This window comes from Vulcanococcus sp. CPBay_Sum15L08_68, assembly GCF_017855895.1.
Classification (GTDB): Bacteria; Cyanobacteriota; Cyanobacteriia; order PCC-6307; family Cyanobiaceae; genus Vulcanococcus.
On record NZ_JAFMFX010000004.1, the window covers coordinates 1 to 53,959 of the forward strand.

Annotated in this window: 62 protein-coding genes and 1 pseudogene (1 of these 63 cut by a window edge); 14 read left to right on the top strand and 49 right to left on the bottom strand. The window is 65.8% G+C overall.

What is annotated here, in order from left to right; all coding sequences use genetic code 11:
- From acsF to QZ189_RS01300, 8 genes are all read right to left on the bottom strand, one after another.
- Window positions 1-500: magnesium-protoporphyrin IX monomethyl ester (oxidative) cyclase (acsF, locus tag QZ189_RS01265; RefSeq protein WP_296420613.1), on the bottom strand; the 500-nt coding region annotated here is incomplete at its 3' end.
- A gap of 78 nt (window positions 501-578) precedes the next feature.
- Window positions 579-1,010, bottom strand: a complete 432-nt coding sequence (locus QZ189_RS01270) for a DUF2996 domain-containing protein (protein ID WP_010317487.1) — start codon at window positions 1,008-1,010, stop codon at window positions 579-581.
- A 45-nt stretch (window positions 1,011-1,055) separates the two neighbouring features.
- The gene (locus QZ189_RS01275; protein WP_050778488.1) at window positions 1,056-1,577 is read right to left on the bottom strand and encodes a hypothetical protein; all 522 of its coding nucleotides are present in this window, start codon (window positions 1,575-1,577) and stop codon (window positions 1,056-1,058) included.
- Window positions 1,578-1,597: 20 nt separating this feature from the next.
- Entirely contained in the window at window positions 1,598-2,236 is a 639-nt protein-coding gene (locus QZ189_RS01280; RefSeq protein WP_247478755.1) for a flavin prenyltransferase UbiX, read from the bottom strand.
- A gap of 3 nt (window positions 2,237-2,239) precedes the next feature.
- Window positions 2,240-4,522 (bottom strand): RNB domain-containing ribonuclease, encoded by a 2,283-nt coding sequence (locus tag QZ189_RS01285; RefSeq protein WP_296420615.1) that lies wholly within the window; start codon window positions 4,520-4,522, stop codon window positions 2,240-2,242.
- Window positions 4,523-4,640: 118 nt separating this feature from the next.
- Window positions 4,641-4,952, bottom strand: coding sequence for a TMEM165/GDT1 family protein (locus tag QZ189_RS01290; RefSeq protein WP_296420617.1), 312 nt, complete (start codon window positions 4,950-4,952; stop codon window positions 4,641-4,643).
- Between the two features lie 5 nt (window positions 4,953-4,957).
- Window positions 4,958-5,332, bottom strand: coding sequence for a TMEM165/GDT1 family protein (locus QZ189_RS01295; RefSeq protein WP_010317478.1), 375 nt, complete (start codon window positions 5,330-5,332; stop codon window positions 4,958-4,960).
- Complete coding sequence (locus QZ189_RS01300; protein ID WP_010317476.1) at window positions 5,332-5,712, bottom strand: YkgJ family cysteine cluster protein; 381 nt, start codon at window positions 5,710-5,712, stop codon at window positions 5,332-5,334. The genes QZ189_RS01295 and QZ189_RS01300 overlap by 1 nt, the downstream gene beginning before the upstream one ends.
- Before the next feature lie 116 nt (window positions 5,713-5,828).
- Between QZ189_RS01300 and QZ189_RS01305 the strand changes: the two genes are divergently transcribed.
- Complete coding sequence (locus QZ189_RS01305) at window positions 5,829-5,936, top strand: photosystem II reaction center protein Ycf12 (protein ID WP_010317475.1); 108 nt, start codon at window positions 5,829-5,831, stop codon at window positions 5,934-5,936.
- Between the two features lie 76 nt (window positions 5,937-6,012).
- On the opposite strand, the gene recJ is transcribed toward QZ189_RS01305, so the two are convergent.
- A complete protein-coding gene (recJ, locus tag QZ189_RS01310) occupies window positions 6,013-7,953 on the bottom strand; it encodes a single-stranded-DNA-specific exonuclease RecJ (protein WP_296420619.1) in 1,941 nt (646 codons plus the stop codon).
- Window positions 7,954-8,054: 101 nt separating this feature from the next.
- Here recJ and QZ189_RS01315 point away from each other — a divergent pair, with 101 nt between their 5' ends.
- On the top strand, window positions 8,055-8,816 hold the full coding sequence (locus QZ189_RS01315) for an HAD-IA family hydrolase (RefSeq protein ID WP_296416083.1): 762 nt from the start codon (window positions 8,055-8,057) through the stop codon (window positions 8,814-8,816).
- A gap of 5 nt (window positions 8,817-8,821) precedes the next feature.
- Complete coding sequence (locus QZ189_RS01320; protein WP_029626346.1) at window positions 8,822-9,157, top strand: DUF565 domain-containing protein; 336 nt, start codon at window positions 8,822-8,824, stop codon at window positions 9,155-9,157.
- Window positions 9,158-9,221: 64 nt separating this feature from the next.
- Here the strand turns inward: QZ189_RS01320 and rpmF are convergent, their stop codons facing one another.
- On the bottom strand, window positions 9,222-9,398 hold the full coding sequence (gene rpmF / locus QZ189_RS01325) for a 50S ribosomal protein L32 (protein ID WP_010317471.1): 177 nt from the start codon (window positions 9,396-9,398) through the stop codon (window positions 9,222-9,224).
- A gap of 193 nt (window positions 9,399-9,591) precedes the next feature.
- On the opposite strand from rpmF, the gene ftsH reads away from it, so the two are divergent.
- Window positions 9,592-11,367 (top strand): ATP-dependent zinc metalloprotease FtsH, encoded by a 1,776-nt coding sequence (gene ftsH, locus QZ189_RS01330; protein WP_296416082.1) that lies wholly within the window; start codon window positions 9,592-9,594, stop codon window positions 11,365-11,367.
- On the opposite strand, the gene QZ189_RS01335 is transcribed toward ftsH, so the two are convergent.
- The 3 genes from QZ189_RS01335 to thrC all read right to left on the bottom strand — a co-directional run bounded on the left by QZ189_RS01335 (window position 11,326) and on the right by thrC (window position 13,996).
- The gene (locus QZ189_RS01335; protein ID WP_247478735.1) at window positions 11,326-12,309 is read right to left on the bottom strand and encodes a cupin; all 984 of its coding nucleotides are present in this window, start codon (window positions 12,307-12,309) and stop codon (window positions 11,326-11,328) included. The genes ftsH and QZ189_RS01335 overlap by 42 nt on opposite strands.
- Before the next feature lie 90 nt (window positions 12,310-12,399).
- On the bottom strand, window positions 12,400-12,675 hold the full coding sequence (locus QZ189_RS01340) for a MoaD/ThiS family protein (protein ID WP_010317466.1): 276 nt from the start codon (window positions 12,673-12,675) through the stop codon (window positions 12,400-12,402).
- 40 nt (window positions 12,676-12,715) lie between these two features.
- On the bottom strand, window positions 12,716-13,996 hold the full coding sequence (gene thrC / locus QZ189_RS01345; protein ID WP_296416059.1) for a threonine synthase: 1,281 nt from the start codon (window positions 13,994-13,996) through the stop codon (window positions 12,716-12,718).
- 163 nt (window positions 13,997-14,159) lie between these two features.
- Between thrC and QZ189_RS01350 the strand changes: the two genes are divergently transcribed.
- Window positions 14,160-17,006, top strand: a complete 2,847-nt coding sequence (locus tag QZ189_RS01350; RefSeq protein ID WP_296416058.1) for a UPF0182 family protein — start codon at window positions 14,160-14,162, stop codon at window positions 17,004-17,006.
- A gap of 52 nt (window positions 17,007-17,058) precedes the next feature.
- On the opposite strand, the gene fba is transcribed toward QZ189_RS01350, so the two are convergent.
- The 15 genes from fba to QZ189_RS01425 all read right to left on the bottom strand — a co-directional run bounded on the left by fba (window position 17,059) and on the right by QZ189_RS01425 (window position 29,995).
- Window positions 17,059-18,132: a class II fructose-bisphosphate aldolase gene (fba, locus tag QZ189_RS01355; RefSeq protein WP_010317460.1), complete on the bottom strand. Its 1,074-nt coding sequence runs from the start codon at window positions 18,130-18,132 to the stop codon at window positions 17,059-17,061.
- A gap of 49 nt (window positions 18,133-18,181) precedes the next feature.
- Entirely contained in the window at window positions 18,182-19,291 is a 1,110-nt protein-coding gene (locus tag QZ189_RS01360) for a Gfo/Idh/MocA family oxidoreductase (RefSeq protein ID WP_296416057.1), read from the bottom strand.
- 18 nt (window positions 19,292-19,309) lie between these two features.
- Window positions 19,310-19,720 (bottom strand): hypothetical protein, encoded by a 411-nt coding sequence (locus tag QZ189_RS01365; RefSeq protein ID WP_296416081.1) that lies wholly within the window; start codon window positions 19,718-19,720, stop codon window positions 19,310-19,312.
- Between the two features lie 5 nt (window positions 19,721-19,725).
- Window positions 19,726-20,601, bottom strand: a complete 876-nt coding sequence (gene accD, locus QZ189_RS01370) for an acetyl-CoA carboxylase, carboxyltransferase subunit beta (RefSeq protein WP_010317456.1) — start codon at window positions 20,599-20,601, stop codon at window positions 19,726-19,728.
- 35 nt (window positions 20,602-20,636) lie between these two features.
- Window positions 20,637-21,479, bottom strand: a complete 843-nt coding sequence (locus tag QZ189_RS01375; RefSeq protein WP_296420622.1) for an A24 family peptidase — start codon at window positions 21,477-21,479, stop codon at window positions 20,637-20,639.
- Entirely contained in the window at window positions 21,479-21,745 is a 267-nt protein-coding gene (locus QZ189_RS01380) for a hypothetical protein (protein ID WP_296416054.1), read from the bottom strand. The genes QZ189_RS01375 and QZ189_RS01380 overlap by 1 nt, the downstream gene beginning before the upstream one ends.
- 118 nt (window positions 21,746-21,863) lie before the next feature.
- Complete coding sequence (locus QZ189_RS01385) at window positions 21,864-22,766, bottom strand: phosphoribulokinase (RefSeq protein WP_247478728.1); 903 nt, start codon at window positions 22,764-22,766, stop codon at window positions 21,864-21,866.
- A gap of 78 nt (window positions 22,767-22,844) precedes the next feature.
- The gene (gene leuB / locus QZ189_RS01390; protein ID WP_247478726.1) at window positions 22,845-23,927 is read right to left on the bottom strand and encodes a 3-isopropylmalate dehydrogenase; all 1,083 of its coding nucleotides are present in this window, start codon (window positions 23,925-23,927) and stop codon (window positions 22,845-22,847) included.
- 27 nt (window positions 23,928-23,954) lie between these two features.
- A complete protein-coding gene (lpxD, locus tag QZ189_RS01395) occupies window positions 23,955-25,022 on the bottom strand; it encodes a UDP-3-O-(3-hydroxymyristoyl)glucosamine N-acyltransferase (protein WP_010317432.1) in 1,068 nt (355 codons plus the stop codon).
- Between the two features lie 47 nt (window positions 25,023-25,069).
- A complete protein-coding gene (proB, locus tag QZ189_RS01400) occupies window positions 25,070-26,143 on the bottom strand; it encodes a glutamate 5-kinase (protein WP_247478724.1) in 1,074 nt (357 codons plus the stop codon).
- 2 nt (window positions 26,144-26,145) lie between these two features.
- Window positions 26,146-26,667: a YqeG family HAD IIIA-type phosphatase gene (locus tag QZ189_RS01405; protein ID WP_296418539.1), complete on the bottom strand. Its 522-nt coding sequence runs from the start codon at window positions 26,665-26,667 to the stop codon at window positions 26,146-26,148.
- Window positions 26,668-26,671: 4 nt separating this feature from the next.
- Window positions 26,672-27,241, bottom strand: a complete 570-nt coding sequence (locus tag QZ189_RS01410; protein ID WP_010317427.1) for a DUF3727 domain-containing protein — start codon at window positions 27,239-27,241, stop codon at window positions 26,672-26,674.
- Window positions 27,238-27,741, bottom strand: a complete 504-nt coding sequence (gene ruvX / locus QZ189_RS01415; protein WP_247478721.1) for a Holliday junction resolvase RuvX — start codon at window positions 27,739-27,741, stop codon at window positions 27,238-27,240. The genes QZ189_RS01410 and ruvX overlap by 4 nt, the downstream gene beginning before the upstream one ends.
- Entirely contained in the window at window positions 27,741-28,772 is a 1,032-nt protein-coding gene (locus tag QZ189_RS01420; protein ID WP_296418537.1) for a hypothetical protein, read from the bottom strand. The genes ruvX and QZ189_RS01420 overlap by 1 nt, the downstream gene beginning before the upstream one ends.
- Before the next feature lie 41 nt (window positions 28,773-28,813).
- A complete protein-coding gene (locus QZ189_RS01425) occupies window positions 28,814-29,995 on the bottom strand; it encodes a F420-0:Gamma-glutamyl ligase (RefSeq protein WP_296420625.1) in 1,182 nt (393 codons plus the stop codon).
- Window positions 29,996-30,080: 85 nt separating this feature from the next.
- Between QZ189_RS01425 and QZ189_RS01430 the strand changes: the two genes are divergently transcribed.
- The gene (locus QZ189_RS01430) at window positions 30,081-31,493 is read left to right on the top strand and encodes a PhoH family protein (protein ID WP_247478717.1); all 1,413 of its coding nucleotides are present in this window, start codon (window positions 30,081-30,083) and stop codon (window positions 31,491-31,493) included.
- Here QZ189_RS01430 and fumC read toward each other — a convergent pair.
- From fumC to QZ189_RS01465, 7 genes and pseudogenes are all read right to left on the bottom strand, one after another.
- A complete protein-coding gene (gene fumC, locus QZ189_RS01435) occupies window positions 31,490-32,866 on the bottom strand; it encodes a class II fumarate hydratase (RefSeq protein WP_296420628.1) in 1,377 nt (458 codons plus the stop codon). The two genes, QZ189_RS01430 and fumC, sit on opposite strands and share 4 nt — an antisense overlap.
- Window positions 32,863-33,429 (bottom strand): thylakoid membrane photosystem I accumulation factor, encoded by a 567-nt coding sequence (locus tag QZ189_RS01440; RefSeq protein ID WP_010317400.1) that lies wholly within the window; start codon window positions 33,427-33,429, stop codon window positions 32,863-32,865. The genes fumC and QZ189_RS01440 overlap by 4 nt, the downstream gene beginning before the upstream one ends.
- Window positions 33,430-33,469: 40 nt before the next feature.
- On the bottom strand, window positions 33,470-35,083 hold the full coding sequence (locus tag QZ189_RS01445; RefSeq protein ID WP_296416049.1) for a DUF3685 domain-containing protein: 1,614 nt from the start codon (window positions 35,081-35,083) through the stop codon (window positions 33,470-33,472).
- Between the two features lie 80 nt (window positions 35,084-35,163).
- Entirely contained in the window at window positions 35,164-35,523 is a 360-nt protein-coding gene (locus QZ189_RS01450; protein WP_083797938.1) for a transcriptional repressor, read from the bottom strand.
- A 103-nt stretch (window positions 35,524-35,626) separates the two neighbouring features.
- The gene (gene hisA, locus QZ189_RS01455) at window positions 35,627-36,400 is read right to left on the bottom strand and encodes a 1-(5-phosphoribosyl)-5-[(5-phosphoribosylamino)methylideneamino]imidazole-4-carboxamide isomerase (protein ID WP_296416080.1); all 774 of its coding nucleotides are present in this window, start codon (window positions 36,398-36,400) and stop codon (window positions 35,627-35,629) included.
- A 33-nt stretch (window positions 36,401-36,433) separates the two neighbouring features.
- Window positions 36,434-36,622 (bottom strand): annotated as a pseudogene (locus QZ189_RS01460) (TIGR02450 family Trp-rich protein); the annotation flags it as partial.
- Window positions 36,619-37,314: a Coq4 family protein gene (locus QZ189_RS01465; RefSeq protein ID WP_296420630.1), complete on the bottom strand. Its 696-nt coding sequence runs from the start codon at window positions 37,312-37,314 to the stop codon at window positions 36,619-36,621. The pseudogene QZ189_RS01460 and the gene QZ189_RS01465, both read right to left, overlap by 4 nt.
- A gap of 87 nt (window positions 37,315-37,401) precedes the next feature.
- On the opposite strand from QZ189_RS01465, the gene QZ189_RS01470 reads away from it, so the two are divergent.
- Window positions 37,402-38,322, top strand: a complete 921-nt coding sequence (locus tag QZ189_RS01470; RefSeq protein WP_296416047.1) for an NAD-dependent epimerase/dehydratase family protein — start codon at window positions 37,402-37,404, stop codon at window positions 38,320-38,322.
- Here QZ189_RS01470 and QZ189_RS01475 read toward each other — a convergent pair.
- Window positions 38,291-38,827, bottom strand: coding sequence for a CDP-alcohol phosphatidyltransferase family protein (locus tag QZ189_RS01475; RefSeq protein ID WP_296416046.1), 537 nt, complete (start codon window positions 38,825-38,827; stop codon window positions 38,291-38,293). The genes QZ189_RS01470 and QZ189_RS01475 overlap by 32 nt on opposite strands.
- A 76-nt stretch (window positions 38,828-38,903) precedes the next feature.
- Here QZ189_RS01475 and QZ189_RS01480 point away from each other — a divergent pair, with 76 nt between their 5' ends.
- Window positions 38,904-39,368, top strand: coding sequence for a CBS domain-containing protein (locus tag QZ189_RS01480; RefSeq protein WP_010317385.1), 465 nt, complete (start codon window positions 38,904-38,906; stop codon window positions 39,366-39,368).
- 3 nt (window positions 39,369-39,371) lie between these two features.
- Here QZ189_RS01480 and QZ189_RS01485 read toward each other — a convergent pair whose 3' ends face one another.
- From QZ189_RS01485 to QZ189_RS01510, 6 genes are all read right to left on the bottom strand, one after another.
- Entirely contained in the window at window positions 39,372-40,625 is a 1,254-nt protein-coding gene (locus tag QZ189_RS01485) for a hypothetical protein (protein ID WP_363155148.1), read from the bottom strand.
- 194 nt (window positions 40,626-40,819) lie between these two features.
- Entirely contained in the window at window positions 40,820-41,470 is a 651-nt protein-coding gene (pdeM, locus tag QZ189_RS01490) for a ligase-associated DNA damage response endonuclease PdeM (protein ID WP_296420634.1), read from the bottom strand.
- Entirely contained in the window at window positions 41,467-42,045 is a 579-nt protein-coding gene (locus QZ189_RS01495; RefSeq protein WP_010317379.1) for a glutathione S-transferase family protein, read from the bottom strand. Before QZ189_RS01495 ends, pdeM begins: the two co-directional genes overlap by 4 nt.
- 3 nt (window positions 42,046-42,048) lie before the next feature.
- A complete protein-coding gene (locus QZ189_RS01500; protein WP_296416044.1) occupies window positions 42,049-42,489 on the bottom strand; it encodes a gamma-glutamylcyclotransferase family protein in 441 nt (146 codons plus the stop codon).
- Window positions 42,490-42,579: 90 nt separating this feature from the next.
- Entirely contained in the window at window positions 42,580-42,750 is a 171-nt protein-coding gene (locus tag QZ189_RS01505; protein WP_247478704.1) for a hypothetical protein, read from the bottom strand.
- A gap of 67 nt (window positions 42,751-42,817) precedes the next feature.
- Window positions 42,818-42,946, bottom strand: a complete 129-nt coding sequence (locus tag QZ189_RS01510) for a hypothetical protein (RefSeq protein WP_256463395.1) — start codon at window positions 42,944-42,946, stop codon at window positions 42,818-42,820.
- Between the two features lie 106 nt (window positions 42,947-43,052).
- On the opposite strand from QZ189_RS01510, the gene QZ189_RS01515 reads away from it, so the two are divergent.
- Window positions 43,053-43,253, top strand: a complete 201-nt coding sequence (locus QZ189_RS01515; RefSeq protein ID WP_010317371.1) for a hypothetical protein — start codon at window positions 43,053-43,055, stop codon at window positions 43,251-43,253.
- On the opposite strand, the gene QZ189_RS01520 is transcribed toward QZ189_RS01515, so the two are convergent.
- Together QZ189_RS01520 and QZ189_RS01525 are read right to left on the bottom strand one after the other, a co-directional pair.
- A complete protein-coding gene (locus QZ189_RS01520) occupies window positions 43,239-43,721 on the bottom strand; it encodes a nucleoside 2-deoxyribosyltransferase (RefSeq protein ID WP_296420637.1) in 483 nt (160 codons plus the stop codon). The two genes, QZ189_RS01515 and QZ189_RS01520, sit on opposite strands and share 15 nt — an antisense overlap.
- Window positions 43,714-44,106 carry a phosphoribosyltransferase gene (locus QZ189_RS01525; RefSeq protein ID WP_247478701.1) on the bottom strand — a complete coding sequence of 131 codons (393 nt, stop codon included), beginning with the start codon at window positions 44,104-44,106 and terminating at the stop codon, window positions 43,714-43,716. Before QZ189_RS01525 ends, QZ189_RS01520 begins: the two co-directional genes overlap by 8 nt.
- A 206-nt stretch (window positions 44,107-44,312) precedes the next feature.
- Here QZ189_RS01525 and QZ189_RS01530 point away from each other — a divergent pair, with 206 nt between their 5' ends.
- A complete protein-coding gene (locus QZ189_RS01530) occupies window positions 44,313-44,846 on the top strand; it encodes a hypothetical protein (protein ID WP_296420639.1) in 534 nt (177 codons plus the stop codon).
- 40 nt (window positions 44,847-44,886) lie between these two features.
- The gene (locus QZ189_RS01535; RefSeq protein ID WP_296420644.1) at window positions 44,887-45,237 is read left to right on the top strand and encodes a DUF1651 domain-containing protein; all 351 of its coding nucleotides are present in this window, start codon (window positions 44,887-44,889) and stop codon (window positions 45,235-45,237) included.
- Here QZ189_RS01535 and QZ189_RS01540 read toward each other — a convergent pair whose 3' ends face one another.
- Window positions 45,238-45,450, bottom strand: a complete 213-nt coding sequence (locus QZ189_RS01540; RefSeq protein WP_296420646.1) for a hypothetical protein — start codon at window positions 45,448-45,450, stop codon at window positions 45,238-45,240. It lies immediately after the preceding gene.
- Window positions 45,451-45,591: 141 nt separating this feature from the next.
- On the opposite strand from QZ189_RS01540, the gene QZ189_RS01545 reads away from it, so the two are divergent.
- Window positions 45,592-45,768, top strand: a complete 177-nt coding sequence (locus tag QZ189_RS01545) for a hypothetical protein (RefSeq protein ID WP_010317350.1) — start codon at window positions 45,592-45,594, stop codon at window positions 45,766-45,768.
- 8 nt (window positions 45,769-45,776) lie between these two features.
- Here QZ189_RS01545 and QZ189_RS01550 read toward each other — a convergent pair whose 3' ends face one another.
- Genes QZ189_RS01550 through QZ189_RS01560 form a run of 3 tightly spaced genes read right to left on the bottom strand, consistent with a single transcriptional unit; the run spans window position 45,777 to window position 50,931 of the window.
- Complete coding sequence (locus QZ189_RS01550) at window positions 45,777-48,272, bottom strand: ligase-associated DNA damage response DEXH box helicase (protein ID WP_296420648.1); 2,496 nt, start codon at window positions 48,270-48,272, stop codon at window positions 45,777-45,779.
- Complete coding sequence (locus tag QZ189_RS01555; protein ID WP_296420650.1) at window positions 48,269-49,909, bottom strand: ATP-dependent DNA ligase; 1,641 nt, start codon at window positions 49,907-49,909, stop codon at window positions 48,269-48,271. The genes QZ189_RS01550 and QZ189_RS01555 overlap by 4 nt, the downstream gene beginning before the upstream one ends.
- Window positions 49,906-50,931, bottom strand: a complete 1,026-nt coding sequence (locus QZ189_RS01560; RefSeq protein WP_296420652.1) for a ligase-associated DNA damage response exonuclease — start codon at window positions 50,929-50,931, stop codon at window positions 49,906-49,908. Before QZ189_RS01560 ends, QZ189_RS01555 begins: the two co-directional genes overlap by 4 nt.
- 95 nt (window positions 50,932-51,026) lie before the next feature.
- Here QZ189_RS01560 and QZ189_RS01565 point away from each other — a divergent pair, with 95 nt between their 5' ends.
- Window positions 51,027-52,103 carry a class I fructose-bisphosphate aldolase gene (locus QZ189_RS01565; protein ID WP_296420654.1) on the top strand — a complete coding sequence of 359 codons (1,077 nt, stop codon included), beginning with the start codon at window positions 51,027-51,029 and terminating at the stop codon, window positions 52,101-52,103.
- Here the strand turns inward: QZ189_RS01565 and nadA are convergent.
- On the bottom strand, window positions 52,100-53,068 hold the full coding sequence (nadA, locus tag QZ189_RS01570) for a quinolinate synthase NadA (protein WP_010317340.1): 969 nt from the start codon (window positions 53,066-53,068) through the stop codon (window positions 52,100-52,102). The genes QZ189_RS01565 and nadA overlap by 4 nt on opposite strands.
- Before the next feature lie 46 nt (window positions 53,069-53,114).
- Here nadA and QZ189_RS01575 point away from each other — a divergent pair, with 46 nt between their 5' ends.
- On the top strand, window positions 53,115-53,959 hold the 5' portion of the coding sequence (locus QZ189_RS01575; protein ID WP_296416691.1) for a TIGR04168 family protein. 7 nt of this gene lie beyond the right edge of the window; the window shows 845 of its 852 coding nt (coding positions 1-845); its start codon is at window positions 53,115-53,117; the stop codon falls past the right edge of the window.

Genomic DNA, 53,959 nt, shown 5'->3' on the forward strand with positions numbered 1-53,959 from the left:
GTGTAGGCCTTGTTGGCGGTGAGGAAGCCGAGGTCGAGCTGCAGACCGAAGTCGCTCATCGACTTGTTGAGGAAGCCAGCGTGGCGGGCCTCATCGCGGGCCATGTGAGCGAAGCACTCGGCCAGCAGGGGGTTGCGCTCTTTGATCCGACGGCTCAGTTCCTTGTAAAGCAGGAATCCGGAGAACTCGGAGGTGCAGCTCTGCTCGAGGAACTCGACGAAGACCTTCCGGGTCTCGGGATCGAGTTTGTCGGCGGCGCCTTCGAACTCCTCGTTGCGAACGAAGTGATGGCGGTTGTAGTCCTTGCGGAACTCCTCGCAGATGGCTTCCAGCTCATCGGCGTTGGGGCTGAGGTCCATGGCAGCCATGGCCTCGAAATCCGTGGTGTAGAACCGCGGAGTCAAGATTGTGTCCTTCACCGGATCCTTCGTGGCCGGTGCATTGGGCGTGCCGATGGCTGTTGCGGCGTCAGATGAGGCAACGGCGGTGGGAGGCACCATCGGGCGGCTTGAACGGAGCAAAACCCATCGTAGGCGGCTTTGGTGCCAGCCCGTTGAAGGGCTTCATCACTCGCAGGTTTAGTTGGCCCCGAGCCATTTCTGACCATTCAGACGCTGCACCAGCCGTGAGACCAGCAGCGCCTGGGTCATTTTTTTCTCGTCAATCAAAAATGACTCCAGCAGGCTCGGTTCGCTGCCGGCTTCAGCCAGGGCGATGGTTTTGGCCGAGCTGATGGAGTCGCTGGTGAAGCAGAGCCAGAAGCGCCGTCCATTGGGGAGGCTGCCCTTCACCTGCCAACAGCTGCTGCCGACCACGGGCATGGGCCCCTGCTCAAAGCTCAGGTTGCAGTCGCTGGGGCCGCCGTAGGCCTCGATTTCCTTGGCCAGAGCCGGAATCAGCAGATTCGGGACAAACTCCGCGAAGGGCTTGTCTTCCGGGGCCGGAGGTTTCGCCGCCTTGGCTGGTTTGGCGTCTGCGGCGCTTGCTGCGGGTTGGGCGGAATCGGTCACCGGTGCAGGCCTCAATCCAGACGTTGGCTGAACTTTAGGGAGTGCTCACCACTCCTCTGAGCTGCTGCTTCCCCAATCGTCAGGATCGGGGCTGCTTGCCGCAGGTGGGGGTGTCGCGCTGGCGCTGCTTTGGCCGCGCCGGATGACGCGAAAGGGAACGGACACCGTTGGGGCGGGATCGGCGGCCCCGCGGCTGGGGCCAGCCCAGGCCGTTTGCGGGCGCTCTGGCTCAGTTTCGGCCCCCCAGTCCTCCCGCTCGGGCGCTGCTCGCCGCGGGCGCTCTTCAGCTGGCGGGCTGAATCCCGCCCAGGATTCGGGTTCAGGGCGGCGGCGAACGGAGCGCCGGGGCAGGATTTGCGGTCCTCCGCCCTGCAGAGCCAAGGCTGCCCCGGCCGCGCTGAGGCCAGCCCCCAGGCTGGATGCCCCGGCGATCCAGAGGCCCAGGGGCAGGGCGGGTGAGGTCCAGGTGAGGACGCGCACGGCCACCGCTGGCTTGGGGTTCACCGCTCCCACGACCAGGGTCGCCAGCAGTGGCGAGAGCAGCGGCAGCAGCAGGATGCGTTTCAACACAGGGGCGATGGAGTGCCTCAGGGCTGGATCGGACCGGTCCAGCGCTGCAGCTGACCGAGCTCATAACCGAGGCAATCGAACACGCGGATCACCAAAAAGTCCACCATCTCCTCCAGGGATGTCGGCTGGTGATACCAGGCGGGGGCGGGGGGGGCGATCCGCGCTCCCGCCTCCGCCAACGTGGTGAGGTTGCGCAGGTGGATCAGGTTCCAGGGGGTTTCCCGCGGGCAGATCACCAGCGGCCGGCCTTCCTTGAGATGGACATCCGCGCAGCGCTCCATCAGATCGGTGGCGACCCCTGAGGCGATTCGCCCGACGGTTCCCATGGAGCAGGGAAGGATCACCATCCCGCGGGTGCGGTGGCTGCCACTGGCGATGGCCACGGATTGATCATTCCAGCGGTGGCAACGCAGTTCCCCGCTGCTGCAGCCGAGGCGTTCGCGCCAGAAGGCTTCCTGGGCGGATGGCTCGCTGGGTACCCGCACACCGAGTTCGGCTTGCCAGACGCCGATCGCTCCGCGACTGACAATGAGATCCACGGATTCCCCGGCCAGAAGCAACAGCTGGAGGGCCCGCTCGGCCAGGGGTTGAGCACTGGCTCCGGAGACGGCCAGAACGATGGGCAGCGGCGCTGCCTGGGCGCTGCTGTCGCTCAACGCTCAGTCCTCGCCGTCCGCGTCAGTGTCGCTGGAGTCGTCGGGGCTGAACTCCTCGTAACCCTCGGGCAGGACCACGGCCAGATCGATCTGATGCCGCAGGACATCGACCTTTTGGATGGTGACTTCCACCTGGTCGCCCAGCATGTAGGCGCGGCGGTTCTTGCGACCCACCAGCTTGTTCTGACGGGAGCGGTACTCGTACCAGTCGTCCTTCAGGGAGCTGACGTGCACCAGGCCCTCGACGTGGGACGGGGGCACTTCCACGAAGAAGCCATAGCTCTGCACGCCGCTGATGGTTCCGGTCAGGGTTTGGCCCACAAGCGGTTCGGCTTGACGGGCCTGGGCCATGGCCAGGGCGTCGCCCTGGAGTTCGCTCACAAAGCGGCCGCGCTCGTTCAAGCGATGCAGCAGTGCTCCTGTGAGGGCCTCCTCGACGGGGGAGAGCTGGCTGGCGGTCAGCAGGGGCCAGTCGATCACCCCATGGCTTTCATCGGAGGTGATGTCGACGCGGGTTTTGTGCCGCACGGAGGGACGATCTTTCCCCTCACTCATCAACAGCACCAACAGGTGCTGGTTCCAGAGGTCGGCGTAGTGCAGGGCCGCACAGCACCAAGGGGCGTAGGCCTTGTCCTCTGCGGCCAGGGTGTTGCTGCCGGGCTCTGCACTGAGGCTGACGGGTTTCAGGGGGTCCCGCAGTTGCTGTTGCAGCACCCGGGCGCGGTCGCTGGCGGCGAAGGCCACGGCCAGCTCCTGGGCGCTGGCGTTGCCATCGGCGGAGAGTTCCAGGGGGATCTCGAGGGCCAGAGCGGCTTTGGCCACGTCGTTGAGGGCCTCGGCATCGGGCGCACCATTGAGGGCATAGATCGCCGGGAGCTCCAGAGCGGCCATGTGGCGGCCTAAGGCCCGGTGAGCCTGGAGGACCATCTCCCGCAGCAAGCCGGCGGTGGAGAGGGCTGGATCCAGCTGAACCATCCAGCCCTGGCGGCGCTCATCCGGTTCGGGAATCGCTAGCTCCGCGAGCCCCTCCAGGTTGGGGATGCCCAGGTCCAGATCAATCGAGCCCTGGCTCAGGCGGTTCTGCCGGAGGGTCTGGGCCAGGGCGATCAGCTGCTCCAGCAGGGGCAGTTGATCCTTGAGCCCCTTCAGGGCGGCAGGGGTCGTGCGCGCCTTCGGTTTGCGATCGGCCAGGGCCTGCAGGGCTTTGGTGTCAACCAGCCCGTCGGCCGAGATGGTGCTGCGGCAGAAGCGGAAGTGCTCCAGCTGCCCTTCGGCGTTGAGATCGAGGGCCACCGAGAGGGCCGCAGCGGGCGTTCCGGTTTTGAAGGCCGCTGCTTTGGTGGTGGCGCTGGGCAGGTAGGGCAGCCAGCTTTCACCGACGCAGAGCGCTTCACTCCGCTCCCGCAGGAAGAGGTCCAGGGCGCTGCCAAAACCCACCCGTTCAGCAATGGCAGGGGCGTGCACCCAGAGCCGCTGGCCGTTCTCCAGGGATTCCAGGGAGACCGCTGGCAGGAGTGGCGCTTCAGCACTGCCCCAGAGCTGCAGCACAAGGGTGGGTAGAGCGCTCAGGTCATCCCGGGATTTGAGCTCGAGGGCCTTGGCCGTGCTCTTCGGTGCGGCCGGCAGCTCCCGCAGACCGTGTTTGGTCAGCAGCAGATCCAGATCAGCCTCCGGTCCGGCATTGACCGCAAGGCTGCGGGCGACGTGGCCCTCGGGGGCGAGTTGCCCGACGGGGTAGCGATCGACCTTGACCTCCACCACGGCTTCGGTGGCGGGTTTGAGGTGCTCGCTATCTCCAGCTGGCAGGTTGATGGCCGTCAACAGACGGTCGTCCAGGGGGACCGCCACCAGGAGGTCGTTTTGCTGCTCCACCTGGGCCAGGAGGCTGGTGGTGTTGCGCTGCAGGATGCATTGCACCCCACCCTCCGGTGAGCGCCGACGCCCGCCCTCACGGGTGACCCGAACCAGGACCCGGTCACCGTTCCAGGCGTGGTTGAGCTGGTTGTCGCGGATGTAGATGTCTTCGCCACCGTCCTCGCGCAGGGCGAAGCAGAACCCTTTGCTGCTGCAGCGAAGCCGGGCTTCGATCAGGCCCTCGTCCTCGACGCGACTGATGCCCTCGTCGGCTTCCTCGAGCACCCCAGCGCGGGCGAGGGCGGTGAGGGCGATGCGCAGCTGTTCCTTGTCGGCCTTGGTGCTCAGGCCCAGTCCTTTCTCAAGCTTGCTGAGGCTGAGGGGCTCCTGCTGCGGGAGCTGCTCGATGAGGTCCGCGACCGTGAACTTCATGGCTGTTGGGGTGGGCTTCTGCGGAGCGGACAAGCCCAAATGAGGTGGTGGTTCTGCGTGCCCCAGGCATCACTTGAAGACGGCCAACGCCTTCGAGTGCTGCTGAAGCCTCACCATCCTACTCAGCGTCCTGGGCGATTTCCTCGGTTTCTTCGTCCTGGCCGGCTTTTAAGAGCAGACGGCCGCCGATCACGAGAAAACCCACTGAGGCGGCCAGCTGCAGGGCATCGGTCGGGATGACGGCGGAGAGGGACCCCCCGGCGCCTGCCCCCAGCAGGCTGGCGAGAACCAGAGCGCTGGCACTGCCGGCGAAGACGGCGCCGCTGCGGCTCGAGGTGCCGCTGATGGTGACGATCGCCAGTTGGGTCTTGTCGCCCAACTCGGCCAGGAAGACCGTCAGGAAGGTTGAGGCCAGGAGAGGGAGCTGCATGGCAATCAGGCCAGGGGGAACATGCTGACGGCGGCCTGCCGGCCGAGCCAAAGACCGAGGGCGATCATCAAGATCCCGGCCAGGCGTTCGAGTTGACCGGGGGGCAGGACCCGCGAGAGCCAGCGCCCGAGGACGACCCCCACCAGGCTGGAGCTGATCAGGGCTAGGGAGGCGCCAATAAAGACCAAGACCGGACGGCCTGATTCCGCCGAGAGCAACAGCGCAGCCAGTTGGGTCTTGTCGCCCAACTCGGCGAGGAAGACGGTGGTGAAGGTCGTCAGGAAGACCGCGCCAAAGCTGGCGGCCTTCTCCTCTTTTTTGGATTGCTGTTGCGTGGATTCCGGTTGAGGCGTGTCGCTGCTCGGGGCGGACTCAGGCATTAGGGCTGGCGATCGTTGTCTTCAGCGGGCTGGCGGATCGCCTGCTCGAAACGCTTCATCACGATGCCACGACCGCCGTGTTCGCAGCGGATCTGCTGCCGGCAACAGGCGATGGCGAAGTCGTTGGCCTCCTCGGAGGGCACGTCGAATAGCTGGGCCAGGTTTTCGACGCGGCAGAAGACCGGCCGTTCGTCGTAGATGCGGCAGGTACTGGAGCCGGTGTCGAAGTGGATGCACCAGCCGTCGGGCCCCACCATCGAGAGATAGAGCTGCTGCTGCTCCTCGTCCAGCGCGTCGAGGGCTTCATTGCGCTCCCCGGGGTCCAGGCGGCAGCAGGAGCCGCAGCCGCTGATGCAGCGCCATTGAAGGGTCTCAGCCATGGTTCATCCCCCAGGCGCTGTGACAACCCGTCACAGGAGCGATCCCTGCGGGGGCGGCGTCGGCCCGTCTGCTTTTAGGCTGCTGCAAACACGTGCAGCTCCCGAGCCGTTCTCCCATGGGAATCGACTTCCACCTGATCGCCAACTTCGCTGCCCTGTTCCTGATCACCCTGGTCGGCCCGGCCGTGATCTTCATCCTCTTCTACCGCCGCGGCGCCCTCTGATCGGAAGGGTCTTAGGCCTCCGCCTCATCGACACGCTTGGCCCCCTGGAGGTTCTCTTCAGGGGGCTTTGTTGTCTCTAGGCCGCCAGTCCCATCGCCCTGGCTGCGTCTTGAACCAGGGCTTTCACATAGGGGTGTTCCGCCTTCGGGTGATCGATCTGAAGGGCTTCCAGCCGGCCCTGCTGGGCTTCGCCCCGGAGTTCCTCCCCATCGGCGTTGCGGATCACCACGGCGTTGCCCTCCCGCCGCACCCAGTAACTGCGCTCCTGGCGTTGGAGCACCAGCGCTTCTCCGCTGCTGGGGCGGATGCCCACCACCTCGAGTTGAAGGCTCTCTTCGCCGTTCCAACGGTTGAGCCTGAGGTGATAGGCCACATCCACCTGCTTCGGCAGCAGATGGCCAACCGCTCCCCAGCGCCAGGCCATGGCCCGCACCCGCGCTTCGCCCTGGCGCAGGCTGAGCTGAAGGTGACCACCCCGCAGCTCCCGCTGTTGGCTGATCGTGCAGCCACAGCTCCAGAAGAGTGGGGTGGGATTGCCAATGCCGAAGGGCTCCAGCCGTTGCAGCTCTCGCCAGAGGGGCCGGTTGATCTGCTCCAGCTTCAGCAGGGCCTCGGGCATGACCAGCTGCAGGCCCTCCCGCTCGCGCCAGACCTGCGCCAGGTCGTTGAGCCGTTCATGCAGGGCCGTGACCCGCTCGGCCTTGACGGTGAAGCCCCCGGCGGCGGGGTGGCCACCAAACCGCTCCAGCAGATCACCGCAGGCCTGGAGGGCGGCATCGACGGCAAAGCCCTTGGGTGCCCGCACCGAGGCCCGCATCCGGCCATCCCCCTCGGCGGCCAGCAGGGCGACGGGGGCGCCGTAGTGCTCGACCAAACGGGCCGCCACGATGCCAATCACGCCGTGATGCCAATGGCTTTGGGCCAGCAGTAGGAACGGACTGCGCTGGTCTCCATCCGCTTCGGCCAGGGCCCGTGCCTCCGCCTCGATGGCATCACAGAGCTCCCGGCGTTGGCGGTTCAAGCTCTCGCATTCCCGGGCCAGTTCCAGGGCCTGCTCCGGGTCATCGGTGGTCAGCAGATCCACCACCAAGCGCGGATCCCCCAGCCGTCCGACGGCGTTGATCCGGGGGGCGAGTTGGAAGCCAACGGCACCGGCATCGATCGGCGCATCGTCGAGACCGGCCACCTGCTGCAGGGCCTGGAGCCCCGGCAGCGGACTGTCCTTGAGCCGTGGCAAGCCGTCCATCAACCAGCGGCGATTGACCCCCTGCAGCGGAGCCATGTCGGCGATGGTGCCGATGCAGAAGAGGTCCAGGGCCATGGCCAGAGCCTTGGCTGAGCGGTTGGCCTTGGCCAGGGCGCCGGCGAGGACGTAGGCCATGCCCACCCCGGCCAGGCCCCGGTAGGGGGAGTCCTCCGGGGTGCACTGCGGGTGCAGTAGGGCGCTGAGGGGCGGCCGCTCCTCGGGAATGGTGTGGTGGTCGGTGACGATGACCTCGAGGCCAAGCGCCTGGGCGCGCTCGAGGGCTTCCCGTGCGGAGACCCCGTTGTCGACGGTGACCAGCAGTCGAATGCCCTCAGCGGCCAGCTCCTCCACCATCGAGACATTCAGCCCATAGCCATCGGACTGGCGGCTGGGGATGGCCGCTTGCGGTTGCGCCCCTAACTGCTGCAGGACACCGATCAGGAGCGCCGTGCTGGTCATGCCATCGGCGTCGTAGTCGCCGCAGATCGCCAGGCGTTCGTTGGTTTTGCAGGCCTGCTTCAGGCGCTTGACCGCCAGGCCTAAGTCGGGGAAGTGGTGCTTGGGATCGGGGGCATCCGCGGGGTTCAGCAGTGCTTCGATCGCGGCAGCACTGCCAAAGCCGCGTCGGCTGAGCAGGGCAAGGATGGGTTCTGAGAGTCCCAGGGCCTGCACGTCGCCGGGGAGCTCCTCGAGGGCCACCGCAGCGGGAAGCTGCCAGTTCTGCTGCAGGCGCTGGTCGAACAAGCGTTGCTCTGGAGACTCGAGGAGCACGCTTGCGGTTCGTCAGCTTGCATTCTGAGCCGTGAGCAGGCTCTGTCCAGGCCCTGGCGTCCAGCTCCCTTAGCCTCACCCCAGCATTCGGCAGCCCCTTGGTGCGACTGGCCCCCGAGGCTCTTCTTTGGGACGTGGATGGCACCCTCGCCGAGACGGAGCTGGATGGCCACCGCCTGGCCTTCAACCGCGCCATGGCCGAGGCGGGACTGCCCTTTCACTGGGACCCATCCACCTATCTCCCGTTGCTGCGGGTCACCGGTGGCCGGGAGCGGATGGCTGTGTTTTTGGAGCAGCAGGAGGGCTGTCGCCCAAGCGATGAACGGCTAGATGCCCTGCAACGCTCCAAGCAAGCCCACTACAGCCAACTGGTCGCAGCGGGTGAGATTCAGCTCAGGCCCGGTGTCCTGCGGTTGATGGCCGCTGCCGCGGCAGCGGGTCTGCCCCAGGCCATCGTGACCACCAGTGGTCGATCGGCGGTGCAGGCCCTGCTGGAGCGTCAGCTGCCGGACCACCGGGACTGGCTGGCCTTCTGGGTGTGCGGGGAGGATGTCAGCGCCAAGAAACCGGACCCCCAGGGCTATCAACTGGCCTTGGAACGCCTGGGCTGTGCCGCCGAGGGCGTCCTGGCCCTGGAGGATTCCGGCCACGGGGTGACGGCCGCCCATCGGGCCGGTTTGACGGTTCTGGCCACCCGCAGCGCCTCCAGTTCCCATGAACCGGCGTCCCATTTCGCGGCGGCAGCGGCGCTGCTGGATGGGCTGGGGGATCCCGATGTGCCCTGTCAGGTCCTGCGCGGCCCGGCTTGCCCTGAGGGCCAGATCACGCTGTCCTATCTGCAGCGACTGTTTCCAGGCGGATGACCCGGATGCCCATTCAGGCCACCCGCTTTGATCGCCTGCAGCGCCAGGGAGCGCAGTTGCTCTGGGGATCGTTTCAGGGCAGCTGGCGTCGCCGCAGTGCTGGCCTCCTCGCCCTGCTGTTCGGCTTCTATGCCGGCCAGAACGTCACCAGCTGGTGGCTGCAGACCATTGGTCAGCGCCCCTTGGTGGTGCTCTCGGTGGTCGTGCTGCTGGAGATGGTCGTGCGTCTGCGCACCCGAATCGTCCAGGGACGTCCGCCGTTGGGATGGCTCGTGCTCGACAACCTGAGGATCGGCCTGGTCTATGCCGTGGTCCTGGAGGCGTTCAAGCTGGGATCGTAATGATCGAATCAGTGGAGCTCTGCCGCTTCAAGTGAGGCGGCAGAGTCCGATTTGAGGCCTGCGATCAGGCGTCGTCGCCGTCTTCTTCAGCCACGGGATAGACGAAGCCCTGGGCGCGGCCGCTCAGCACAGCCTTGCCGATGGAGAGAGCCTTCTGTGCTGCCACAGCAGCCTTGCCTTTCCAGGTGGCGTGGCGCTGGTTCCGCTTGCCCTTGGACGTTTTCTTCTTGGGAACAGCCATCCCGCTTACCTAGTCAGCCAAACCAAGATCTTCCCTTGTCGTCTTTCCTTTCGTCAAATCGCTAAGCTCCAGCCAACGACAGATTGATGTGAGCAGCGGCGCGTCTCCGAGTCAGCTAGCGCAGCAGGTGCCCTCATCCCAAGCGTCCCCCGCCCCTGAGTCCAGGCGTTCAGAGCTTTGGCGCGATCTCGGCATCAGCCGCCCGGCGCCCCCCAGCTACAGCCAACTGCTGACCCAACTGCGCAGCGGCAAGGTCAAGGAACTGTTGCTCTCCCCAGGCCGCCGGGAGGTCCAGGTGACCTACGCCGATGGCAGCCGTGCTGAGGTGCCGGTCTTCAGCAACGACCAGGTGTTGCTGCGAACGGCCCAGGAAGCCCAGGTGCCGCTCACGGTTCGCGACGACCGTCAGGATCGGGCCACCGCCAGCCTGGTCTCCAACGGTCTGCTGCTGCTGCTGCTCTTCGCGGGCTTGGCTCTTTTGATTCGTCGCTCCAGCCAGGTGGCGAACCGAGCGATGGGGTTTGGCCGCAGCAAGGCGCGGATGGCGGAACCGGAAGCTGCGGTGGCTGTGCGCTTTGAGGATGTCGCCGGCATCAACGAAGCCAAGGAAGAGCTGCAAGAGGTGGTGGCCTTCCTGAAGGAGCCAGAGCGCTTTACGGCCGTCGGGGCCCGCATTCCCAAGGGGGTGCTGTTGGTGGGGCCCCCCGGCACGGGCAAAACCCTGCTGGCCAAGGCCATTGCCGGTGAAGCCGGTGTGCCCTTCTTCTCGATGGCCGCCTCGGAATTTGTCGAACTCTTTGTGGGTGTTGGCGCCAGCCGGGTGCGCGATCTGTTCCGGCAGGCCAAGGAGAAGGCTCCCTGCATCATCTTTATCGATGAGATCGATGCCGTTGGACGCCAGCGGGGCGCCGGGATCGGTGGAGGCAATGACGAGCGTGAGCAGACCCTCAACCAGCTGCTCACGGAGATGGATGGCTTCGCCGAAAACTCCGGGGTGATCCTGCTGGCGGCCACCAATCGGCCCGATGTTTTGGATGCCGCGCTGATGCGTCCCGGTCGCTTCGATCGGCGGATCCATGTGGACCTGCCGGACCGCCGCGGGCGCGAGGCGATCCTTGCGGTTCATGCCCGCTCCCGACCGCTTGAGCCTGAGGTTTCCCTGTCGGATTGGGCCAGCCGGACCCCTGGGTTCTCCGGGGCTGACCTGTCGAACCTGCTCAACGAGGCGGCGATCCTGACGGCCCGGCGCGAGCGGCAGAGCATCAACGATGAGGCCATCAGCGATGCCCTTGAGCGCATCACGATGGGTCTCACGGCCGCGCCGCTTCAGGACAACGCCAAGAAGCGCCTGATTGCGTATCACGAAATTGGCCACGCCCTGCTGGCCACCCTGCTGCCGAAGTCGGACGACCTCGACAAGGTGACCCTGCTTCCCCGCTCCGGCGGAGTCGGTGGTTTTGCCCGCACGATGCCCGACGAGGAGGTCCTGGATTCGGGCCTGATCAGCAAGGCCTACCTGGAGGCGCGGATGGTGATGGCCATGGGCGGCCGTGCAGCTGAATTGGTGGTCTTCGGACCGAGCGAAATCACCCAGGGCGCCTCGAGTGACCTGGAGATGGTCAGCCGAATCGCCCGGGAGATGGTGACGCGCTATGGCTTCTCGGCCCTGGGTCCCCTATCCCTGGAGGGCGAGGGCTCAGAGGTGTTCCTCGGTCGCGATTGGTTGCGCTCAGAACCCCATCACTCCCAGAAAACCGGGAACCGCATTGACGCCGAGGTTCAGCAGCTGGCCCGCCGCGCCCTCAGCCAGGCGGTCTCCTTGCTGGAGTGCCGCCGGGAACTGATGGACGAGTTGGTCAATCTGCTGATCGAGCGCGAAACCATCGAGGGGCCTGAGTTCCGCGCCGTGGTCGAGCGCGCCGGCGAGCTAGGCGAAGCGAATATCGAGGCTGCGCAGGTAGGTCTGTAGGCCGGCGTCCTGAATCGGCAGCAGGTAGGCGGGCTGACCGCTTCCATTCACATGGGAATGCCAGTAGCCCGGTGGGGTGATGAAGGCACCACCGGCCTGCCAGTCGATCCGCTCGGGATTGCGGATGGTGCCATCGGCGTTGAGGTCGGTGCCCACCAGGGTGTAGACCCCAGGCTGGCAATCGATGATCAGATCCAGGGCCACCGATTGATGGCGGTGGGGCGCTTGGGTTGCCCCGTCAGGAACGATGCCGTACATCGCCCAGAGCACATGGGTGACCGTGCGGGTGCTGGGTAGATCGCGGTTGGCCAGCAGCAGGCTGATGCGGTTGCTGCTCGCGCTCCCCGGTTGCTGAGCCAGTTTGAGCAGCTCAGAGCGCAGCCATTCGGCGCGGTAGTGGGTGGCTTCGAAGCGCGGCTGGCTGGGCACGACCCCCAGGTAGCTCAGTAGGGGGGCGTCATGCACCCAGTAGAGAACGCTGGTGCTGCTGGCCTCAAGCAGCGGGGTGCCGCCTGAGGGCAGCACGAACAGATCGCCCTCGCTCCAGTGGATGCTGGTGTCCTGCTCGGCCTCACGGCCATGGCAGACGCCCGTGCCGGAGAGCACAAAGAAGAGGGAACTGGTGGCGCTTGCCGCGGCACGGACGCCCTCTCCAGCTTCGATGCGGATGAAGTGGGCTGCGAGGCCGGGGCTGGTGGCTGGGCCGGTGGTGCCTAATTCAGCGCTGAGGTCCAGCGGAATGATTCCACTGGGACCGCTGCCGTGGAGTTCAGGCCCCCAGCTGCGATAGGGGATCGGTTCGGTGAGACCCCTGCGGATCGGATTGGCCGCCTGTCGGTAATCAAACAGCAGGGCCTTGTCGGCCACAGGCGAGTTTTGGTTGGCCTCAGCCTGGACGCTGAGCCGAAGATCCGCTGATGGACGATCGGGGGTTTGAGTCATCGGGTGACACCAGGTCCAGGGAGAGGTGGCTCTGGGGCGAGCCTGCATGCATGAGTGGCTGGCTGCTGCAGGAATCGCTACAGCGCAGGATCAGCCCCCAGCGACGGCGGGAACGATGCTGACTTCGTCCCCATCCTTGAGGGGGGTGGTTTGGTTCTCGAGGAAGCGAATATCCTCGCTGTTTACGTAAACGTTCAGGAAGCGGCGCAGTTTGCCGGCCTCATCACAGAGGCGTCCCTTGAGACCGGGGTAACGGCCATCGAGCGCGTCAATCAGGCCATCGACGCTGGAGGCGTCCAGGGAGACGCTGGCCTCATCGTTGGTGAACTTCTGAAGGGGGGTCGGGATCAGGACCTGAACGGGCATGGCGGGGAGTGGAAGGGTGTGGACTGGCGGTCGGTCGTGATCAGGCCTGCGCTTGATCGGCCTGGGCTTGCTTCCAAGCGGTGTTGAAGGCGTCGAGTTGTGCCTCGATCGTGTAGGGCTTGCCAATGGCATCCACCACGGCCTCGGTGGTTTTGAGGCCGTTGCCAGTGATGTAGGCCACGGTGCGCTCTTCAGGGTTGATCTTGCCCTGCTCCACCAGCTTCTTCAGGACGGCGATGGTGGTGCCGCCTGCGGTTTCGGTGAAGACGCCCTCGGTTTCAGCCAGGAGCTTGATGCCTTCAACGATCTCGGTGTCGTTGACGTCGGTGATGTTGCCGCCCGTGCGGTTGGCAATGTCAATGGCATAGGGGCCATCGGCCGGGTTGCCGATGGCGATCGACTTGGCGATGGTGTTGGGCTTCACCGGGGTGATGAAGTCGCGGCCCTCGCGGAAGGCGGTGGCGATGGGGTTGCAACCCTCGGCCTGGGCGCCGCTGAAGCGCACGGCCTTCTCCTCCACCAGTCCGCACTTGATGAATTCGTCGAATCCCTTGCGGATCTTCGTGAAGAGGGAGCCGGAGGCCAGGGGCGCGACGATGTGGTCGGGCAGTTCCCAGCCCAACTGCTCGATCACTTCGTAGCCGAGGGTCTTGGAGCCTTCGGAGTAGTAGGGGCGCAGGTTGATGTTGACGAAGCCCCAGCCGTAGGTGTTGGCCACCTCGGAGCAGAGGCGATTCACCTGGTCGTAGTTGCCCTTCACCGCCATCAGGGTGGGGTTGTAGATCAAGGTGCCCAGCACCTTGCCCAGCTCCAGGTCGCTGGGGATGAAGACGCAGCACTCCAGTCCGGCGTGGGCGGCAATGGCGGCGGTGGAGTTGGCGAGGTTGCCGGTGGAGGCGCAGCTGACGGTCTTAAAGCCCAGCTCGCGGGCACGGGTCAGGGCCACTGAAACCACCCGGTCCTTGAAGGACAGGGTCGGCATGTTGACGCCGTCGTTCTTGATATAGAGGCTCTTGAGGCCCAGGCGCTTGGCCAGGTTGTCGGCCTTCAGCAGGGGGGTGAAGCCGGTGCCGACATCGATCGGATCCCCTTCGATCGGCAGGAAATCGCGGTAGCGCCAGATGGAGGCCGGACCGGCTTCGATGGTGGCGCGGCTGACACGGTTGCGGATCGCCTCGTAGTCGTAGACCACCTCGAGGGGACCGAAGCAGACGTCCTCACAGACGTGACGTGCCCCAGGGTCATAGGCCTGGCCGCATTCCTTGCAGCGCAGTCCGGTGAAGGTCGGCCCAACGCTGGAGCGGGAAAGGGTTGCGGTCAAGTTCAGATCCTGAACGTTGGGACGAAATTAGCAGCGCCAATTCACCGGCAGGTTTAAACCCGACCCGCAGGATCGGGTATCTCCAGGTTTGTCTTGAGATCCCCCGTGGCGGCTTGACCGGCCGGTTGTGCTGCCTAGTCTCGGCCAGGGATCGGCTCGGCTTGTGCAGGTATCGGTTCAAGGCCTCAAGCGGCTGTTGCGCTGGCTGGCCAGTGCTGCCCTGGTGCTGGGTTTGTTGGTGCTTCTGCCGCGCCTGGTGATCGAGGCGCAGTGGTTTGCGCAGTTCGATGCCCTCACGGTGGTGCTGCGCCGCTGGTTGTTTCAGTGCCTGGCCTTTGCTCTGGTCCTGGGGTTGGGTCTGCCGCTCCAGCTGCAGCAGCTGCGCCGCTGTTGGCGCCTGAGGCAGGAGGCCCCGCGCAAGCAGCTGCGGGAACGCCCCTTGGCGCCCCTCGCCAGCGGTCCGCTGGTGGCGGTCTTGACCGGCCTGCTCCTGCTGCTGGTGATGGGCCTGAGCTATCTCTTCCTGCAGGCCCGGGGCCTGATCCTGGATCCCTTTGGCGGTGAGGTCATCACCGGCCTCTCGGTCCTGGCGGATCTGCCGCCAGCACTGGTGCTTGGCCTGGCGGTGGTCCTGCTCCCCTGTCTGCTGCGGTGGCCCTACAGCACCCTGCGGATCAGCCTGGCGGCCGCCCTGGCCGGCTCGGCCACGGCCTGCGCCCGTGGTTGGAGCCTCTGGCTGCCGGGTCTGCTGGCCGTTCCCTTTGGCGAGGCCGACCCGCTGACGGGCTTTGACCTGAGCTTCACGGTGCTGCGCCTGCCGGCCCTGCACCTGCTGGTCAGCCTGGTGATCGCCCAGGTCCTGATTGGTTTTGTCGGCTGCCTCTGGCTGACCTTCTCGGAAGGGACCTCACTCACCGATCTGCGCTTTCCAGGGTTGAGCCGCGAGCAGCAACGGGTGCTGCAACCGCAGTTGGCGGTCTTGGCCCTGATGGCGGCCCTGAGTTACGGCCTCAGTCCCTTTGACCTGATGGTCGAAGGCAGTGGGGTGGCTTCGGGGGCTGGCTTTGTTGACCTGCACATTCGTCTTCCCCTGCGGCTGCTGTTGGCCCTGCTGCTGTTGATGAGTGGCCTGGGACTGCTGGTGCCGGTGCCCCGGTCCTGGTTTCGCCGCGCGGCGATGTTGCCCCTGCTGGTGTCCGCCTGCCTGCTGCCGATCGTGGAATGGGGTCTGGCGCCCCTGGTGCAGCGGGTCTGGGTGCAGCCCCGGGAGCTGCAACTGGAGACCCCCTATCTCAGGCGCGCCATTGCGGCGACGCGCCGGGCCTTTGGCCTCGAGGCCGTGCGTGAGCTGGATCTCGAGCCCAAACAGCAGCTCAGCGCCGCCGATCTCAAGAGCGCCGAGGGCACCTTGGCCAACGTGCGGCTCTGGGACAGCGGGCCCCTGCTGGAGGCCAATCGCCAGCTGCAGCAACTGCGGCTCTATTACGACTTCCCCTCCGCGGCCGTCGATCGCTATCCGCTGAATGCCGACGCCAGCGCGCTGGGCTCCCAGCAGGTCTTGATCGCAGCCCGGGAACTGGATTCCTCGGCGCTGGCCAAGGGCTCCCGCACTTGGCTCAACCGCCATCTGGTCTTCACCCACGGCTACGGCTTCACGGTCTCGCCGGTGAACGTCTCCGGCAGCGATGGGCTGCCGCTGTATTTCGTCAAGGACCTGGGCCGCAGCGGCCGGGTTCAGGCCCTGCCCCAGCTCGGTCAGAGCCAGAAGCGCGTGGAGCAGTTCCTGCCGGTGGGACGCCCGCGGCTCTACTTCGCCTCCGCTCCCGCTCCCTACGCGATTGCCCCCTCCCAGGTGCGGGAGTTCGACTACCCCGAGGGCGATCTCAACGTCTATTCCCACTACGACGGCCAGGCGGGGGTGCCAATTCATGGGCCCCTGGATCGCCTGATGGCGGCGATCTACCTGAATGAGGTGCGGCTGCTCTTCACCGGCTCCCTGACCCCCTCCTCCCGCCTGCTGGTGCGCCGGCAGGTGAACGAGCGTCTGCAGGCCCTGGCTCCGTTCCTGCGTTTTGAGAGCAAGCCCTATCTGGTGACGGCCCGCGTCGAGGACGACCCCGATTACCGCCCTGAGCACCACCAGTACTGGATGCTCGACGGCTTCACCGAGAGCCGCAGCTACCCCTATTCAGACGCCAACCCCGATGGCATTCGCTACTTCCGTAACCCCGTTAAGGCGGTGGTCAATGCCTACAACGGCGATGTCTGGCTCTATGTGAACGATCCGAACGACCCGGTGCTGCGGACCTGGCAGAAGGTCTTCCCGGATCTCTTCCGTCCCCTCTCAGCGATGCCCAAGGCCTTGCTGGCCCACATCCAGGTCCCCAAGAGTCAGTTCAACATCCAGGCCGAGCGCCTGCTGCGCTACCACGTCACCGACGTGCGCACCTTCTACAACGGTGATGACGTCTGGGCCCTGCCGCTGGAGATCTACGGCGATGCCTCGGCTCCCGTCCGTCCGTATCACGTGACGATGCAGCTGCCCGGTGAGCAGCGTCCTGAGTTTGTGCTGCTGCTGCCCTTCACGCCTCTGAAGCGCCCAAACATGGTGGGCTGGCTAGCGGCCCGCAACGACACCCCCAATTACGGCGAGCTGTTTTTGGTGCGCTTCCCCCAGCAGCGTCTGCTTCTGGGACCTCAGCAGATCTCGGCCCTGATCGAGCAGGACCCGGCCATCAGCTATCAATTTGGCCTCTGGAATCGCGTCGGCTCCCGCCTGCTGCGGGGCAATTTGTTGGCGATGCCCGTTGGCCAGGGCTTGCTCTATGTCGAGCCGATCTATCTGCAGAGCAACAACAACGCCCTGCCCACCCTGGTGCGTGTTGTGGTCACCGACGGGAGACGCTTTGTGATGGAGCCCACCTTTGATGAGGCCCTGGCGCGCCTGGTGTCGGTCCAACCCAATGGGGGCATGCGCGCCTTGACCCTGCCCCAGCCGGTCCTTCCCTGAATCAAAAAAAAGGGGCCCCGAAGGGCCCCGGTCATTCAGTGCGACGCCTGAATCAGGCGGCCACAGCGGACTTGGGGTCCAGTTCGCCCTTGGCGTAGAGGCCGGCGTAGTAGTTGATGTCGCGCTGCTTGATCTTGCTGGCGTTGCCGGCACACCAGAACTGCTGGTAGCGATCGAGGCAGACCTGCTTCATGTAGGCCCGGGCAGGCTTGTTGAAGTGGCGGGGGTCGAAGTTGGCGGGATCCTTCATCGCGGCTTCACGCACAGCGGCGGTGAAGGCCAGGCGGTTGTCGGTGTCGATGTTGACCTTGCGGACACCGTTGCGGATGCCTTCCTGGATTTCCTCGACGGGCACGCCGTAGGTCTCGGGGATGGCGCCACCGAACTTGTTGATCATCTCCAGCCATTCCTGGGGCACGGAGGAGGAGCCGTGCATCACCAGGTGGGTGTTGGGGATGGCCTTGTGGATCTCAGCGATGCGGCTGATGGCCAGCACTTCGCCGGTGGGCTTACGGGTGAACTTGTAGGCGCCGTGGCTGGTGCCGATGGCGATGGCCAGGGCATCAACCTTGGTCTTGGCGACGAAGTCGGCAGCCTCAGCGGGGTCGGTCAGCAGCTGGCTGTGGTCGAGCTTGCCCTCGAAGCCGTGGCCGTCCTCGGCCTCGCCCATGCCGGTCTCCAGGGAGCCCAGGCAGCCCAGCTCACCCTCAACGCTCACGCCGATGGCGTGGGCCACGTCCACCACTTCCTTGGTGACAGCCACGTTGTAGTCGTAGCTGGCAGGGGTCTTGGCGTCGGCTTCCAGGGAGCCGTCCATCATCACGGAGGTGAAGCCGTTGGCGGCAGCGCCGAAGCAGGTGGCGGGGCTGTTGCCGTGGTCCTGGTGCATCACGACGGGGATGTCGGGATAGGTCTCAACGGCAGCCAGGATCAGGTGGCGCAGGAAGTTCTCACCGGCGTACTGACGGGCGCCGCGGGAGGCCTGAAGGATGACGGGGCTATCGGTCTCATAGGCAGCCTCCATGATCGACTGCACCTGCTCCAGGTTGTTGACGTTGAAAGCAGGGATGCCGTAGCCGTTTTCAGCGGCGTGGTCGAGCAGCAGCCGAAGCGGAACGAGCGCCATGGGGACACCAATAAGGGATTGGCGGGGATCCTAACCGGCGCCTTTTCCCTTAAACCCTGGCCCTGAGTCCAGCATCCGCAGATTCCAGTGCCAGATCGCAAACCCGCTGGCTCGAGAAGGCTTCCGCGAGCCCGGGAACCACGGGTCGGCCCTCGATGGCGGCCTCGGCCCACCACTGGGTGATTCGGCGGACGGCGGCGAGACGGCCATCGGGCCAGGTCTGGGGGAAGGCCAGGCTGGGATCGGGGCTGATCTCCTCCAGGGCCCCGCTGCTGCCGGAGCGCCAAAGTTTGAAGCCGTGGACGTAGTCGCTTTGGTTGCTGGATCCCAGCACCAGGCTGCCTTCGCTGCCATAGACCTCGATCCAATAGCCCCGACCTGGACGGGTCACCGAGCCCAGTGCCACCTGTGCAGGGATCGAGCGGCCCTGGTGGTCCTCCAGCTCCAGTTGCAGCAGGGCGATGTCTTCGGCATCCACGGCCGCCATCCGCCCACTGCCATCGGCCAGGGGGCGCTGGGGAATGGCCATGCTGCGCTGGGCACTCAGGCTGCGGGTCGGGCCAACCAGCCAATGCAGGGTGTCAAAGGCATGGGTTCCGAGGGATCCCAGGACTCCACCGCCGGCGGCCCGCTGGGAATACCAGTTCCAGGGACGGCTGGCGTCCGCCCGACTCCCCATCAGCCAGTCCAATTTCACCAGCCAGGGCGTGCCGACGGCGCCGTCCTGCAGGAGCGCGGCGAACTGTTGAAATTCAGGCACGCCGCGGTATTCGAAGTCCACGGCCACGGTCACCCCGGCCTGGAGGGCCTGGCGCTGGAGGGTCTCCACCTGGGCGGCCTCCAGGGCGACGGGCTTCTCGAGCAGCAGGTGCTTCCCGGCGGCAATGGCCGCCTGGGCCAGGGCGAAGCGCGGTTCAGGGGGCGTGGCGATCACCAGGGCATCCACCCGGGGATCGGCCAGCAGGGCATCGAAATCGCTGAAGCCTGGGAGGTCGTGGCTGCGGCAGGCCTGATCGAGCCGCTCGCTGCGGTGGTGCCAGAGGGCCACCGGTTCGGTCAGGGGGCAGTCCCGCAGGGCGGGGAGGTGCACCTTTTCGCCGAATCCCAAGCCAACAAGGGCCACCCCTAAGGGACGCTGTTGGGTGCTGGATCCGGTCACGGCGGCTCGGCGTTGCTGTTAGGAGCCTGCCAGGAGCTCTTCCCCGGCGGCGCAGACCGCTTCGATGGTGGATTCGATCAACCCGTCATTGGCGGAGGCCTGCCACTGGCTTCCCCATTGGGGCAGTCCATTGACCGAGGTGTCGCGGTAGAGGCGCTGCGCGCAGTCCAGCTCCATCACGTAGAGGCTGCTGGCCGGGGGGCGGACCTCCTTGCCATCGGCACCCGCCTCCGGGGTCGGGGGTTGGAAGCGACTGAGCACCGTCAGATTGCCGTTCTTGTTCAGGCGCAGGCTGCCGCGATCCCACCACTGCTGTCCTTCGCTGGTGACGGGCACCTCCTGCCAATCCACCGGGCCCGCGAGGACCGGCTGGGGAAGGCCACTCAGCAGGACCAGCCCCAGCAGGAGCCCGCAGACGGCGCCAAGGATTCGCTTCACGCGGCGACCGCTTTGCTGTAGCCGTGCATCGTCAGCAGGCTCACCAGGGTGCTGCGCAGTTTGGGGCGGGGAACGATGTGATCGACAAAACCGTGGTCCTGCAGGTATTCCGCCGTTTGGAAATCGTCCGGCAGCTTCTCCCGAAGGGTCTGCTCGATCACGCGCCGGCCCGCGAAGCCGATCAAGGCCTTGGGTTCCGCCAGGATCAGGTCGCCGAGCATCGCGAAGCTGGCGGTGACGCCACCGGTGGTCGGGTGGGTCAACAGGGGCAGATAGAGCAACTCAGCCTTGCGGTGGCGTTCTAGGGCCCCGGAGATCTTGGCCATCTGCATCAGGGAGAGCATCCCCTCCTGCATGCGGGCACCACCAGAGGCGCAGACGATCAAGACAGGCGCGCGCTTGGCGGTGGCGGTTTCGATCAGGCGAGCCAGCTTCTCGCCGACCACCGATCCCATCGATCCGCCCATGAAGCGGAAATCCATCACCCCGAGGGCCATCGGAATGCCCTCAACGGTGCACATCCCGGTGATGACGCTGTCTTTGAGGCCGGTGGCGCGCTGGGTGTCGCGGATGCGATCGGCGTAGCTGCGGCGATCCTTAAAGGCGAGGGGATCGGTGGGACACAGTTCGGTGTCGAGGGCCTCAAAGCTGCCCTCATCGACGATCAGACGGATCCGCTCCTCACTAAAGATGCGGTGGTGATAGCCACAGCCGCTGCAGACACTGGCGTTGGCGGCCAGGTCCTTGCGGTAGACCACCAGCCCGCATTCCGGGCACTTGCTCCAGAGGCCATCGTCTTCGCTGACCTCCTGGGCATTGCGCACCGCAGGAGCGGTCTTGCGGCGATCGGCAAACCAGTCGAACAGCGACATGGTGATAGCGGTCTCCGGATGGTCTGATCAGACCATTAAAGGGCGCTCCAGCCCAAGTGCTCGCCCAGCTGTTGCAGCCAGAAGCTGTTTCCAGCCATCCAGACCGCCAGTCCGCCGCCCACCAGGAAGGGGCCAAAGGGGAAGGGTTGGCCGCGCTTGAGCCGGCCGCTGAGCAGACCGACCAGACCAAAGAGCGCCCCGGAGAAGACCGCCAGGGCGACGCTCAGGCCCAATCCCGTCAGGCCCAGCCAGGCGCCAAGCAGGGCGGCCAACTTGGCATCCCCAAGACCCAGAGCAGGTTTCCCGAGCAGCTTCTGGCCGGCGGCGCTGGTGGCTTCAAACCCCAGTAGGCCAGCGCTGGCAGCCAGGAGATGCCAAAGCAGGAGCTGCGGCTCTGGACCACCGCTTTGGCTGAAGACCGCCAGCAGGCTGAAGACAAAGCCCAGCAGAACCCCGGCGCGGCAGAGGGGCTCCGGCAACCAGAGCTGATCCAGATCAATCAGCAGCAGCGGAAGCAGCAGGGTCACCAGACACCAGCCGGCCAGCAGCTGCAGAACGGCCGGGGCCTGCCCCAGGGCTTCGGGATGGCCCAGGGCTGCCGCCAGAAACAGACCGCCGCAGAGCAGCTCCACCGCCGGGTAGCGCAGGCTGATGGAGCTGCCGCAGTGGCGGCAACGACCGCGCAGCAGCAGCCAGCTGAGAACCGGGATGTTCTCGCTCCAGCCCAGGCCCGTGCCGCAGTGGGGGCAGTGGCTGCGGGGCATGACCACGGACTCCTGGCGGGGATAACGCCAGGCGACGACGTTCAAAAAACTGCCGATGCACAGACCCAGCGCAGTGATCAGCAGCAGAACCGTGCTGGGAAGAGTGCTGAGCATCAGAGACCCCGGTAGGGCGAGCGGGAGGGACGGCTGCGGGACGGGCGGGAGCGGACCCAGTCCAGTGGGATGAACTGCTCCTCGGGCAGGAGCACCGGCAGTTCAAAAACCACCCGCCCTTGCCCTGGGCTCAGCACAATCCCCTGGGGCTCCAGGGCCGAGACGGAGCGCTCAAGGAACTGGAAGTAAATCCTCCGCGCCTGGGCAATCACCGCGGCGCTATTGATCCGATCCCAACGGGGTTGCGCAGATACAGAAGAACCCACCGCGCCTCGAATCTCAAAGGAGAGAGGAGCTGGTGGGTTGATACGACTGGGCTGAGGAGCAACCGATGTGGGAGGACCGTGTCCGCCAGTTGCGCCCCAGCCTAGGGGTGAAGTTGGCTCAGGCCAGCTTCTTTTTCTCTTCGATCATGCGGTGAATGATCGGGGTCAGGATCAGCTCCATCGCGAAGCCCATCTTGCCGCCGTTCACCACGATCGAGGTGGGGCTGGACATGAACGAATCGTGGATCATGTCGAGCAGGTAGGTGAAGTCGATCCCCCACTTCTCACGAGCACCCTTGCGGAAGTGAATGATCACGAAGGACTCATCCGGGGTGGGGATGTTCCGGATCATGAAGGGGTTCGAGGTGTCCACGGTGGGGACACGCTGGAAGTTGATGTCGGTCTGGCTGAACTGCGGGCAGATGTGGTTGATGTAATCCGGCATCCGGCGCAGGATCGTGTCAACGGTGGCCTCGGCGGAGTAGCCGCGCTCAGCGTTGTCACGGGAGATCTTTTGGATCCACTCCAGGTTGACGATGGGCACCACGCCCACCAGCAGGTCAGCCAGGCCAGCGACGTCGTAGCCCTCGCCCTTCACGCCACCGTGGAGGCCTTCGTAGAAGAGCAGGTCGGTACCTGAGGGGATGTTCTCCCAGGGGGTGAACTGGCCGGGCTCGAGGTTGGTGCCGAGGCGGGCGTTGTGGTCAGCGGCCTCTTCCACGGAGTGGAGGTAGTAGCGCTTCTGGCCAGCGCCGGTTTCGCTGTAGCTGCGGAAGAGCTCTTCGAGCTTGTCGAACAGGTTGGCCTCAGGGCCGAAGTGGGAGAAGTTCTCGCCCTTGGCCAGGGCCGCGCCCATGGCCTCTTTCATGGCGGCCCGCTCGTAGCGGTGGTAGCTATCGCCTTCCACCACCGCAGGGGTGATCCCCTCGCGCTTGAAGATGTGCTCAAAGGCACGCTTCACAGTGCTGGTGCCTGCGCCGGAGGAACCGGTGACAGCAACAACCGGGTGACGCTTCGACATGCGCAGGGATCGGTGGAACTAGCGGCGAGTTTGGCAGGTCGCGTGGCCAATCCCGCCGATCCGTTGATCCCTGTTGCTTTAGGCCTCGAGGGCGGCCAGCAGTTGATCGCCCATGGCCTTGCAGCCCAGTTGGGTGCAGCCCTCGGCCATCAGATCACCGGTGCGATAGCCCTGGGCCAGGACCCGGTCCACGGCCTGCTCGAGGGCGGTCGCGGCGGCGTCTTGCTGGAGACCCACGCGAAGCATCATCGCGGCGCTCAGCACCATGGCCATCGGGTTGGCCTTGTCCTGGCGCGCAATGTCGGGGGCAGAACCGTGGATCGGTTCAAACAGGCCAGGGCCGCTTTCGCCTAGTGAGGCTGAGGGCAGCATGCCGATGGAGCCGCTGAGCATCGCGGCCTCATCGCTAAGGATGTCGCCAAAGAGATTGCTGGTGAGCAGCACGTCGAACTGACGGGGGTTGCGCACGAGTTGCATCGCGGCGTTGTCCACGTACATGTGGCTCAGCTCCACGCCCGCATAGCTGCTGGCGTGGAGGGCCTCGACGCGATCGCGCCAGAGTTGGCTGACATCCAGCACGTTGGCTTTGTCGACGCTGCAGAGGCGGCCGCTGCGCTGCTGGGCAATGTCAAAGCCCACCTTGGCGATGCGATCGATCTCATCGTCGAAATAGGCCATGGTGTTGAAACCACGCACACGGCCGTCGGCCTCAACGCGGCCCTTCGGAGTGCCGAAGTAGACGCCCCCGGTGAGTTCGCGAACCACCATCAGGTCCACCCCCTCGATCACCTCGCGCTTGAGGGTGGAGGCATCGATCAGCGCCGGGATGATCTTCACCGGACGCAGGTTGGCGAAGAGCCCCATGCCGGAGCGCAGGCCCAGCAGCCCGGTCTCCGGGCGCTTCTCGCGGGGCAGGGTGTCGTATTGCGGCGAGCCGATGGCGGCGAGAAGCACGGCATCGGCGGCCTTGCAGGCCTCGAGGGTGCTGGCGGGCAGGGGTTCGCCGGTGGCGTCGATGGCGCAGCCCCCCATGGGCTGCTCGTTGTAGACCAGCTCAAAGCCGTGGCTGCGGCTGACCGCGTCCAGCATTTGGCGGGCCACCGCCGTGATCTCAGGACCGATCCCGTCACCGGGGAGCAGGGTGATCCGGAAGCTGGTCATCGACGTCCGCCTGGGCTTCGGGGGAGGCTACGGCTTGACTTGTTTTTCCAGTTGGCGGAGCGCCTTGCCGAGCTCGGGCAGCTTGTTGAAGGCCGCTGAGCAGCGCAGCCAGAGGCGGTTGGGGATGGCGGGATAGCCGCTGACGACCTCACCGGCGGCCACTTCCCCATGGACCCCGGACTTGGAGGAGGCGATGGAGCGATCGCCCATGACGGCCTTGTTGGCGAGGCCCACCTGGCCGGCCAGGATCACGCCGTTGCCCAGCTTGGCGCCGCCGGCAATGCCGACCTGGGCCGCCAGGGCGCAGCCCTTGCCCGTGGTGACGCCGTGGCCGATGTGGACCAGGTTGTCGATCTTGCTGCCAGCGCCGATCCGGGTTTCGCCGACGGAGGGGCGATCGATGGTGCTGCCGCAGCCCACCTCGACGGCATCCTCGAGGACCACCAGGCCGGTCTGGGGCATCTTGCGCCAGCCGCTGGCGGTGGGCACAAAGCCAAAGCCTTCACTGCCGACGACGGCATTGGAGTGCACCACGCAGGCGCGTCCCAGTCGGGAGCCGGGGTGCAGGACGGCGCCGGCATGCAGTTCACAGCCATCGCCGATCTGCACGTCGTCGTAGATGACGACGTTGGGGTGGATCGTGCAGGAGGCGCCGATTTGCACGTCGCTGCCGATCACTACGTTGGCGCCGACATGGCTCCCCATGCCCACCACCGCCTCCGGTGCAATCACGGCGCTGGGGTGAACACCCGGAGCCTTGGGGGCACGGGGGTAGAGGGTGTCGAGCGTCTCGGCAAAACCCAGCCGCGGGTCAGCCAGGGCGACCCAGGCCATGCCCTTGGCCGTGGCTTCCGCCTGGGCGGCCTCGCATTCGTTGCCCTTGGCGGGCAGCAGCACGGCGCTGGCGCCGCTGGCATTGAGGGCGGCCGCCAGGGCATTGCCAGCCTCAAGAAAACTGATCTGACCGCTGAGGGCCTGGTCGAGGGCGGCGGCGGCACCCAGCTCCGGGTCCTCCCCGAGGTGGTGCTGAAGGGACTGGATCCCACCTGCGGCCTTCACCTCGCTCAGTTGGCTGAGCAGTTGGCTGAAGCGCATCGGCGGCGGGGGGATGTGCTGCGGATGGTAGGCCGATTTCTCAGGTCTCAGCTTGAGGCGATGACGACGAGGTGATCCCGATGAATGACCACTCCGCTCTGGCCCTGATCCCCCTCCAATTCATCGCTCGCTAGGGCGCTGAGGCCCCGGGCGAGCTCCCGCCCGTCCTCGCCCAGAACACGCACGGCTTCGCGCCGGCCAAAGGAGCCGTCCACGCTGCGGACCCCGACGGCCAGCAGCGAGGCTCCCTGCTCCAGCAGCGCACGCTCCGCTCCGGCATCCACGGTGATGCTGCCCTTGGGCAGCAGGGCATGGGCCAGCCAACCCTTGCGGCTGCTCAGGGGGGTCTCACTGGGGCGGAACAGCGTCCCCAGTTGTTCGCCAGCCAAGACGGCTTCCAGCACAGCGGGATCGCGGCCATCGGCCAGGCGCACCTGAATGCCGCTGGCGGTGGCGATGCGCGCGGCCGAGAGCTTGGTGGTCATCCCGCCGGTGCCCCAGCGGCCCCCGCCTTTGGCCACCCCGGCCAAGGCCTCGATCTCGGCTAGGGACTTGACCTCAGGGATCGGCTTGGCGCCGGCATCGCTGCGGGGATCGCCGGAGTAGAGGCTGTCGATGTCGGTCAGCAGGACCAGCTCATCGGCCTGGATCGCCACCGCCGCCAGGGCGGAGAGGGTGTCGTTATCGCCAAAGCGCAGCTCATCGGTCGCCAGGGTGTCGTTCTCGTTGATCACCGGGGTGACGCCCCAGCTGAGCAACTGCTCCAGGGTGCGGCAGGCGTTCTGGTAGCGGCGCCTGGAGGCCAGATCGGCACGGGTCAGCAGCACCTGGGCGACGCAGCGCCCGCGGGCGGCAAAGGCCTGGTCGTAGAGGGTCATCAGTCGCCCCTGGCCCACGGCGGCTGAGGCCTGCAGACCCTCCAGCTCCGTCGGTCGCTCGCCCAGTTGCAGGGCCTGGCAACCCAGGCCAACGGCGCCACTGGTCACGAGCACCACGGGCTCCTCCCGTTGCCAGAGGCCGCAGAGGCTGGCGGCTAGGTCGTTGATCACCTGCTCGGTTCCGCGGCTACCGGAGCCCCGCAGAACACTGGTGCCGACTTTGATGACCCGGCGCATCCCCATCGTCAGGAGAGCTCCGCTCCAGCCAGTTGGGCCAACTTCACCTCAAAGCGCTGCCAGTGGTCATGGCGGCAGGGCTGACCGGCGGCGTCAATCGGTTTGACCAGCACGGTGTACATCCCGAGTCGATTGCCGGCCAGCACATCGGTGAACACCCGATCGCCGACCATCGCGACCTGGGCGGCGGGGAGATCGAGCTGTTGCAAGACCCGGCGCAGGGGGGAGCGCCGCGGCTTACCGGCGCTGGTGGTGAAGTCCACGCCCAGACGCTCGGCGACGCCGCCAATGCGGGCCCGGGAGGGGTTGTTGCTGAAGAGGTGCAGCGGCACGGTCTCCTGCGCCCGTTTCAGCCAGGCCTCCATCGGTTCGGGGAGGCTGGAGCCCCGGTGGGGCAGCAGGGTCCGGTCCACATCCAGCACCAGGGCCCTGATCCCCTGGGCCAGTAGGCCGTGCAGGGGAAGGTCCACCAGGGTTCCAGCCGCCACCAGATTGGGCTGCAGCAGTTCGGAGACGGAAAGGCGGGTCACCGAATCAGTCGTCACCGAGCTCGCGGTCCTCGAGTTCTGCCTCGATCCGGGGCTGAACGCGTTCGAACTCCTCGCCCTCCACCAGCACGCCCTCGCCGTTTTCCATGCGGGCCACGACAAAGAAGGGATCCAGGGGGATGAACAGGCCGTATTCCTTGTCCTCGGCCCGGAACTGGATCAGCATTTCGTAGAGGTCGGTTTCATCGTCCTCATCGCCGTCGAGCTCGTCCTCGTCGTACTCCTCGGGATCGGGTTCCTCCAGGTCCCCGCTGACGGTCAGGGTGACAGCGGAGCGCACCAGCGTCAGGTCGTGCTCCTGCAGCACCACATCGGCCACCGAGAGGATCGGCTCGGCATGGCTGAGTTCTTCGATGACCTCGTCTTCGCCGTTCTCGTTTTCGGCGATCTGCACCAGGCAGACCGGGGTGTCGACGGGGGTCAGCAGGGCGTAGTCCTTGCCGTCCAGGGGAATCAGTTGCTCAAGGAAGCAGAGCAGCTGGCGCCCGCTCTGGTCCCGCACCAGCACGGTCGGGACATCACCGGTGCCGTTGATGCTGGGGCCGTCAGTGCTCATGGCGCATGGGGGAGATGGCCTAAGGATGCCTGGGCATCGGACTCCAGGCCATGGGCTGGGGTCGCCTTGCTGACCGCTGCCGGCTCCGGCCCCTCCTGGAGCCACTGCTCGAGCAGCAGGGCGGCGGCGGCGCTATCGAGGGCGCCGCTGCGGTCCCCCCGCAGCCCAAAGCGCTCCCCGGCATCCCAGCTGCTGGCGTATTCATTGACAAAGGCCAGCGGGAGGGCCAGGTCCCGGGCCAGGCGTTCGCCGTAGCGGCGGCAGTGCTCCGCTTGGGCAGTGGGTTGTTGCTGGGCATCCAGTGGGAGTCCCACCACCAGGGCCAGGATCCGCCGTTCCCGCACCAAGGCCTGGAGCTGCTGCAGGTCCGCGGGATAGCGGCCCCGGTGCAGCGCCGGAAGGGGTTTGACCGTCAGGCCCAGGGGGTCACAGCCGGCCAGACCGATGCGTTTCCGGCCGACATCCAGGGAGAGCACCGAGCGGGGTGCGGGGGCGGCCATCAGCGCTCGAGGGGCGTTGGGATTGGCTTCTGACCCGGCTGCAGCTGGCCAAGGACCGCCTCCAGCTTGCGGCTGACCCCTTGGCTGGTTTGCGGGGCATGGCGGCGCCAGACGCTGCGGGCCATCACCACCTCTTCCCCTTCGGGCGCCATCCCCAGGCTTTGCAGCCATTGGTTGTGCTCGTGCTTGAGGACATCACTGCGGATCAGCACTTCACCGAGGCCCTGGGCGCTCTGCTCCAGCAGCAGGTGCAGGGGTTGCCCCAGCAGGTGCTGCCAGCCGGGGTGGAGGCTCAGCTCCAGTTCTGGGATCTCTCGGCTGCCGGGGCGCAGCCGCCGGACCCCAGCCACCGCTTGCTGGCGACTGGTGTCCATCAGCATCCAGCTGGGCTGTTCGCTTTGATCGAGCAGATCGTCCACGCGGCGATCAAGCAGTTGCCGCAACTGGGCCGGCAGGGCGGCCTGCTCGAGTTGCCACATCGCCAGGGCGCTCCGGCGATTGAGCGGCAGCAGCTGCAAGTCCGAGGGCAGGGCGCGATCGAGCGGTTTCTGGGGCGGTTCCCAGCGCCAGAGGGTTTCGTGGCGGAGTTGCTGGAAGCCCTGTTGCCGCAGGAGACCCAAGCGATTGCTGTCGGTGCTGGGGCTGGTGGCAATCCAACTGGCGGCGCTCGGACTGCCCTGGATGGCGGCGCGCACCAGGGCGGCCTCAATCGCCATGCGTCCGGCTTCTCCGGCCTCCAGGCTGGCCTCACTGCTGCGCAGGTGTTGGATCTGCCAGCAGCTGCCGCTGCGGTTCAGTCGTTGACTGACAACCAGTCCCAGGGGGGTCTGGGGGTCGCGGAAGGCCACGAAGGTCTCCGAGGCCAGGGCCGGTCGCGGGGCGAGACGTTGCAGCAGCCGCTCGGGCCCCTGCAACAGCAGGGATCGCTGCAGCAGAGGCAGGAGATCGCTGAAGCAGGGTTCCTGCAGAAAAGGCAGCTGCCATCCCCGCAGCGGCTTCACCTGAAGGCTTGGTTGAGCAGCTGAGGACACGGCGGCGCCGAAGGGGCCTCCTTCAATGGTATGGGCGATTGCTAGTTCGGGCGAACCAGCACCAGTGGGGTGCGCTCGTTGGCGTTGCCGGCGGGGTTGGGCTTGAGGGCCCGCTCCAGCAGCGCCTCATCGCAGCCGGGGCTGGAGGCCAGCACCTTGACCCGACCGAGGTCGTTGACATCCACAACGGCGACGGCGACGCCGAGCTCGGCGGCCAGTTGGCGGCAGACCTCGCTGCTTTGAACCGGACCCAGGACGATGGTCTGGTCGTAGGGCGGGGTGGTGCCGGTGACGTCGTCGATCAGGCGGGCCTGTTCACCGGCCAGCCGATAGAACCAACCCTTGGAGCCCACGAGCTTGAGGGCGGTGCCGGCGAGCCAGGCACAGAGCACGCGCGCCGGACCGACGTTGTCGATCAGGGTCTGCAGGCCGCAGGCGGTGGCCAGGGAGCTGGTGGGGTGGAAGACCCGGCAGAGCAGACGGGCCAGGCTGGAGGGCTGCAGGTTGGCCGGGTGGTTGTAGCGGCCCTGCATGACCGCCAGCGGGGTCTCGCCGATGGTCAGGACATCCCCGGGCTGCAGCACGGCGCCGGCGTAGTGCTGCAGGACCTCGGCGGGATCGTCGAGGGTTCCGAGCAGATGGGTGCGAATCGGCAACACGCTGCAGCGATCACCCTGGCGCCAGGTCGCGCTGGAGCTCTGCGCTGGGGCCGGACGGCGCAGGGGAATCAGCACCCCATCGCGTTGTTGCAGCCGGCCGAAGGGGCCGTAGTTGATCCAGAGGATCTCCAGCCAGAGGGTGTCCAGCAGGTTGCGCAGGTCGCTGCCGGCTGGGGCCTCAAGCGTGATCAGCGCTTCGGCTTGGGTGGTCTTGCGCCCTTTGACGATGTAGGCGAACCAGTAGCCATCGGCGCGGGCCTCCTCATCGGGGTGCTGCGGGCTCAGGCTGCAGCGCACGTTGACCCCAGAGAGGTCCGCGCGTCCAAGCAGGGTGGGTTTGAGTTCAATCTCGGGAACAAAGACCTCCATCCGCCGGTGTGGGTTGCGGATGCTCAGGGTTCCCTTGACCTGCCATTGGCTGTCGGAGACCCGTTGCACCTTCCAACCGCTGCTGCTGAGCCGCAGGGGTGAGGCGGGCCGCAGGCGATGGCGCAGCTCCAGCCAGAGCAACGCCAACCCAAAGACCAGGGCGGCGATCAGGACAACAGCAAACAGGGCGGCCAACGGCGGAGCTTTGCGTTCTGCGGGAGCGTAGGTGGTGCAGCAGAAAAACCCGCTTAGCGTTTCGGCATTGCGGTGGTGAGCCCCGATGCGCAAGACCTTCGTTCTCGATACGAATGTGTTGCTGCATGACCCCCAGGCCCTCACACGCTTTGAAGACAACGCGGTGGTGATCCCGATCGAGGTGGTCGAGGAGATCGACCGCTTCAAGAAGGACCCCTCCGAGAAGGGCCGCAATGCCCGCCAGATCTCGCGCCTGCTCGATGCCCTGCGGGAGAAGGGAAACCTGGCGGATGGCGTGCCGATTGATGAGGGCAGTGGCGGCACGCTGCAGGTGGTCTTCTGCCGCAGCGAGACCCTGGCCCAGTTGCCGCCGGAGCTCAAGGGCGGCAGCGGTGACAACAACATCCTGGCGGTGGCGCTGGAGCAGCTCCGCTCCGGCTTGATTGCCGATCAACCCCCGGTGGTGCTGGTCACCAAGGACACCAACCTGCGGATCAAGGCCGATGCCGTCGGCCTGACCGCTCAGGACTACACCACCGACAAGGTCGACATCGCCGACCTCTACGCCGGGGTCAGTGAGCTATCGGCCAGTGCAACGGCGATGGACACCCTCAAGAGCGAGGGGGGGCTGCCGCTCACGGAGCTTCCCTCCGCTGAAGGTGCCGATCTCCAGGCCAATGAGGGGGTCACCCTGGTGGATCAGGCCCAACCCAATCACACGCTGCTCGCGCGTTTTGATGCCCAGCATCAGCGGCTGGTGCCGCTGCAGCGCAGCACGCGGGCCCGACTGGGCAAGGTCTCGCCCCGCAACCGCGAGCAGACTTTTGCCTTGGATCTGCTGCTGGATCCCTCGGTGCAACTCCTGACCCTGGTGGGGAAGGCCGGGACGGGGAAAACCCTGCTGGCCCTGGCGGCGGGCCTGCACCAGGTGGCGGATGAACAGCTCTATGAACGCCTGCTGGTGACCCGGCCGGTGATCTCGCTGGGCAAAGAGATCGGCTTTCTGCCCGGCAGCCTCGAGGAAAAGATGGGCCCCTGGATGCAGCCGATCATCGACAACCTTGATTTCCTGCTCGGCAACAGCCCTGAAGAGGAGGGCCGTTCGGGAGCCAAGGGCGCCTCTGGGCCTGCGAATCGTGCCGGCACCAATCGGGCCCCCCGCAGCAACTGGACGGACCTCAAGGGGATGGGGCTCCTGGAGGTGGAGGCGATCAGCTACATCCGCGGTCGCTCGATTCCGCGGCAGTACATGGTGGTGGATGAGGCCCAGAACCTCACCCCCCACGAGGTCAAAACGATCGTCACCCGCGTGGGCGAGGGCACCAAGATCGTCTTCACCGGTGACCCGTATCAGATCGACAATCCCTATGTGGATGCCGAGAGCAATGGCCTGACCTGGCTGGTGGAGCGCTTCAAAGGGCAGCCGCTCGCGGGCCACATCACCCTGATCCGCGGCGAGCGCAGCGAACTGGCGGAGCTGGCGGCGAACCTGCTTTAGACCATCGCCTCCGGGCGCACCCACTGATCGAATTCTTCGGCGCTGATCTCGCCGAGGACCAGGGCGGCTTCCTTGAGGCTCAGCCCGTGCTTGTGGGCATGTTTGGCAATGCCGCTGGCGCGGTCGTAGCCGATGGCGGGGGTCAGGGCCGTCACAAGCATCAGGCTCTGATTCAGCAGCCGCTCGATGCGCTGTTCATTGGCCTTGAGGCCCTCGATGCAGTGCTCGCGGAAGCTGGTGCAGCCGCCCGCCAGCAGCTCGATGCTCTCGAGCACGTTGTGGGCGATCAGGGGCTTGAAGACGTTCAGCTCAAAGTTGCCCTGGCTGGCGCCGATCTGAACGGCGGTGTTGTTGCCCATCACCTGGGCCGCCACCATCGTCAGGCTTTCGCACTGGGTGGGGTTGACCTTGCCCGGCATGATCGAGCTGCCCGGCTCGTTTTCCGGCAGGACCAGTTCCCCGAGGCCGCAGCGTGGTCCGCTGCCGAGCCAGCGGATGTCATTGGCGATCTTCATCAATGAGCCCGCCAGCACCGTCAGGGCGCCATGGCTTGAGGCCAGGGCCTCATGGCCCGCCAAGGCTTGGAACTTGTTGGGGGCGCTGCTGAAGGCGGTTCCAAGGCGCTCCGTGAGCCGCGTCGCCACCGCCTCGCCAAAGCCCTTCGGGGCATTGAGGCCGGTGCCCACGGCCGTGCCACCAATCGCCAGCTCCCGCACCCGCGGCAGGCTCTGGCGGATGGCTTCGATCGCCAGCTGCAGCTGGGCGACGTAGCCGCTGAATTCCTGGCCCAGGCTCAGGGGCACCGCATCTTGGAGATGGGTCCGGCCGATCTTGACCAGATCGGCGTAGGCCGTGGCCTTGGCCTGCAGGGCCGCCGCCAGGCCCTCAACCGCGGGCAGGAGACGTTGCTCCAGTTCGATCACCACGGCGATGTGCATCGCCGCCGGGAAGGTGTCGTTGCTCGATTGGCTGAGGTTGACGTGGTCGTTGGGGTGCACCGGGCTCTTGCTGCCCAGTTCACCGCCGAGGGCCTCGATCGCCTTGTTGGCGATGACCTCGTTGGCGTTCATGTTGCTCTGGGTGCCCGAGCCGGTCTGCCAGACCTTCAGCGGGAACTCCTGGTCCAGATCACCGGCGGCCACCTGCTCGGCGGCGGTCACGATGGCGCTGCAGAGGGCCGCATCCAGCTTGCCGAGATCGCGATTCGCCTCCGCGCAGGCCGCCTTCAGCTGACCGAAGGCATGCACGATCGCCAGGGGCATGCGCTGGCCGAAGGGGAAGTTCCCTATGGAGCGCTGGGTCTGGGCGCCCCAGTAGTGCTCCGCGGGAACGGCGATGACCCCGAGGCTGTCGGTCTCTTGGCGCTGACTCATGGGGCGGCGACGATTTCGCTGTTGAGTTCGTTGACCTCGCGGTTGAGGCTGAGCTTCGTATCACCCTGGGGACGGAGCCCGGTGATGCCGCTTAGCGCTTCGTTGATGGCGTCGATGCTCACGGGCCCGCTCTCATCGAGGACCACCTTGCCCTCGCGGTCGAGCACCACGACCTGGGGGATTTGGCCCTTCCAATAGCTGGCGGGGTCAATGGCGCCGTGGGTCTCGCGGTTCTGCAGCGGGTCGGTCTGCAGCAGGATCAACTCAGCGCTGCGGCCCCAGAGGCGCTGCAGTTCGTTGAAGACGACGGCGTACTGCTTGCTGGCGGCGCTGTCATCGAGGAAGAAGCCCAGGATGATCACCCGGTGCTCCTCCAAGGCCTGCGAGAGGGTGCTTCGCGGCGGCACCAGGGAGCCGTTGCCCGCGTAGAGCGCATAGATATTGCCGTCGTAGCTGTTGGTGTCCCGCGCGGCCTGGCTTGGTGCGGCGAGGCCCAGCACCAGAACCAAGCAGAGGGCCAGCGCTGCAAGGGGCTTCAGCAGCCGGGCCAGGGTGCGGGGCATCAACGCAGGGAAAGCTGCGGCCATTGTGGCCTTCAGCAGGTCAGGAACCGCGGCCGATGCTGCGGCCCATGCCCTGGAGGATTCCGCGGCCGACCAGGCCAATGGCCCGACCAATGACCTGGGTCAGCACCACCACCACCAGATCCCCGAGTCGCCTGAACAGGGCCTGGACCTGGGGGGCAAGGGCATCGCGACCCTCCAGCACGAGGGTGATCAGTTGCTGGCCCCAGCTGAGCTGCTGCAACTCCCGGTCCCGGGGTTCCATGTGCTCGATCGGAACGATGGCGCCTTGCTTGAGTCCATAGAGCAAGCGGCGGCTTTCGTAGAGCTGGACGGGCCTCTCAAACAGGCTGTCCCAGCGTTGCTGGGAGTTCAGCTGGTTGCGCAGTCGCTCCAGGTTCCGTGTGGGCAGGAGATCACTGCGCAGTAGGTAGCGGCGCAGATCAGGCCAGGTGCTGCAGCTGGCGAGGATTTCTGCGCTGATCAGTTCCGCCGTGCGAATCAGCCAGTTGCTGATCAGTGCCTCCAGGTGGAGCAGCGCCTGGGGTTCATCGGGGGCCAACAGGCGGCCGTCCACCAGGATCGGTTGGGCGCAGACCAGGGCCGCGAGCATCGGCAGGGCAGCCGGCAGTTCTGGATCCACCGCGGTGAGGTCACTGGCCTCACTCAGGCTCTGGGCGACGGGAAGCAGGCCCCCCTCAAGCGGTAGTTGGACGTATTCACCGGCCATGGCCCGCATGGAGAGGCGACGCAATTCCGGTTGCTGCCCAAGCCAACGCTCTTCCAGAGCCACACCGCGCAGCTGCTCGTGGCGGAAGCGGGTGATCAGGAGGTCGAACTGGGCCAGCAGGGCGAGCAGCAGATCGCGGCGGTGGTCCGTGTTCAGTCCCTCCAGGGCCATCAGCTGACCGCTTTGGTTGCTGAGACCGGTGGAGGCGGCCGTGATCAACCGCTCTTGGATGGCCTCCCAGACCCCGATGGCCGTGCGCTCCCGCAGGGTGATGCCAACGACGGCCTGCGGCTCCGGGCGCTGCAGCGGAGCCTCAGACGGGAAGGCCATGCTGATCGGCCCCCAGAGCCAAAGCAGCAGCCGTTTGGCCAGGGCAAGTTCCCGCAGCCGACCCGCCAACAGCAGGGCGTTCAGGCCCACCGGCTGGAGGTCGAGCCAGCGGCGGCAGCGCAGGGCTTCCGCTTCGATTTGAGCCAGGCCACTGCGCAGCAGCCACTGGCCAAGGCCCAGCGCCTCCCGGCTCTGCTCGGGTTGCTCGATCCCGCGCAGGGGCCGCAGTTCCACCACCCGTCCGCCCGTCAGCAGGGTGTCAACGGCGGCGCGGATCTCCTGGGGCTCCGCCTGTTGCAGCAGACCTTCAGCCGGCAACTGCAGCAGCCAGCTGCTGGGTAGGTCGGACTCCGCCGGTAGGAGCAGCAGCAGCGGCGCCGGTTGCCAGCGATCGCGCAGCTGGGCGAGTTCCCGCTCCAGCGTGGCCGCAGGCATGCCAGCACTGATGCTCCAGATCACCAGGGCGATGGCTCCCTTGTCTGGGTCGCTGGCTGCTTTGAGCTGGAACGACTCCTCCAGCAACCGCTCCAGGCCCGCCTGAATCAGGGGCTCCGCCAGGATCAGGATCGGAGGTGCGTCCTTCGCCTCGGGCACGGATCAGGGTTGAGCCTTAATGGCGCTCAAGTTAACGGGGATTGACGCAGTTTCCAGTGCTGCTCAAGGCTCTGGCGCACTTAGCGCCGCCGTCCGCTGAGATTGAGCGTGTAGCTCTCAATCCGATAGCCGGTTTGCTCTTCAATGCGATCGAGCAGATCGGCGGGTAATTCCACATCCAGATCCTGGATGGCACCGGACTCGAGGCAGGTGATGTGGCTGTGGGGATCGCTGCGGTAGCCGTAGAGCCGTCCATTGGCGCGATCAAGACACTCGATCACCCCTGCGCTTTGGAGCGCTTCAAGGTTTTGGTAGACGGAGGTGTGGCCGATGTTGCGGCCCTTGGCGTTGAGCCGCTCAAAGATGTCGCGGGCACTGAGGTGATCCCGCTCGTCCCAGAGCAGCTCGAGCACCATCCGACGCTGGCGTGAGAGCCGCATTCCCAGGTCTTTGCAGCGGGAATAGGCGAGATCCACCCCGTGGGTCCCGCCGGCCGATGCGTTGTTGGGTGCTGAGGAAGCAGCCACGACCCAAATAGGTCTCTTACACCGTTATAGAACCCGTAGGCGGATTGAGTGCGTCTTGGAGCCGCTCTGGACCGATGGCCTGTAGGGCTTCGGCGAGATCCACCGTGCCGTCATAGAGCGCGCGGCCGACGATGACGCCGCTCACCCCCAGGGGTGCAATGGAGAGCAGCGAGAGGATGTCCTCGAGGGTGCCGATCCCGCCCGAGGCAATCACTGGGATGCTGCTGGCCTCGGCCATGGCGCGCAGGGCGTCGATGTTCGGCCCGGCCAAGGTCCCATCGGTGGCGATGTCGGTGCTGATGATCGCGGCGACGCCGCTGCCTTCAAAACTCTTGGCCAGTTCGGTGGCTTGGACGGTGCTGGTTTCGATCCAGCCACGGGTGGCCACTAGGCCGTCTTTGGCATCGATTCCCACCACGACCTTGCCCGGGTGACGGCTGGCGAGTTCTTTGACCAGCTCAGGCTTTTCGATCGCCACGGTGCCGAGGATCACCCGATCGAGGCCGCACTGCAGCAGTTCCTCGGCCCGCTCGGCACTGCGGACACCGCCGCCCAACTGGACGGGAATCGAGAGGGCTGAGGTGATGGCCTTGACCGCCTGGTCATTGACCGGTTGACCGGTTTTGGCCCCATCGAGATCGACCAGGTGCAGCCGTTGCGCCCCCTGCCGCTGCCAATCGAGGGCCTGCGCCACCGGGTCATCGTTGAAGCGGGTGACCTGGCCGTAATCACCCTGATGCAGCCGAACGCAATGGCCATCCAGCAGGTCGATGGCGGGGATGATCTGCATGGAGGCCGGTCGGCTCAAGGACTGCCAGCCAGGCTGCCAGAGGCTGCGATCCCGCAGTTGCACCAGCGGTACCTCGAGGCGGAACGTCCGATCCAGCACGGCTTCAAGCGCCAGCCGTCGCTCCTTCCCCTTGCCGCTCTCTCCGAGAACACGAAAGTGGCGATAGCCCCGCGTCTGACCAAGGACGTTGGCCTGGGCGGTCCACTGCTGCGGCCACTTCATCCCTGGCCGAGCTGCAGGGCCAGGCCGTAGGGGGCGTTGTCCGCAGGATCCCGGATTCCCAGTTCCTCGCGCCACTGGCTGATGGGTTTCTCCCAGCCTTCCTCCCAGCGGGCGATGGCCAGGCACTGGGCCTGGTGAGCGATGGCCGAGCCATGGGCGGCGGCGGCGCTGATGCTTTCGAACTCCTCGAGCTTGAAGCGGAAGTTCGCCAGTTGGCTGGCGCTGGTGAGCAGGACATAGGCGGGAAAGCCGATCTGCGCCGCCGTGATCGCCAGCACCCCTGTCTCCCCTGCCCGTTCGGTGCCAAAGCCGCTGATGACGTGGTGGATGTCATGGGTGGTCGCAATGCGTTGCGTCAGCCATTGGCCGTCGCTCTCGATCGGCCTGGGCCGAAAGAATTCCGGGTCGTAGCCCAGCTGGCGAATCAAGCGGGCGTACTCCCGTCCCAGGCTTCCGGCCGGCAGTGCTTCGAGCGCCTCGATCTGTGGTTGCAGCGGCGGGTAGCGGCCGTCCATCAGTGCGGCCCCTCCGGGAAGTGCGCGGAAGCGCCTGATGCAGTCCTCCATCTGGGGGCTGCCAAGGAAGTTGTCCACCAGATCGGCGATGTTGCTCAGCTCACCGCCACTGCGGCCCACGGCGGCCAGCAACTTGAGGTTGTTGAGGGAGCGCAGAACCTCGTTGAAGCGGCCCATGGCCTCTGCCCGTCAGAACCCTCAGTTTGCAGAGGGCTTCAAGGACGTGCCCAGCGTTTTGAATGGTCAGACCTGTGGGCTGCTGCGATGAAGATCCTGGTGATGGGCGGAACCCGTTTTGTGGGCCGTCCCCTGGTGCAACAGCTTCAGGACGCGGGCCATGCACTCACCCTGTTCACCCGCGGCAAGAACCCGGTTCCCGCTGGCGTCGAGCACCTCTGTGGCGACCGCAGTACGGCTGAGGGCCTATCGGCTCTGGCCGGTCGTCAATTTGATGTGATCGTCGATAGTTCCGGCCGCACCGTGGCGGACAGCCGCTCGGTTGTGGAGGTGACGGGGGCCCCGAGCCATCGCTTTGTCTACGTCAGCTCCGCCGGTGTCTATGCGGACAGCGCCCTCTGGCCCCTGACGGAGAACTCCCCGACCGATCCCGAGAGCCGTCACAGCGGCAAGCTCGACACCGAGGCCTGGCTCACGGCCGAGAAGATCCCCTTCACCAGCTTCCGGCCCACCTACATCGTTGGTGCGGGCAACTACAACCCTGTCGAGAGCTGGTTCTTCGATCGGATCGTCCATGGCCGTCCGGTGCCCCTTCCCGGCGACGGCAGCACGATCACCCAGTTGGGCCATGTCAACGACCTCGCCACGGCGATGGCCCTGAGCATTGGCGTCGATGCCGCAGCAAATCGGATCTACAACTGCTCGAGTGCCCAGGGCATCAGCTTCCGCGGTCTGGTGGAGGCGGCCGCGCGTGCGTGCGGCAAGGATCCGGCCTCCGTTGAGATCCGCAGCTTTGACCCCAGCAGTCTGGACAAAAAGGCCCGCAAGGCCTTCCCCCTGCGGATGGCCCATTTCCTGACCGATATCCATCGGGTCCAGCGCGAGCTGGCCTGGACACCCCAGTACGACGTCGAGCGCTCCCTCGCCGACAGCTACAGCAACGACTACGCCAAGCGGATGCCCACCAGCCCTGATTTCAGCTCCGACGATCAGCTGCTGGCGCTGTGATGTAGCCCCAGGCTGAGCTCAGGGCCAGCGCCAGGGAGGGCCAGAACAACCAGAAACCCAACAGCTGGAGCGGGGCTGCTCCCCCACCGGGCCAGAGCAGCAGTAAGAGGGCGGCGAATTGAAGGATGGTTTTGGCCTTGCCTCCCCAGGAGGCAGGTCCTCCGCTGCCTTGCCCAGCGCGCCAGCCGGAGATCAGCAGTTCACGGGCGAGCAGGAGCCAGATCGCCCAGAGCGGCAGGGAGCCTGCAGCGCCAAGCCAGAGCAGGGGCGCCAGGATCAGGATCTTGTCGGTGAGTGGGTCCAGACGGGCCCCCCAGACCGAGCCGCCCCCGGCGCGTCTGGCCAGCCAGCCGTCGGCGGCATCGCTGAGGCCCCCGAGCAGCAGCAACCACCAGGCCAACCAGCCGTTGCCCTGGACCAGCGCCAGGATCAGGGGCAGACCGATGACGGCGCGGGCGATGGTCAGGCCATCGGCAAGCTGCCGGCTGAGGCTGGAGTTCGGCATGGCTTTCCGACCAAGCGTTGCGGTTCATTCTTCCGCCTGACGGAGCGGCCACAATGACGGCATCCGCAGCGCAGTCATGGTCGTTGAACGCCGGGTCTCCGAAGTGATGACCACGCCCATTCGCAGCGTTGGTCGCGAGACGCCCCTCCAGAACGCGGTGCAGGTGATGAGCGATCACCACATCAGTGGTCTGCCCGTGGTCGATGCCGCCGGGGCGCTGGTGGGCGAGCTGACCGAGCAGGACCTGATGGTGCGTGAGAGCGGCTTTGATGCCGGCCCTTACGTGATGCTGCTCGACGCCGTGATCTATCTGCGCAACCCGCTGCAGTGGGACAAGCAGGTGCATCAGGTGCTCGGCAACAGCGTCGGCGAGGTGATGAGCCAGGCCCCCCACACCTGCAGTGGCGACACCCTGCTGCCGGAGGCGGCCCGCTTGCTGCATGAAAAGGGCACGCAGCGGCTGTTTGTGCTCGATGAGCAGCGGCGCCCTGTCGGGGTCTTGACCCGAGGCGATGTCGTGCGGGCGTTGGCCTCGGCCTGATCCCTAGAGCGGTGGCGGCGCCTGCACCGGTGGCAGCGGCCGGGGGGGGAGCAGCGGCGGCGGAGTTGGTGCCCCAAGCGGGAAGTCCCCCGGGGGCATCGCTTCAGCAGGGGCGAGGGCATCGGCATCCCCGTTTAAGAACTCCGGCTCCTGGGGCAAGGGCTGACCATCCAGCAGCACCAGGGGTGGCGGTAGGTCGGGGGCTTCAGGCGTGAGTTCGTTCTCGAGCGTGCTGTTGGCTGCGCTCTCCTGAAGTTCCCTGAGGGCTAGGGGATCGGCCGTGATCGGCGGTTCACGCAGCGGCGCGCGCTTGGCGCTGCCCGGCGGTTGGGCCAGGGGTGCGGGCGACCAGATCAGGCGCGCCACCGGCTCGACCCCCTGCTCCATCAGGCGGTTCAGCCCGGCGAGGGCGCGGTCGGCCAGCTGCGCACCGAAGCTCTGGCCGCATTGCAGCGGGTTGCTGCAATCCCGTTGTCCCAGGCGCGGCGTGAGGCTGGCCAGCAGATTGCCTCGCAGGGGGATGGCGCGGGGGCTCAGTCGCAGCAGGTAGGGGACGTGGACAAAGCTGGTGGCTCCACCGCTGATCCAGTTCGCATCGGCCTCGGTGAATCCTTTGACCCCTGGAATGATCAGGCGGCTTTTGGAGGCGTGATCGGGCAGGTAGGCCGCCTTGAAACCGCGCTGGCGGGCCAGGCTTTTGGTTTGCTCGAGGGTCAGGCCATCGCGGCTCATGAGCACCTCGAGGCGACCATCGCTGCGCAGGCCGATGACCATCCGAATCCGCGGCAGGTAATAGCGGATTTGCTGCCCCATCGAAACGCTGTAGGCGCCGCGGTATTCAGGCGGGGGATCCAGAAGATCGTTGTAGAGGCTGTGCAGTCCACCGATGAAGGTGTCGTACTGAGCGGCCCGCTCGGATGTGAGTTCGCCAAAGCCGAAATCAGCACCGCCGTCGTGGCGAATCCCCACAAAGGCCCGTTGGCGGGCGGCGGTTCGGTTTCGGCCTCTCCAGACCTGATCTCCCAACTTCAGGTCCCCCAGTGGAACCGTGATCTCCCGGCCCAGGCTGTTGACATGCCGCTCGTACATCGGCCCGGAGACGTAGGCCAGGGCGGAGGAGTCGTTGTAGGCGTCCTGCTCCCGGTCCCAGCCCTCGAGCAGATCAATGCGGACCTTGCGCGGGTCGAAGTCGAGGGCGTAGACGTCCTGGTCGGGCAGGTAGCGGAAGGGTTCGGCCTGGCCGCCGACCGCACTCAAGCGTGAGGAACCCGTTCTGGCCGGCTCGCCCTCGGGCAAGGGCGGCGCGATGGCGACAAAAAACGCAAACAGACCGGCTGGAAGCCAAAGGGGGATCCAGCGCTTGCGTCGCCAATGGGGGCGCTTCTGTTTCGTCGGTGGCGCTGAAGCGGTGTCCAGATGAAGGGACCAGAGATCAGCAATCTAGGGACCGCTTAGTTCGCGCCCGGCAGTTTCAGAACCCGGTCTTCGGCAATGACCCAGCGCTGCATCTTCAGTGGAGCTGGATGGCCGCCCGTGAGTTCGCCGAAGGCGGGCAGCAGCAGGCGTTGCTGGCTGAAATCCAAGCCAAAACAGGGCAACCGCAGCCGATCAGAGCCTTGTCCGAGGACCGCCACGGGGTGCACGTGGCCGCAGATGTTGAGCAGCTCAGGCTCCGGAGGCGTCTCCGGTTCGTGGCTCAGCCACCAGGCGCCGCGTTGCAGGGATGGTTGGGCCTGCAGCGAGGGAAAGACGGCGCCGCGATCGTGATTCCCTCCGACCAGGACCAACTCGCACCCCATCAGTTCGGGAAGAGCTGCGAGCTTCTCCTGGAGTTCAGGGGTCAGTCCCAGCCGGCTATGGATCAGGTCCCCGAGGACCAGCACCTGCTGCGGGTGAAGCGAGGCCGTGAGCTCCAGCAGCCGATTGAGATTCCCCTGATCCCCATCGCTGGGCAAGGGGATGCCCTGCGCCTGAAAGCTCTCGGCCTTGCCGAGATGGAGATCGGCAATCAGCAGGACCTGGAGCTCTGGATCCCAGGCGGCCCGTTGGGGCAGCAACTCCAGGCGGCTATTGCCCCAGGTCAGGGTTTCGTTGGAGCTCAACGCTGGCCCATGACCCGTTGGTAGGCCGCCCGTTGTTGGGTCGCGGCAATCGTGGCTTGAACCTGCGGGTAGGGGCTCAGATCAATCTGTGGGAAGAAGATCGGCAGGTAGGCCAGGTAGGCGTTCACGGCGCAATCGGCGACGCCCCAGTCGCCGCCCATCAGGGGACCGCTAGCGAGCTTGCGATCGAGCACTTCCATCAGCCGGGGGAACTCCCGCTCCCGGTTGGAGGGGACAAACAGGGCCGTGGCCAGGGTGGCGTTGGCAAAGAGCACCCACTGCTGCGCCAGGCCCCGCTCCGCGGCGGTTTGGCATTCGCCCCCAAAACGCTCCGCCAGATAGAGGAGGATCGCGCCACTCTCAAACAGCTGCAGTCGCCCGCCGGGCAGGCTGGGATCCTCATCCACCAGCGCCGGCACCTTGGCGAAGGGGTTGATGGCGGTGAAGGGCTCTTGGCGGTGCTCCCCGGCCTCCATGTCCAGGAGCTGCCAGGTGTAGGGGATTCCCCGTTCTTCCATGTACCAGCGCGGCATGGAGGCGCGGCTGCGGGCGCCGCCGAACAGGGTGAGGGCCATGGATCAGCTGGAAACCGGCCTGAGCGTAGAAGCTGCAGACAGCGGCGTCGGTTGGTTGTGATCTGATCCGCTCCAGCAACCGTTGCTCAGGACTGGAGCGAATCGCACCTGCCGCGGCTTGCCGAGATAGACCCAGGCCTCGCGACCATCGGACAGGCGGCGCAGCTCCCGCCGGTAGAGCCGGGGTGCTCCCTCGAATCGATCCAGCGCCTGCAGTTCCTGGGCCGTGATGCTGTAGAGCTCACCGCTGATGGGGCGACTGGCCTGGGGATTGCAGATCGCCATCGGGAAGGGCCCAAGGTTGTAGAGCTCCAGACCACTGAGGAGCGCCGTTCCTTCGAACGCGGCATCGCCCAGAAGGCCATGGGAGCGTTCGCCGCGCTTCAGCGTCCCGTAGACGAACACCAGGCCGACATAATCAGGAGCCCCGTTGGTCCCACCCATGACGATTGCGTTGCTGATTGCCTTGGCTGGCTCCTTGGGTGCGATGGCTTTAATCGTGCGTCGTCTCGAGAAGTCCTGATCGGACGCCCCCTAGATCGCCCAGAACTCAGGGTCACACTTCCGCTGCCGAGGCACCAACTTCAGGTCGTGATCAGGGAAGAGGTCGCGGCTGAGATGCCAAGCCTGCTCTTGGGTCTCTGCCTGCAGTGGAACCCTCAGGATGCGCTGGGGGAGCGTGACGTTCAGCTCGTAAAAGAACATTGGGCGCCACCGTCTCTATTCAGGCGGTAGCTAGGGATTTCGCGGGTGGACTCAAACCCAAAGGTTCTTATCCGAAAGCATTGCTGAAGACGGCTTGAAAATTCGCGTGTCCGTGGATCAACAGGGCCGCTGAGAGGGGCACCACGGCGAGGACCAGGGCCAAAAACAGAGCCGAGAGGGGTCGGTGGTTGTTCATGGGCCGCATTGTCGCGCTCTGTTTGGGTGAGCTGACGCGTGCCGAAAAAGCTGTTCGCTTTTTTGGTCTTTCGCTTAGGAGGGCATGCCTGGATTGAACGGTGCTGATGGATGGGCTGGCTCGGGAGCGACTGGGACGCATCAACCCCAATGTCCTCGCCGATCTGTTGAAGCTCACCCCTGAACAGCGGCGTCAGATGGTTCAGCAGCTGAGCGGACTCGAGGCCAACGGGACGATCCCCGTCGAGGTGGCGATGCGTGCCGCCCAAAGGGCCAAGGACGCTGGCGCTTCCTCAGATCTCGCCTGACGGCCAGCCCCTGAGCCATTGCATGAGCGCTTTACTCGGGGCCTTGAGCTCCTCGATCGATCCATAGAGCCAGTCCTGCCAGCCTTCCTGGGGCAAGCCGCTGAAGACCATCAGATTCAGGGGATAGTCCTCGGAGTCGCTGCAGCGCCGGAAGTCATCGCGGTAAAGAAAAACAGGTTTCCCGAGGGCAATCGCGGCACCGAGTTCCAGCATCACGCCTTCATCGGGAGGCGTGCCGTTGACGATGGCGAGGAGGGCGTCGGCATCACGCACGTCCTGCAGATCCGCCTGGGCGACGCGCCAGGCCCAGCCCGGCTGCGCGAGATCCACCTGACCATTTCGCGTGAACGGCTCCCAGACCTCGATCCCTAGCTGCTCAAGGGCCTCGACAAAGTCAGGCAGCAAGCGCGAGCGCCAATGGGCCGAGAAGCCGTAGGGCGAGGCCAGATAGAGGGTTGGTTTAGCCATGGGAGCGTGAGGCGCGGTACTGCTGTTCATCGGCTCTGGCTGCTGCTGCGTTCTCCCAGGGGAAGAGCACCCATTCGCTCGAGTCGTTCACCTCGAGGGCGCTCCACCACTGCGGTTCCACCTTGCTGATCCAGACCAAGGTGGTGATGTCCGTGCGGCTTCGGAAGGGCTCAACAGTGCGCCCGGTTTCATAGATGTCGTCGACCACCAGGCAACCCGCCTCTGGCTGATCCAGTAGCGGTAGGCCCAGGCGATGGCTCAGGCAGACCGCCAGGACCAGTCCACCGCGCGGAACCCCGTAGACCCCCGTCCAAGACGACGACTCAAACTTCTCCAGCGTGGCGTCTAGGGCCCGGTCAAGGTCAGCCCAGCTGAGGGTGCGCATGCGGCTGTGTCTGGTCCCCTGAGCATGAGCCATAGCCCACTGAGATGGGCTGCGGCACGGCCAATCGAGAGAACGGCCAGGCCGATGCAGAGGGGGCAGTGCGTGAGGCTCATCCGCTCAGCTTGCAGGGTTTGCGACCGTCGGTTCTGATTCCCGCTGAATCTTCATGCCAGCCGCTACAAGGGAAGGACGATGGATGGGGCCCGATGCGCCTGCTGCTGTTGTTGGCGCTGCTCCTGGTGGGGTGCCAGAGCGGAGATGACGGTTCTGATCTGGTGGTGAAGACCAGCTCCGGTCAACGGCTGTTGGTGGAGGAGGGCAGCGTTCAACTGGAGGACCGACGCATTGCGCAGCGGGTGAATCTCGAGTCGTTAAAGGCCGAGATCGCCTGGGCCAAGAAAAACGTCGACTTCAATGAACGCGACGGCATCCCCGTTGACTTCTGGCAGAAGGACCTGGAGGGGGACCAGGCGCGTCTGGCTGCCGCTGAGGCACTGATCCAGAGCGAGAAGGAGCACGGCGTGCTCTACCGCGTGGCCCGCTTCGCTCCAATCGTGGAGGGTCCCAACGGGGCGCGTCAGACACTCCCGGTGGTGACGGCCTATTGCGTGCGCGACTCGATCCCTGGGGTGGCCGAGAACCTGGCGCAGTTCAAGATCAGCCAAGGACAACTGAACTCCCAGGACCCCCGAGAGGTGCTGGTGGCCAAGATCTGCCGCCGCTGGACGACGACGCCATAAAAAAGACCCCCGATTCAAGGGGGCCTGTTCTCTTCTCTGCGTGGGGGCATCGAAGCGTCACGCCCAGGGCTGCACCATCGGTGAGAACACCTACTCTCGATCGCCGCGGGACTTTGTCGTGACGGTGGCGGCCCAGGAGAAACGCGAGCAGAAGCGTCAGGGCAGGGCCGGTTCAGGTTGGTTGCGCTCGGCCTGCGGCAGCAAGGTGGTTCGGATCACCACGATCGACCCGACGGCCCACGCCCAGTGGTGTGAGGTGGTCAATGCCGACTTGGCCAGCGATGGCCAGATCCAGGCGTTTCACAACAGCCGAATGCTCCGCTACAACGCGGTGCGCCTCTGGCAGAACCTGCTGCGACAGGGATGGACTCAGGTGCCAGCCCAGTGGTGATCAGGCCGGGACGAAGCGCTGTTTGAGCCCCTTCCACCAACGCACCAGCAGCGACCACCACTGGCCAAACCCGCTCTGGGCGGCCGCAGGGCGGGCCATGGCGGCGGCGCAGGGCCTGGGGCTCAGTGGTTCAAAGCCATCGCAAGAGGAGAGGGCCTCGGCTTGGATCTGCTGCTCAAGGGTGTGCCGAGCGGCTGATCGATTGCGTGACACCGACATGCGCACCTTCGCGAACCAGCCTTGTTATTGCGCCATCCCAGCCCTGGGGCAATGAGTTCTGATGCTCATCCTGCTCCGGCTGTGTCAGGCCCGGCTGCCGTTGCTAGAGCCAGAGAGGGACGTGTTTTCAGGGGAATGGTGCGAAAGCGGGCGATTGGCGATGGCCAGCTGCGGGATTTGGAGCAGCACTACATCCAGGCGATCTATCGCTACAACGAGGCCCTGGATCAGAGCCCCCATTGCGCCTCGAAGGCACGCCGGGAGATGGTTCGCCTTGAAGTGGAAGTCCGCAGACTGCGCTACGGCTACTGAGTTCCTCTTCAGCGCTCCGCTTTGGTGGCCTCTGCGATCAAGCGCTGAACCCGATCCAGCACGGACTCGTTGCTGAGTCGATTGTTCAGGCGCTCGACCAGGAGGGGAAAGGCCAGTGGCCCCGGGCGTTGGGTGCGCTCCATCAGCCATTCACTGGAGGCCATTCGCTCCAGTGCCGCGCGCAAGCGTTGCGTCTCGAGTTGCTCCTCCAGCACCTCACGGCGGGCCTGCTCCAGCAGCAGGTGATCCGGCTCGTGTTTTTGAAAGACGTCAAAGAGCAGGGCGGCACTGATCTGAAGTTGACCGCCGGTTTTGTTCTGTCCGGGCATGGCCTGGGTGACCAGGCCGCTGACCTGGGCAATGGAGCGAAAGCGGCGGCGGCAGAGCTCTGAGAAGTTCAGGGCCTGCTCCAGGTCGGCGTCCAGGTTGGCGACGTCGAGCAGCTCATCGCCATGGAGCTCAATCAGCTCGTCAAAGGGGTAGCGCTTGGGGGCAAGCAGCTCAAAGCCGTAGTCGTTGATCGAGACCGTGACCGTGCTGGGGCGATAACGGGCCAGGCGCCAGGCCCAGAGAAAACCAATGCCTTCATGGACAAAGCGCCCTTCGAAGGGGAAGACGAAGAGATGGCTGCCCTCACGGCTCGAGCACACCTCCAGCAGGATCTGCTCCCGCCTGGGGATCCGTGAGAGATCAGCCTGGCGCCGCAGCAGTGGTTCCAGCGCCCGTAATTCCGGTGTGTCGAGCTCCGCTTCATCGCTCAGGCCCTGGGCACAACGATCGACCTCCTCCCGCAGGTGTTCGCTCAGCAGATCAGAGAGGGCCATCTGTCCTCCGGCCCAGGCTGGAACCGTGGAGCTCTTGCGGCTGGTGGCCTTGACCTGAGCAGTCATCTCCCGCAGGCGCACGAACTCGAGTTGCCGCCCGGCAAAGAAGAAGACATCGCCCGGTTTCAGCCGTCCGATGAAGGCCTCTTCCACATGGCCGATGACAGCGCCCCGTACAAACCGCACGGTGACGGAGCGATCCGCGGTGATCGTGCCGATGTTGAAGCGGTGATGGCGGGCGATGGTCTTGTCGAGCACCCGGTAGCGATAGGGCTGGCCCGCTTCTGCCGGCTCATCGCTGTCTGGCCTGCAGCGCACCAACTTGCGGTAGCGGGGGTAGGCCCCAAGGCATTGGCCCCCGTGCTCGAGAAAGTCCAGGCACCACTGCCACTGAGCGTCACTGAGGTTGCGGAAACTCCAGCTGCTGCGAACGGTCGCGAGTTCTTGCTCGGGCTCAAACCCGGGGCCGCAGGCCCGGCTGACCAGATGCTGAAGCAGGACATCGAGGGGGAGTTCCGGTGGTTTGCGGTGTTCCACCAAGCCACTGGCCAGGCCCCTGCGCATGGCACTGACCTCCAGCAGCTCCAAGGCGTTGGTGGGCATGAACAGCACCTGCGACGTCCCACCGGGGCAGTGGGCGCTGCGCCCGGCCCGCTGCAGCAGCCGCGCCAGATTTTTGGCACTGCCGATCTGCACCACCCGCTCCACCGGCTGGAAGTCCACCCCCAGGTCCAGGGAGCTGGTGCAGACCACCCAGCGCAGATCCCCCGCCTTGACGGCCGCTTCGATGGCCTCCCGTTCCGTGCGATCAATCGCGCTGTGGTGCAGGGCCAGGGCGTCCTCCATCTCCGGGCAGGCGAAGCGCAGGCACTGGTGCCAGCGCTCGGCCTGGTTGCGGGTGTTGGTGAAGAGCAGCGTGCTGATGGCGGGATCCAGTCCCGCAATTAACTCCTCGTACATCCGCAGTCCGAGGTGGCCCCCCCAGGGGAATCCGTCGATCTGCTCGGGCAAGAGGCTGCGGATGGCGGTCTCCCGCTGCAGTTGCGCCGAGACGATCAGGGGCTTGCTGCCTGTTGCCCCAAGGGCTGCCTGAGCTGCCTCCTCCAGGTTGCCGATCGTCGCGCTGATCGCCCAGGTGCGCAGTGCGGGGCGTTGCTGCCGCAGCCAACTCAGGCAGAGCTCACACTGGCTGCCCCGTTTACTGCCCATCAGCTCATGCCACTCGTCAATGACGACGGCCTGAAGCCCCTCGAATAACGCCGGTGCCTTGGGGTTGGCCAACAGCACACTCAGCGATTCCGGGGTGGTGATCAGGATTTGCGGTGGGGTGCGCAGCTGCTTGCTGCGCTCATAGGTCGCCGTGTCGCCATTGCGGATTCCGACACGAATCGGCCAGCCCATGGCCTCAATCGGTTGCTCAATCGCCAGGGCCAGATCCCGCGAGAGGGCCCGCAGGGGCGTGATCACCAGCAGGCGCAGGCCCTTGCCTTGGCCTGGCTCCTGGAGCATCTCGGCGATGGGCCCCATCACGGCGGCGTAGGTCTTGCCTGAGCCGGTCGGCACCTGCAGCAATCCGCTCTGGCCCTGGAGGTAGGCGTTCCAGACCTCCTGTTGAAAGGCCATGGGTGACCAGCCTTGCTGCTGGAACCAGGCTTCGATCGGCTGAAGCGCGCTGGTCATCGCCCCTCCATCAAGGCCAGGGCACTGGCGACGCTGTCGGCCTCAGAGGCGGGTTTGTCTTGGCGCCAGCGACTGATGCGCGGGAAGCGAACCGCCAGGCCGCACTTGTGACGTTTGGAGGGTTGCAGACCTTCGAAGGCCAGCTCGAAGACCAGGGTCGGCTCGACCGCTCGAACCGGACCAAAACGCTCGGTGGTGTGGGCCCGGATCCAGCGATCCACTTGCCGAATCTCGCCATCGTCGAGGCCCGAGTAGGCCTTGGCGAAGGTCACCAACTCGCCCTCGTCATTCCACAGCCCAAAGCTGTAATCGGTGTAGAGGTTCGCTCGCCGACCACTCCCGGATTGGGCGTAGAGCAGGACGGCATCGAGGTGGAAGGGTTCGAGCTTGTGTTTCCACCAGTGCCCGCGCTTGCGACCCACGAGGTAGGGGGAGGGTTTCGCCTTGAGCATCAGCCCTTCGGCCCCTTTCTCCCGCGCTTGCTCCCGCAGGGGCTCGAGCTCGCTCCAGCCCTTGAGGGCAGGGGTCTCGGAGAGGCGTAAGCGTGATCGCTCCTCGCCGTGCGCTCGGGCGTCGCTCCAGCGTTGAACCAGCGTTTCCAACTGCTCACGGCGCTCCTGCAGCGGCGCTTGCCGTAGATCACATCCCTCCAGCTCCAGCAGGTCGTAGGCCATGAAGGCCGCTGGGCACTGCTTTTGCAGGGTCCGGCTCGGGGCCTTGCGTCCGAGGCGCCGCTGCAGGGTGGCAAAGGGTTCTGGGGCTGGGGCCTCGGCCTGCCAGATCAAGACCTCCCCATCGAGCACCGTTCCCTGCGGCAAGGTCTCAGCGAGGCTGATCAGCTCCGGAAAGGCCTCATTGATCAGGTCCTCGCCGCGGCTCCAGAGACTGCAACCGCCACTGCGGTGGATCAGCTGACCGCGGATGCCGTCCCACTTCCACTCCAGTTGCCACTGGTCCGCAGGGGTCTGCTGGATCTGCTCGAGTTCGATTGGGCTGGCGAGGAAAAACGGATAGGGCCTCGCCGCCAGGGCATCGCCATCACTCGCGGCTGCGGTCAGCGCGGTGAAGCTCTCAGCCGAGGGTGTGAACCCGCCCATCAGGCGATGGGCGATGAGGGCTTCATCGAGATCGGCGCTGCGGGCGACGCCGCGGGTCACCAGCCCGGTGGAGACCCCGACGCGGAAACCACCACTGAGCAACTTGTTGATCAACAGGAGCTCGCTGTTGGGCAGGGTTTGCCAGCAGCCAATCACCGCGGCCTCCTGCTCCTCCCCCTCCGCTGCAGCCAGTTTCGGGAGGACCTGCTCCATCCAGTCCCCCAGGCTTCTCTCTGGGCCCTGCCTTGGTGGATCCGTTTGGTGTTGGCCCCAAAGCAGGGAGACCGTTTCGGCCGAATCGCCCACCTGGTTGCTGCAGGCTTCGAACAGCCAATCCGGCAGCGCCAGGGCCTTCAGGCAGATTTCGCGCAGGCGCCGGCCGGTGATCAAGCGCTTGCGGCGCTTGCCCAACAGCAGGGCCAGGGCCCAGGCCCCATCAGCCGGAGGAGCCGAGCGGAAATAGGTCTCCAGGGCCTCCAGCTTGGCTGTGGTGCTGCTGGTGCCATCGAGTTCAGCGAAGAGTGCGGAGAAGGCCTTCATGGCGTCTCCTCCTCATCGAAGCGTTCGGCTTCAAAGGCCCCCTCGAGGGGTTCAGCGCTGATGCCCTCCACCTCCTTGAGGTAGCGCGAGAGCACGGCGCTCTGGCCATGGGTCACATAGACCTGCTGGGCTTGGCTCTCCTGAACGGTTCGCACCAGTCCGGACCAGTCGGCGTGATCGCTCATCACGAAACCGCGGCCATAGCCCCGCCGGCGCCGTGCTCCCCGTACGGCCATCCAGCCGCTCACAAAGCCGTTCTGGGCCTTCGCCAAGCGACTGAGCCCCCGGCTGCGGTGGGCCGCCGGCGGCGCAATCACCAGGCGTCCCGCGAGGGATTCATCCTTGGGCAACTGGGAGAGAGCCATCGTCGGTGGCATGGCAACCCCCGCCTCGCGGTAGGGCGCCATCAGTCGATCGACGGCGCCATGGAGCAGCACCGTCTCCTCGATGCCGAGTCGATGCAGCTCGGCGAGCACTCGCTGTGCCTTCCCAAAGGCGTAGCAAAAGAGCACCGAAGGCCTGTCCGGCGCGCCGCGCCACCAGTTGACGATTTCACGGGCCACCTCCGCCCCGCTTTGCCAGCGGTAGATGGGAAGGCCAAAGGTGGCTTCGCTGATGAAGACGTTGGCCTGAACGGGCTCAAAGGGTTCGCAGCTGGGGTCGGCGCAGCGCTTGTAGTCGCCGCTGACCAGCCAGCTCTCTCCGCCGGCTTCCAGTCGGATTTGGGCACTGCCGAGGACATGTCCGGCCGAGTGAAAGGAGACCCGAGCGTCGCCAATGCGGTTCAGGTCCCCGTAGCCCACCGGTAACAGATTGATCTCGGCCCCCAGCCGCTCCCGCAGGATCCCCTCACTCGAGGCCACGGCCCAGTACTCCCCACATCCCGGCCGGGCGTGGTCGGCATGGGCATGGGTGATGAGGGCCCTGGGGACTGGCCGCCAGGGATCGATCCAGGCACCAGCTGCCGCGCAGTACAGCCCTTCTCGGGTGAGCTGCAGCAGGCCGCCTGGGGCGAGGGGCATGGGCGCTGGCGGGCGTCATCGGCCTGAATCATGACCACCCAGCTCCCAGCACCGCGTTTTCTCGCTAGTCAGGGGGGACCCCCTGCTGCCCTGGCATGGCCCTGCAAGCGTTTCGTGATGAGCTGGCCAGTACTGCTGCTGCCCTGGCAGCCCCGGGAACTGGACTCTTGGCGGCGGATGAATCCACCGGAACCATCGGCAAGCGTTTTGATGCGATCGGACTGGAGAACAGCGAGGAGAACCGGCGCGCCTACCGCAGTCTTCTGGCCACCACCGAGGGCCTCAGCGAGCACATCTCTGGCGTGATTCTGTTCGAAGAAACCCTCTTTCAAGACAGCACGACTGAGGCCGGTGGGGGACCGATTGTCGAGTTGTTCAAGGCCCAGGGCATCGTTCCCGGGATCAAGGTCGATCAGGGGGTGGAGCCCTTGGCCGGCGGCTTAGAGGGCGAATCCTGGTGCACCGGCCTGAAGGGCTTGGCGGAGCGGGCAGCGCGCTACTACGAACGCGGTGCGCGCTTTGCGAAGTGGCGGGCGGTGCTGCAGATCAGCTCCCATGGCTCACCATCGGAGCTCTCCGTTAAAGAGAACGCCTGGGGATTGGCCCGCTATGCCCGCACCGTTCAGGAGCAGGGCCTGGTGCCGATCGTGGAGCCGGAGATCCTGATGGACGGTGAGCACGACATCACCACGACCGCCGCGGTCCAGGAATGGGTGTTGCGCACCACCTACGAAGCCCTGGCGGTCAATGGGGTCTTTCTTGAGGGCAGCTTGCTTAAGCCGTCGATGACCTGCGCAGGGGCGTCCTGCCCCCAGCAACCCACGGCCGAAGAGGTGGGTGAATTCACGGCCCGCACCTTGATGCGCACGGTTCCCTCGGCCGTACCCGCGATCCTGTTCCTCAGCGGGGGCCTCAGCGAAGAGGACGCGAGCCTCTGTCTCAACGCCGTGAACCAGGCGGCCTCTGGAGCCCCTTGGCACCTGGGCTTCTCCTATGGCCGGGCCCTCCAGCATTCCTGCATCAAGCACTGGGCAGGATCGGATCTCAAGGCGGGGCAAGCCGCCCTGATGGCCAGGGCCCGTGCCAACGGCGCCGCCAGCCTGGGCGGTTATGTCGCTGGATCCGAACCCTCGGATGACAGCAGCCTCTTTGTGGCGAACTACAGCTATTAGCGGCTCATCTCGAGCATTTTTTGAATCGGTGCGAGGGCCCGCAGGCGCATCGCTTCATCCATCTCGATGCGCGGCTCCATCGACTCCAGGCATTGCCAGAGCTTCTCAAGCGTGTTCAGACGCATGTAGGGGCAGGCGTTGCAGCTGCAGCCATCGGCGCCGGGGACCTCAAAGAACGCCTTGCCTGGAACAGCCTTGCGCATTTGATGCAGGATTCCTGGTTCCGTCAGGACGATGAACTCCTGGGCTGCACTGGCTTCGGAACGCCGTAGCAGGGCGCTGGTGGAGCCGATGAAGTCGGCGTGGTCCAGGAGGTGCTGCTGGCACTCCGGATGGGCCAGCACCTCTGCCTTGGGGTGATCCAGTTTCAGTTGCAGCAGGCCCTGCTCGCTGAAGGTTTCGTGAACGATGCAGCTACCCGGCCAGAGGGTGAGTTCCCGGCCGCTCTGGCTCTGGACCCAGCGCCCCAGGTTTTGGTCCGGCGCAAACAGGATCGGTTGATCAGCGGGGAGCTGATTCACCAGATCGACGGCATTGCTGCTGGTGCAGATCAGGTCGCTCTGGGCTTTGACTGCAGCCGAACAGTTGATGTAGCTGACCACCAGGTGGTCGGGATGCTCGGCCCGAAACTGGGCGAAGCCATCGGCTGGGCAGGCATCCGCCAGGGTGCAGCCCGCCTCCAGATCCGGCAGCAGCACGGTCTTCTGGGGGCTGAGGATCTTCGCGACTTCGGCCATGAAGTGCACCCCGCAGAAGACGATCACCTCGGCATCGGTGGCCGCTGCCTTGCGGGAGAGCTCAAGCGAATCGCCAATGAAGTCGGCGATGTCCTGAATCTCTGGCTCTTGGTAGTAGTGGGCCAGGATCACGGCATTGCGTTGCCGTTTCAAGGCGGCAATGGCCTCCGGTAGATCCCGGTGAGCAGGGCAACCGGAGGCGGTGTTCTGGGCTGCCGCGAAAACCAAGGATCTGGCCCTAAGTGGTGCAGGATGGCGGAAGCCTAGGCACCGCTTGGCCCCCCTCCGCATTGCCATCGCCGGAGATTTGCATGGCCAATGGGACGGCCTGGATGAGGAGGTTCTGTCCCAGGTCAAACCGGACGCCCTGCTGGTCGTGGGCGACCTCAGCGACGGCCAGCAGGCCATCCCCAAGCGTCTCTCGCGCCTGGCCTTGCCCTTGGCCTGCATCCTTGGCAACCACGACACCGGCCGCGATGCCAGTGGCCGCACCCTTCAGGCGCAGTTGACGCTTCTGGGGGATCTGCACTGCGGCTGGGGCCTGCGGGAGTTGCAGCCCCCGGGGCTGGCTGTCGTGGGAGCCCGTCCGGCCAGTGCCGGAGGGGGGCATTACCTCAACCGCGCCGCCGAGGCGGTCTTTGGTCCGGTGGGCGTCGAGGAGTCTGCCGAGCGCATCACTGCAGCGGCATTGCGGGCTGATCCCTCGATCCCTCTGGTGGTTTTGGCCCATTCCGGTCCGACGGGTCTGGGTAGCGAGGCCTCCGATCCCTGCGGCCGCGATTGGAAGGCCCCGGCCTGTGATTGGGGCGATCAGGATTTAGCCCTGGCGATCGATCGCATTCGCCGCAGTCGTCCTCTGCCGTTGGTGGTGTTTGGCCACATGCATCACCGGCTGAAACGCGGTCAGGGGGAGCGTCAGAGCTTCTGCCGGGATCGATCCGGGACGGCCTATCTCAATACCGCGTTTGTCCCCCGCCACAGCGAGGACGCCCAGGGTCGTGCTCTGCGGCATTTCAGTTGGGTGGAGTTCCAGGGCGGCGTGCTGCAGGAGGTTTCCCATCGCTGGTTCAGCCATGCCGGCGCCCTGCTCTACCGCCAGACGCTCTATCGCGCGGAGGA

Bases quoted from the DNA above. Each gene is read 5' to 3' on its own strand.
- QZ189_RS01285 (WP_296420615.1), bottom strand. From the start codon at position 4,522: ATGAAGTTCACGGTCGCGGACCTCATCGAGCAGCTCCCGCAGCAGGAG.
- QZ189_RS01290 (WP_296420617.1), bottom strand. From the start codon at position 4,952: ATGCAGCTCCCTCTCCTGGCCTCAACCTTCCTGACGGTCTTCCTGGCC.
- QZ189_RS01295 (WP_010317478.1), bottom strand. From the start codon at position 5,332: ATGCCTGAGTCCGCCCCGAGCAGCGACACGCCTCAACCGGAATCCACG.
- QZ189_RS01300 (WP_010317476.1), bottom strand. From the start codon at position 5,712: ATGGCTGAGACCCTTCAATGGCGCTGCATCAGCGGCTGCGGCTCCTGC.
- QZ189_RS01305 (WP_010317475.1), top strand. From the start codon at position 5,829: ATGGGAATCGACTTCCACCTGATCGCCAACTTCGCTGCCCTGTTCCTG.
- QZ189_RS01320 (WP_029626346.1), top strand. From the start codon at position 8,822: ATGCCCATTCAGGCCACCCGCTTTGATCGCCTGCAGCGCCAGGGAGCG.
- rpmF (WP_010317471.1), bottom strand. From the start codon at position 9,398: ATGGCTGTTCCCAAGAAGAAAACGTCCAAGGGCAAGCGGAACCAGCGC.
- QZ189_RS01335 (WP_247478735.1), bottom strand. From the start codon at position 12,309: ATGACTCAAACCCCCGATCGTCCATCAGCGGATCTTCGGCTCAGCGTC.
- QZ189_RS01340 (WP_010317466.1), bottom strand. From the start codon at position 12,675: ATGCCCGTTCAGGTCCTGATCCCGACCCCCCTTCAGAAGTTCACCAAC.
- fba (WP_010317460.1), bottom strand. From the start codon at position 18,132: ATGGCGCTCGTTCCGCTTCGGCTGCTGCTCGACCACGCCGCTGAAAAC.
- accD (WP_010317456.1), bottom strand. From the start codon at position 20,601: ATGTCGCTGTTCGACTGGTTTGCCGATCGCCGCAAGACCGCTCCTGCG.
- QZ189_RS01375 (WP_296420622.1), bottom strand. From the start codon at position 21,479: ATGCTCAGCACTCTTCCCAGCACGGTTCTGCTGCTGATCACTGCGCTG.
- QZ189_RS01385 (WP_247478728.1), bottom strand. From the start codon at position 22,766: ATGTCGAAGCGTCACCCGGTTGTTGCTGTCACCGGTTCCTCCGGCGCA.
- leuB (WP_247478726.1), bottom strand. From the start codon at position 23,927: ATGACCAGCTTCCGGATCACCCTGCTCCCCGGTGACGGGATCGGTCCT.
- lpxD (WP_010317432.1), bottom strand. From the start codon at position 25,022: ATGCGCTTCAGCCAACTGCTCAGCCAACTGAGCGAGGTGAAGGCCGCA.
- proB (WP_247478724.1), bottom strand. From the start codon at position 26,143: ATGGGGATGCGCCGGGTCATCAAAGTCGGCACCAGTGTTCTGCGGGGC.
- QZ189_RS01410 (WP_010317427.1), bottom strand. From the start codon at position 27,241: ATGAGCACTGACGGCCCCAGCATCAACGGCACCGGTGATGTCCCGACC.
- ruvX (WP_247478721.1), bottom strand. From the start codon at position 27,741: ATGGCCGCCCCCGCACCCCGCTCGGTGCTCTCCCTGGATGTCGGCCGG.
- QZ189_RS01430 (WP_247478717.1), top strand. From the start codon at position 30,081: ATGCGCAAGACCTTCGTTCTCGATACGAATGTGTTGCTGCATGACCCC.
- fumC (WP_296420628.1), bottom strand. From the start codon at position 32,866: ATGAGTCAGCGCCAAGAGACCGACAGCCTCGGGGTCATCGCCGTTCCC.
- QZ189_RS01440 (WP_010317400.1), bottom strand. From the start codon at position 33,429: ATGCCCCGCACCCTGGCCCGGCTGCTGAAGCCCCTTGCAGCGCTGGCC.
- QZ189_RS01450 (WP_083797938.1), bottom strand. From the start codon at position 35,523: ATGCGGCTCTCACGCCAGCGTCGGATGGTGCTCGAGCTGCTCTGGGAC.
- hisA (WP_296416080.1), bottom strand. From the start codon at position 36,400: ATGCAGATCATCCCCGCCATCGACCTGCTGGATGGCCATTGCGTTCGG.
- QZ189_RS01465 (WP_296420630.1), bottom strand. From the start codon at position 37,314: ATGGGCCGCTTCAACGAGGTTCTGCGCTCCCTCAACAACCTCAAGTTG.
- QZ189_RS01470 (WP_296416047.1), top strand. From the start codon at position 37,402: ATGAAGATCCTGGTGATGGGCGGAACCCGTTTTGTGGGCCGTCCCCTG.
- QZ189_RS01475 (WP_296416046.1), bottom strand. From the start codon at position 38,827: ATGCCGAACTCCAGCCTCAGCCGGCAGCTTGCCGATGGCCTGACCATC.
- QZ189_RS01480 (WP_010317385.1), top strand. From the start codon at position 38,904: ATGGTCGTTGAACGCCGGGTCTCCGAAGTGATGACCACGCCCATTCGC.
- QZ189_RS01495 (WP_010317379.1), bottom strand. From the start codon at position 42,045: ATGGCCCTCACCCTGTTCGGCGGCGCCCGCAGCCGCGCCTCCATGCCG.
- QZ189_RS01500 (WP_296416044.1), bottom strand. From the start codon at position 42,489: ATGGGTGGGACCAACGGGGCTCCTGATTATGTCGGCCTGGTGTTCGTC.
- QZ189_RS01505 (WP_247478704.1), bottom strand. From the start codon at position 42,750: ATGTTCTTTTACGAGCTGAACGTCACGCTCCCCCAGCGCATCCTGAGG.
- QZ189_RS01510 (WP_256463395.1), bottom strand. From the start codon at position 42,946: ATGAACAACCACCGACCCCTCTCGGCTCTGTTTTTGGCCCTGGTCCTC.
- QZ189_RS01515 (WP_010317371.1), top strand. From the start codon at position 43,053: ATGGATGGGCTGGCTCGGGAGCGACTGGGACGCATCAACCCCAATGTC.
- QZ189_RS01520 (WP_296420637.1), bottom strand. From the start codon at position 43,721: ATGGCTAAACCAACCCTCTATCTGGCCTCGCCCTACGGCTTCTCGGCC.
- QZ189_RS01525 (WP_247478701.1), bottom strand. From the start codon at position 44,106: ATGCGCACCCTCAGCTGGGCTGACCTTGACCGGGCCCTAGACGCCACG.
- QZ189_RS01530 (WP_296420639.1), top strand. From the start codon at position 44,313: ATGCGCCTGCTGCTGTTGTTGGCGCTGCTCCTGGTGGGGTGCCAGAGC.
- QZ189_RS01545 (WP_010317350.1), top strand. From the start codon at position 45,592: ATGGTGCGAAAGCGGGCGATTGGCGATGGCCAGCTGCGGGATTTGGAG.
- QZ189_RS01550 (WP_296420648.1), bottom strand. From the start codon at position 48,272: ATGACCAGCGCGCTTCAGCCGATCGAAGCCTGGTTCCAGCAGCAAGGC.
- QZ189_RS01555 (WP_296420650.1), bottom strand. From the start codon at position 49,909: ATGAAGGCCTTCTCCGCACTCTTCGCTGAACTCGATGGCACCAGCAGC.
- QZ189_RS01560 (WP_296420652.1), bottom strand. From the start codon at position 50,931: ATGCCCCTCGCCCCAGGCGGCCTGCTGCAGCTCACCCGAGAAGGGCTG.
- QZ189_RS01565 (WP_296420654.1), top strand. From the start codon at position 51,027: ATGGCCCTGCAAGCGTTTCGTGATGAGCTGGCCAGTACTGCTGCTGCC.